Genomic DNA, 57,671 nt, shown 5'->3' with positions numbered 1-57,671 from the left:
CAGGATCACCGCGTACCAGGCGACGAGGACGAAGCTGTGGTAACTCGCGAGCCCGGCCAGGCGCGCCAGCGGAGACGACGGCGGAAGCTGCCGCAGGTTGCGCAGGGTGGTGTAGAGGAAGATCGCGATGGTGACGACCCAGACCACCATGCAGTACGGGCACAACGCGGAGATGACGTACAGGCTCTGGTAGACGAGCCAGTGCACGAAGATCACGCCGAAGGTGGCGCCGGCCTGCAGGCCGAGCCAGAACCAGCCCGGCAGACGTACTCCGGCGAGCAGGACGACGCCGATGGTGGTGACCACGGCGAAGCCGGCGATGCCGATCAGCGGGTTGGGAAAGCCGAAGGCGGCGGCCTGTGGGGTGGTCATCACCGAGCCGCAGGACAGGATCGGATTGATGCTGCACGACGGCACATAGTCGGGGTTGCCGAGCAGATTGATCTTCTCGACGGTGAGGGTGGCCGCAGCGAGCAGGCCGATGCCGCCACCGAGGGTCAGCACCCAGGCGGTGATCCGGGCGAGGAATCCCGTGTCCGGCGAGACATCCGGACGACTGTCGACCGCGGCGCTCATCCGGCGAGGGCGGCGTCGATGGCGGCGGCGAGGTCCTGCTGGCTGCGCGCCTGCGTCAGCTGGCGGCCGTTGAGGAAGAACGTCGGGGTGCCCCGCACACCGACGGACTCGCCGTCGGCGGAGTCCTGGGCCACCCGGGCCGCGGTGGCCGGGTCGTCGAGATCGCGCTGGAACCGGTCGAGGTCCAGGCCGAGCGTCCGGGCGTAGTCGAGGAACACCTCCGTCTGCGGCGTGCGCTGATGCCCCCAGGTGTCCTGGTTCTCGAAGAGCAGGGCGTACATCTCGGCGAACCGGTCCTGGTTCGCGGCGGCCTGGGCGGCGCGGGCGGCCAGCTCCGCGTTGGGGTGGCTAGGGATCGGAAAGTACCGCACGACGAAGGTGATCCGGTCCTGGTAGGTGGCGAGGATGTCCTTCACCGCCGGGTACGCGGCGGCGCAGGATTCGCACTCGAAGTCGAGAAATTCCACCAGGGTGACCCGGCCGTCGGCGGCGGTGCTGAGCCGGTGGCTGTCGGCGCGGACCAGCACGGCCGGGTCGACGACCTCGCCGGAGTCACCGACGGCGCGCGGTGCGCTGTTCCGGTGCACGGTCAGCACGCCGAGCGTGGCGAGGATCATCACCAGGATCGTCGCCATGGTCAGTCGGGTGTTCCTCGTCATGCGAGTGTCAACCTCCGGTGCGGGGACGACCAATGTTGTACCGGCTGGCTGTCAGGTGCCTGGGAATGCGCTGAGGAAAACGTGCGACCGGAATGTCACCAGTGGGCACCGTGACACACGCCTTCGGCGCCCTCGGGCTCCACCTGAAGTGTGGCGTGCTCGATCTCGAAGCGCTCGTGCAGCAGCTGCCGGGCGGCGGTCAGCACCCGGGCGAGGTCCGCTCCGGCGTCCAGGGCCAGGTGGGCCGAGGCGACCTCCATGCCCGAGGTCAGCGTCCAGACGTGCAGATCGTGCACCTCGGCCACCCCGTCGACGGCGTACAGCCCGGCGCGGACCGCGGCGACGTCCACGTGCGGCGGCGCGGCCTGCACGAGGACCCGCACGGCGGCGCGGCCCAGCCGGTAGGTACGGGGCAGGATGAACAGGCCCACCGCCACCGCCATGATCGGGTCGGCGTACCACCAGTCGGTCACCGCGATCACTCCGGCCGCGATGATCACCCCGACCGAGCTGAGCAGGTCACCGAGGACCTCCAGGTACGCGCCACGCACGTTGAGGCTCTCCTGCGCGCCCGAGCGCAGCAGCAGGAACGCCACCACGTTCGCGACCAGCCCGGCCACCGCCACCGCCAGCATCGGTCCGGCCATGACTTCGGTCGGCTCGTTGAGCCGGCGTACCGCCTCCACCAGCACGTAGAGGGCCACCCCGAACAGCAGCACCGCGTTGGCCAGCGCCGCGAGGACCTCCATCCGGTACAGGCCGAAGGTGCGTTGGCCGTCCCGGGAGGCCCGGCTCGCCGCGGTGATCGCGGCGAGCGCCATCCCGATGCCGAGCACGTCGCTGAACATGTGCCCGGCGTCCGAGAGCAGGGCCAGAGAGCCGGTCAGCCACGCACCGACGGCCTCGACCAGCATGAAGACGGCCAGCAGGGCGAAGGCCGCCCACAACCGTCCCCGGTGCTTCTCCCCCGCGCGCATCACCTGCTGCCCATGATCGTGACCAGCACCCACCCCGCACCCCTCCCGGTTCCACCGCCACGAGGAATATATGCTGACATTGCAATGAGTGCAATCATACAGGTGCGGCAGCAGGTCCATCGGCGGCGGCCACCTACGCAGCGCCGACGACGACGTGGGGCGGACTCGGTCTCGACTCAGTGGGCGCTGTCGAGGTTGAGCAGCACGACGCCGGCGATGACGATGCCGACGCCGAGGACCTTGGTGACGGTCAGCGGCTCACCGAGGAAGGCGGCCCCGATCGCGACGATGGCGGCCGTGCCGAGCCCGGACCACATGGCGTACGCGATGCCGACCTGGATGCCCTTGACCGCCTGGGCCAGCAGCGCGAAGGCCGTCAGGTAGGACACGACCAGCCCGAGCGTCGGCCAGAGCCGGGTGAAACCCTGTGTCGCCTTGAGCAGGCTGGTGCCGGTGACCTCGGCCGCGATGGCAAGCAGAAGGAAGACGTACGCCACTGGAGCCTCTCTCGGTTACGCCGGTTAACCCTCGTTCGGTCACGCCGGCAGGCGCCACGACCGTACCCGCATCGCCGTGCGGCGACCGGTCAGCGGGCGCGCCAGTTCGCCCGCAGAGCACCCAGGATCACCCTCGGACTGGCCAGCGAACGCGGATGCTCCTGCATGGAGACGACCTCGTTGAACCGGCGGGCGGTCGCCACGTCCGTGATGGTCGCCGTGACGATCTGCTGGCTGACCCAACTGGAGAGCCGGTAGCCGCGCGGGTAGGGCCCGTCGACGTGCGGCAGCGCGAGGTCGGCGGAGGTCGACATCGACCAGGCGACGTCCACCACGACCTTCTGCAGGGCGAAGAACTCCCGCGCGGGTATGCCCAGATCCGGGCCGGGTCGAAGATAGCTCGACAGGCAGGCCGCGTGCAGCGCCGCCGCGGTGATCCCCTGCCCGTACACCGGGTTGAACGAGGCGACCGCGTCACCGACGCTGACCAGACCGGCCGGGAGCCGGGTCAGCGCCTGGAAGTCCCGTCGCCGGCTGTCGGCGTGGCGGTAGGTCTGCACGTCACCGAGCATCTCGCTGTCGGCGACCTCAGCGAAGTCCGGGGGAAACTGCTCCCGCAGCCGGCGGACGAAGTCCTCGGCGGTGCGGCCGGGACGGTTGTCCCCGTACCCGGCCATCATGGCCATCCACCGGCCGTCCTCGATGGCGAAGAACGCGGCACCGGCCACGTCCGACGACACGCGCGGGCTGTTCAGGGCCAGCACCACCGCGTGCTCCGGGTGCGCCTCGCGGCGGCGGAACAGGGCGGTCGCGTAGTTCAGGTTCACCGTCATCCGCCGCATGGCCGGCCGTTCCCAACCGGCCTCCTCCAGCCACTCGGACAGCCGGCTCGACCGGCCCATCGCGTCCACCACCAGGTCGGCGTGCTCGACGCCGGCCGCGCCGCCGACGTCGTAGCGGACGCCGGTGGTGGCGGCGCCGTCGAAGACCAGCCCGGTGGCCCGGGCGGTGATCGTCTTGACGTTGGGCAACCGCAGCACCTGCTGACGGATAAGTGACTCCAGCAGGGGTCGGCTGCCCGCCAGGCTGTCCGCGTCGCCCGGCACGACCACCTTCAGCCGGCCGTCGAGGTAGTTCCGCCGGGCGGGGGGCGGGGCCTCGACCGCCCCCCGGGCCAGGGCCTCTTCCCGGAACCCGGGGAAGAGGCGTTCGAGCTGGAGGAAGCCGCCGGGCAGCAGCGCGTGCAGCTGAGTCCCCTGTGGGACGCCGGGACGGCCACCGGTGCCGTGCAGATCGTCGCGGTCGATCACCACGACGCTCTCCGCGTGGTCGGACAACACCCGCGCGGCCAGCATCCCGGCGACGCTGCCGCCGACAACCACCGCCTTGTCCATGACCGGAAAAGCCTGATCGGGGGGTCGCACCGCGTTCAGCGCGGCGAAGACCCGAGCCGGATGCAGGGACATCGTGCTCTCCAAAGGGTACGAGGGTGGCGCCTTTCCGCCTGGCCGCCGTGGCGACGCACAGCTGGACAGGCGGAGCCGGGCAGTCGGCATGACGCTCAACGATCGTTACACAGCAAGGGAACGAAGTTCGCCCGCTCGGCCGGTCGTCACGGCGGGGGCGAGTGGCCCCCGCCGCGACTCACGTCGTGGCGGCCTCGTCCCGGGCGGCCGCCGACCGGGTATCGACCCGGTTGACCAGATAGCCGAAGGCCGCCGCGGTGAAGAACATGACGATGCCGTAGACGGCACCGGGGATCGCCATCTGGGCGTTGTTGAGCAGGGCCGGGCTGAGCGCGATCGTGATCGCCAGGGTGCTGTTGTGGATGCCGATCTCGAACCCGGCCGCCTTCGCGGCGCTTCGTTCGACCCCGGCCAGCCGCGGCACGCCGTACCCGATGCCGAGGCTCAGCAGGTTGAACGCCAGCACGGCCAGGCCGACGGAGACGAAGTAGTCGGCGATGTTGTCGCGTTCGCCGAGCACCGCGCCGGCGATCACCGCGATGAGCACGACGACGGAGAGGACCCGGACCGGACGGTTCAGGCGCTCGGCGACGTGGGCTGCCCGGGCGCGGACCAGCATGCCGATGGCAACCGGGATGAGCACGATGGCGAAGACCTGCAGCACCTTGTCGAACTGCAGGCCGAGGCTGTTCGCGTCGCCCAGGAAGTGCGCCGCCGCCAGGTTGACCACGATCGGCAGGGTGAACACGGCCAGCACCGAGTTGATGGCGGTCAGGGTGATGTTCAGGGCCACGTGCCCGCCGAAGAGGTGGCTGTAGAGGTTGGCCGTGGTGCCGCCCGGCGACGCGGCCAGCAGCATCATCCCGACCGCCAACTCCGGCGGCAGGTCGAAGGCGAGCACCAGGCCGAAACAGAGCGCCGGCAGCAGCAGCACCTGGCACCCCAGCGCGATGACGGCGGCCTTCGGGTGTCGGGCCACCCGGCGGAAATCGTCGACGGTCAGGCCGAGACCCAGACCGAGCATGATGATGCCGAGGGCGATGGGCAGTCCGATCAAGGTCAGGGCAGAGTCCATGACACGACATCGTTACCATCCGGTAACGGACTCACAATCCTCCATGCGGCCGGGGTAGCTAATCCTGCGCTCACAACTGGACGACGTGCCCCCGGCGGGGCGGCGTACGGCCGGCGAGGACCTCACGCCAGGCGTGTTTCAGGGCGGCCGGTCCGGCACCGACCTGGACGTCGAGCCAACCGTCCGCCACCTCGGCGAACCGCCGCCAGGCGTCGGCGAACCGCTGGTCGAGGCCCGCACGACCCCAGTCCAGGCGACGCTTTCGCAGCTGCACCGGGGCGAAGAACACCTCCTCGGCGGCGTCGGCGTTCGGGATCTGACTGGTGAGTCCGACCGCGATGTCCCGTACCAGTCGGTCGCCCAGGTGCCGCCGCAGGGCGGCCCGGGTCGCGGGGGCCCCGGACAGGTCGAGGTACGCGGTCGGCACCTGGTCGAGGGCGCCGATCTCGTCGTACGCCAGCACGTCGTCGTAGCAACCGAGCGAGCGGGTGAACGCGAGGTTGGCGCTCGAGGTGAGCCCGACCAGGCGTGGACCCCGGCCGTGCAGTTCGAACGCCGCGGCGTACGCGGTCTTGCTGGACGCCGACGAGAACACCAGCGACGCCGCGCCGTGGAAGTCGTTGTCGACGACCTGGTCGGCCAGCATGAACGAGGTGAAGAACAGCGGCCGGAACAGGATCAGCAGATCCTCCTGGTCGGCCCGGTACGCCGGATCGCCGGTGGTCGACCGGTAGACGTTGTACGGCGAGGGCAGCCCGACCCGGTGCTCGCTCGCGTCCCGGAAGCCGGCGGCGTCGATCCGTTCCGGCCGCACCACCAGGTGCCCCGCCGACGGGAGGTAGCCGTAGACCCGCTGCCCCGCCTCGACCTGCGCGACCGTCGACGCGACGACCTCGGCGAAGCCCCACAGCGGCGGAAGCCCCCACTGCGCCTCCAGCCCGCGTACGCCGGGCGGGAAGAACTCCCAGTACCGCATCGCCTCACCGAGGACGGCATAGGTGACGTTGTTGGCGGTGAGGCCGACGCGGTCCACCCGCAGCAGCGCCTCGCCTTCGGACAACTCGGGGGTGTCGCCCGCCACGAGCGTGGTGCGGCTCAGCTCGTCACGGGCCACGGCGAAGCTCCAGGAAGCAGGCATGCTGTGACGCTAGGCGGAGTCGGGGCACCGAAACAAGATACACTGCAAGTGCAAAATCCCACTCCTCGCCGTCACCGCACAACCTTTCCTGACGGTCCGGGGTCTTCCTGTCATGAACGATGCCCAGGCGGGGCTGGAGGGCGCAGGTGACCGATGACGGCTTCCGCGAGTTCGTCGAGGTCCGGTACGCGGACCTGATCCGGACCGCGTACCTGCTCACCGGGTCCCGGCACGCGGCCGAGGATCTGGTGCAGATCGCGCTGATGCGGGCGATGGGCCGGTGGCGGCAAATGGACGAACCGATGGCGTACGTCCGCCGGATCATGGTGAACGAGCGGACCAGGCTGTGGCGACGGTTCGGTTCCCGGGAGCTCCTCGCCGGTGTCACCGGTTCCTGGCGGTCTCCGGCCGAGCCGGGCCGGGACCTGGCCGACGATGTCGTGGCCCGCGACGAGGTGCTCGCCGCGCTGCATCGCCTGCCGCCCCGGATGCGCGCGGTACTGGTGCTGCGTTACTGGGAGGACCTCTCCGAGGCCCAGGTCGCCGACGCACTCGGATGCTCGGTCGGCACGGTGAAGAGTCAGTCCTCGCGGGCACTCGCCCGGCTACGGGCGGCACTGCCGGCAGCACCGCTCCGCCCGATGACGCCGGAACGACAGGCACCGTCACGGGACGTCGGAGAACGATCGCTGGCCGAGGTGCCGGACGCGTCGAGAAGGAGAGACCCGAGCGATGGCCGATGAGATCAGGCAGGCGCTGGCCCGGCTCGCCGAACCGGTGGTGCCGCAACCCGACCCGTACCAGCGGTTGCTACGTCGCGTGCGGCGACGCCGGCGGCGACAGACTGCGGCAACGGGTGTGGCCGCCCTGGTGCTGGCCGCGGTGACCATACCGCCTGTGGGTGTGCTGGGCCTGCTGAGGACCGACGAGCCCACGCTGGCCACGGCGGCGTACCAGCCGGCGAGTCCGATCGACGATCCGATGGTGCGGCGGCTGCTCGACTCGCCCACCCGCGGCAACCTGGCCGGCGACACGGCGCTTATCGCCACCATCGAACGGGAGTACCGGGCCGCCCGCGCCGAACTCCTTGTCGATCCGTCGTTGGGCGACGTGCGGGTACTGTTCGCCCACGACGCCCCAGGTGCCCGCGTGGTGGTGGTGGCCTACCTGGACGACTCGCACGCACTGATTCGCCAGAGCACCGGCCCGGAGGGTGCTTCCGTGCCGGAGTTGCTCGGCCAGACCGGGACGCCGGACGAACCGCAGGAGTTGACTCCGTACCTCTTTTTCGGACGGTACTCCCGGGTTGACGGGGACCAGCCCGACGGTCTCGCGGTCGGTCTGGCACCGGCCGGTTGCCGCGTGGAGACCTCGAACGACGGTCGGCTCCAGCCGGACGGATCCGTCGTCAGATCCTGGCAGCTGGAGCCCAACGACGGTTTCGTGGTGCAGGCGGGTATGCCGGGCGGACGGTGGCAGTTCACCTGCGACGGGATCGTGCGGTACGCGGGTCCGGCCCGGATCGCCCTACGGACGAACCTGCCGATCGCCTCGGCTACACGGCCCGACCTCAGCGTTTCCGCCGTCCGCGAACTGCGCGACATGCTCTACGGCGACGGACTCACCGGCTCGACGCCCCAGGTGCTCTGGACCGGTCGGTTGCCCGCCAGGGTTGCCGACGCGCCGGCAGCCGTCCTGGTGAGGTCCTGCTCGGCCGATGGTGGCTGCGCCGCACTACTCAAGGCCGACGCCCGCGCGCTTGCCGGACCGGAGTCAGCGGTTCTGACCTTTGACCGCACCGGTATCGGTAGCGCCGACCTTGTCGCCGTGCCGTTGGCGGGCCAGACTGCCGGTGTGCTGGTGGCCGGGCCGGAGTCGGCGACGCGCGCCGAGCTGATCGACGCGCGGGGGTCTACGGTGACCGACGGACCGCTCACCGGCGGGATCGGGTTCTTCGAGGTCGACAGTCGCACGATCGCCGGGGTGCGGGTCCTCGACAGTGCGGACCAGCCGTTGCTCACCGCTGCCACGCCGCACCTCACCGCCGACAGCTACGAGTTCGCTGAACCGACGGTCTGGGCCTGGTGACAAGCCGCCCCCGGTACCCTTCAGGTTCGGGGGCGTCGACGGTGGGGCCGGATGCGGCTACGCCGCCATGCGACGGGTCAGCTCGGCCGCCCGGTACGCCGCGACCTGGCGGGCCTGACCGGCCACGAAACGCCGCAGGGGTGCCGGTGCGTGGGCGGTGACCCGTTCGTCGACCCGGGTGCCCTCCGGCATCGGGGTCAGCTCGACCACCGCGCGCAGGGTCACCCAACCCGGGCTGCGCACCTCGCTGACCAGCGGGCCGTGTGGTGGCGTCGAGACCATGCGTACCCGGATGCGGTTGTCCCACCGCAACGGCCCGACCAGCCGGAACCGTTCGACGGCGACGTAGTCGGTGACCCCGCGCCCCTCGGCGTCGTGGCCGGTCCGCACGTCGTCGACCGCCACGATCAAGGGCGACAATCCGATGTAGCTGCGCGGATCGGTCAGATGCTGGTACACCGCCTCAGGTGGGGCCGCGACGGTGCAGCTCGTTTCGAAGGTGATCGGCGGGTTCCGGTCCTCGGGCACGGCTCATCGTGGCACGCCGCCGGCAGGACCGCGTCCCGCCGACGGCGTGCCCACCACTCAGGACGGCGAGACCGCCCGCTCAAGGCCACGCTCGACGGCGGCGATGAGCTGTGGACGCAGCTCCTGCGGGCGGATGATGGCGTCCACCGAGCCGACCTCGACCGCGCGCTGGATGCTGTGCACGCCGTCGAACTCGGTGGCCACCTCGCCCAACTTCTCCGTCCGGACCGCGGCCCGCACCTCCATCAGCTGCGTGACCAGCGCCGCCCGCTGCCCGTCGGCGGCCGCCGCGACCCGCGCCTCCAGGTCGAGCACGCGCGGATCCTTGGCGGTACGCGCGTTGACGTCGCCGGCGAACACCACCGCCGCCGCGGGTGCCCCACCGATGACGGACGCGAACGAGCCCTCCACGGCGAGGACCGTCATGTTCGGGTTGAGCGCCTTGGAGAAGACCACGAACGCGCCGCCGTGATACCGCGAGATCACGCAGAAGACGATCGGTCCGGTGAAGTTCACGATCGCCCGGCCGATCTCGGCGCCGTACTCCAACTGCAACTGGCGCATCGACTCCGGTGAACCGTCGAAGCCGGACAGGTTCGCCAGCACCACCAGCGGCCGGTTTCCGCTGGCCGCGTTGATCGCCCGCGCCGCCTTCTTCGACGATCGGGGGAACAGCGTGCCCGCGGTGTAGGTGTCCGGACCGTCGGTGGGCGGGAAACCGCGTCGCGGCACCGACCGGGACTCGATGCCGAGCAGGCATACGGGGATGCCCCCGAGGTGTACGTCCTGCACGACGGCGGTCTCGGCGTCGGCCATGCCGGCCCAGCGTTCCAGGACGGCGTGGTCCTGGTCGGCCAGGGCGCGCATCAGCGTACGGATGTCGAAGGCCTTCTTCCGGTCGGGGTTGCGCTCCCGGGAGAAGATCTCGCCGACGGTGGTGAAGTCGCTGTCCGGCACCGCGTGCGGGTAGTCGGAGATGTCGCGGTCGACCGGGTCGGCGGTGACCGCCCGGCGCGGCCCGGTCTCCCCCGGCGCGATGTAGGTGTGCTCGTGGTGCGCCATCAGCACCTGGTGGGCGGCGCGCAGGTCCGGGGCCCAGTACTGGGCCTGACCGTTGGGGCCCATCACCCGGTCGTAGCCGCCGATGCCGAAGTTGTCCTCGGCCGACACCCCGCCGGAGAAGTCCAGCGACTGCTTGCCGGTCAGCACCATCGCCGACTCCGGGGTCATCACCAGGATGCCCTTGGTGTGCATGAGCATCGTGGCTTCGGCGTTCCAGTACGGCTGGGCACCCACGGTGATCCCGGCGACCACGATGTTGATCTCACCGCCGGCCTGGGTGAACTCGACGATCCGCTTGAGTGCGGCAGCCACCCAGTCCATATTCTCGGTGCCCGAACTCATCGAGATCCGCGCCCCGGCCGACAGGGCGAACCAGTCCAGGGGTACCCGCATCCGCTCGGCCAGGTCGAGCGCGGCGATCACCCGTGCGCACTCCGCCTCGGCCAGCGCGCCTAGCGCCTTCGTCGGGTCGCCGAGCAGCACCACCCGGGTGACCCCTTCGGGATAGCGCTCGGTCGGCGTGCTGACCACACCGGCGACGATGCCGGCCCGGTTACGCCCCCTCGGCCGCTGCACCGGGGTCAGCTCGCCGGCGTCGTCCAGGTCGTGCTCGGTGAAGCTGCCCCGCCGGCCGGCCAGCATCTCGGTCAGCTCGTACGGGTACGTCGTACCGCGCCGACGCGCGGCGAGCACCTTCTGCCGGTAGTCGTCCAACGGTTGGATCAGCTCGGCCGTCGGCTCGGTCACCGACACCCGCATACCCTCGTCGTAGGAGATCTGCACCGCGATGTCGGTCAGCTCGCCGGTGGTCACGTCTCGTTGACGACCGAGGAACAGCACCTCCTCCAGGCCCGCGCCGGCCGTGATCGGCAGCACGCGCTGGGCGACGGTGTTCAGGTCCTCGATGCTCAGGTCGTTGGGTGGCCAGACGAAGATGGTGATCCGGTTGGTGTCGAACCGCTTCTTCGCCGGCCGACGCGACTGGACCTTACGGATCGCGTCGAGGCAGGCGTCCAGCGCGCCCTCTACCGCGGGCAGCGCGAGGATCCGGCCATCGGTGTCGCGCAGCGGGGTGAGGTCGCGGACCTGGGCCATCGCCGCCAGCCGCTCGTCGGCCGGATTGCCCGGGGCGACACAGTGGAAGAGGTAGACCTCCTCGTCGGCCGACGGCAGCCGGGTCAGGTCGAAGTTGCGCAGTCGGGGCAGTTGCAGGCGCTGGGCGATCAGCGGATGCAGTCCCCGGATGACCCGGTCCTCGCCCAGCTCCGGCCGGAAGGTGAAGTGGTGGTGCATCTCGGCGCCGTTGCGTCCGGCCACCGAGATCGTCACCCGGGCCAGCACGTCCAGCAGGCCGGCCTGGTCGAGGATGTCCCGCAGGGTCGCGGCCATCGCGTTCACGTCGGGCTGGTCGGTCCAGGTCAGGTACACGTCGGCCACGGATTCCGCAGTGACCAGCCCGGCCACCTTCGCCAGGGTCGCGGGCAGTTCGGCGAAGTCGGTGGCCGCCGCGACCAGACGGAAGTGTTCGCCGTCGCGGTCGTACTCCGCGGTGAAGAACGACTGCCCCGCCACCTCGACCGCTCTGGCGTCGCTCGCGCCGCGGTTGCCGTAGTAACGCCGGCTGAGCACCTCCAGCATCGGGCCGTGGTCGGCGCCGGTCCGGCCGATGCGCTGGGCGAGCAACCGCACCAGTGGCTCCGGTGAGGCGACCATCTTCGCGATCCGGTCGGCGCGGTCGGCCACGTCGGGGTTGCGGTCGAGATAGCGGAGGTTGCTGCGGACCTCCGCGTACACCTCGGCGCGCTTGCGGCGCAGCATCGGCTGGGCGGCCCACCGGAACACGACGCTGCGGGCCAGGTCGCCGACCACCGGGAAACGGAGCTGGGTGGCGAAGATCAGGTGCTCCAGCGCCTGACCGACCGGCTCGCGCAGCCCCTCGCTGGGCGGCGGCTCGGTCAGCCAGCGCTGCAGGAACGTCACGATCACCTTGACGTCGGCCGAGGCCCGCTGCTGCGCGAGGAAGATCCGGAACACGGCGTCTTCCAGCTCCGCAGTGCGCTCGAAGTCGTCGACGCCGTAGTGGGCGAGTACCCGGGCCAACCGGTGGCGGAAGGTGTCCGGCAGCGCGGCCCGATCGACGTCGAGGCATTGCAGGTAGGTGTGGAAGTACTCGCGCGGGCTGTGTACCCGGGTGTCCGCCCGACCCTCCTCACCGGCCGGCCGGTTGCGGCTGAGCTCGGACAGGTCCGCGAAGACCTGCAGCAGCTCCACCTCCTGCTCGAGCGGGCGGTGGAGCAGTTCGGCCCGGGCGGCCAGGTAGGTGGACAGGGCCCGGCGCTCGTCGCGGGGATCCAGGTCGTAGCCGAGCAGCAGGCTGCGCAGGTCGGTGATGCCGCGCGCGACCCGGTCCCCGGCGGAGCGGCCGGTCGGCTCGGGCGGCAACTCCAGGTCGACGGCCGCCGACTCGGTGGCCTCGCCCGCGACGTCGTCGCCGATCGGTTCCAGGCGCAGCAGCGGCGCACCGGTCTCCACCTGGCTGCCGACGGAGACCAGGCACTCGCGCACCTTCGCCTTGAACGGCGCGCGCAGCACGGTCTCCATCTTCATGCTCTCCAGCACGAGCACCGGCGCACCCGGCTCGACCTCGTCGCCCGCCGCCACCGGGGTGGCGACGACCAGCGCGGGCGACATGGAACGCAGTACGCCGCCCTCGTCGCGGCTGACGCGGTGCGTCACGCCGTCCACCTCGACCAGGTGGATCGGCCCGTGGGTGTCGGTGACGAGCCGGAAACGGCGGCCGTTGACCAGGATCCGCCCGCTGTGCTCGTCGAACCGTTCCAGCTCGGCGTCGACGGCGGCGGCCTCGCCGATGCCGACGCGGAAGCGGTGCGGCCCGGTCTGCGCGACGCTCACCCGGTAGGTCGCGCCGCGCAGCTTGAGGTCGATCGGCCGGCCGCTGACGTGCTGGACCTGCGGACGGCCGCCGTGCGCGGTGGAGAGCAGGCGCTGCCGCTCGACGTGCGCCTCGTCCTCGTACGCCTCGATCGCGGCGGCGGCCAGCGCGATGCCGGAGTGTCTGGTGGAGACCAGGCGGCCCTGCGCCCGGACCCGGTCGATCCAGCCGGTGTCGGCGCTGGCGTCGATCACCTCGGGCTGGTCGAGCAGGTCGAGCAGGAAGCTCTTGTTGCTGGCGCCGCCCTGGATGATCACGGTGGTCTCGGCGACCGCGCGACGCAGCCGGCCGAGCGCCTCCTCGCGGCTGCGACCGTAAGCGATGATCTTGGCGATCATCGAGTCGAAGTCGGCCGGGATGACGTCGCCCTCGCTGACCCCGGTGTCCACCCGGACTCCCGGGCCGCTGGGCAGCACCAGGCGGACGATCCGGCCGGGCGAGGGCGCGAAGTCGCGGTCCGGGTCCTCGGCGTTGAGCCGCGCCTCGACGGCGTGCCCGGCCTCGGACGGGATCCGGTCACCGAGGCGGCCTCCGGCGGCCACCTGGAGCTGGGCCTTGACCAGGTCGAAGTCGGTGGTGGCCTCGGTGATCGGGTGCTCGACCTGCAGCCGGGTGTTGACCTCAAGAAAGGCGAACAGCCGCTCACCGGGGTGGTACAGGAACTCCACGGTGCCCGCGCCGCAGTACTCCACGGCCAGCGCCAGCCGCTCGGCCGCCGCCTTCAACTCGCGGGTCTGCTCCGGGGAGAGCACGGGCGAGGCGGACTCCTCGATGACCTTCTGGTTGCGCCGCTGCACCGAGCAGTCCCGTACTCCCAGCGCCCACGCGGTGCCCTGACCGTCGGCGATCACCTGCACCTCGACGTGCCGCGCACCGGTGACCAGGCGTTCCAGGAAGACCACCCCGCTGCCGAAGGCACGCTCGGCCTCCAGGCTGGTGCGGTCGTACGCCTCGGCGAGTTCGGTGTCGCTGCGGACGACCCGGATGCCCCGGCCGCCACCGCCCGCGGTCGCCTTGAGCATCAGCGGGTAACCGATCTCGGCCGCCGCCCGCTGGGCCTCGGCCAGGCTCCGCACCGCGCCACGGCTCCACGGCGCCACCGGGACGCCGACCTCCTCGGCGATCAGCTTCGCACCGATCTTGTCGCCGAGTTTGCGCATCGCCTCGGCGCTCGGGCCGATGAAGGTCACGCCGTTCTTCTCACAGAGTTCGGCGAAGGCCGGGTCCTCGGCCACGAACCCCCAGCCCACCCAGGCCGCGTCCGCGCCGGTCTCGAGGAGCGCCCGTTCGAGGACCCGGTGGTCCAGGTACGGCCGCGCGGACGCGGGACCGAGGCAGTAGCTGTGGTCCGCCTCCCGGACGAAGGTGGCACCGCGCTCCGCGTCGGTGTAGAGCGCGATGGTCTCGATCGGTGGGGCACTGGTCTCGGCGTTGAGTTCGCGAACAGCGTGGATCAGCCGCATGGCGGCCTCACCTCGGTTGACGATGGCGATGCGGCTGAACACCGAGCAGCCCCTCCAGAGGTTGGTTCCCAGGCACCGGACGCCCTCGGGCGGGGCCCCGCTCACACAACCTTCTTCCCTACCGGCCGGTAGGGAAGACGTGGGAACTGCCACCTTCGGACAACGAAAACTGTGGGAAACCTCCAAATCGCGGTGCGCCGACGCGTGGCCGTTGCTCAGGTCACTACCGGTGAGCCGTACGGCCATCCGCCCCGAGGGGTCCGTACCGGCTTGAGACCTTCTTGCAACCGGCCGCGGCCCGGTGATCCGCTGCAGCCCGGGTGACCAGGCCAAACGGGTCACCGCAGCCGTGCTCAAAACGCTGAGATGACGATCCCGCACCCGGTGTCGCGCTACATCTGCGAAGATCCCCAAGATCGCCCACGTTTCCCTCTCGCACCTGGTGTTATACGGTCGGAGGGTGAGAATCGAGCGCCACTGGTGGAACGGCGACCACACTGTACGTGGCCGTCGCGATGTGTACATCCGCACTGACGGTGAGTTGTGGGAAGTCGAGGCCAGGGCCGGCGGCGGAGCCGGCCGGTCGAAGATCCACCCGTGTCCCGGGCGGAAGTCGGCGGAGATCCTGGCCAGCGCGTGGATGGGCGGACAGAGCCGGTGGCGGGTCGTGGCGCCGTCCTGACCGGCACCGAGGGACGCGGCGCTCACCGGCCGTCGGCAGGCGGCGGGTTCAGGTAGACTTGCGGCGCGGCCCCCTGATGGCGGGCCGGGTTCGATGTCCCAGACCACGCGCCGCGGCCGAAACGGTCAGCGCCGGGCGGGGCGCTTCTTCGACGTTCGGAGCCTTCATGGCGGCACGCCGCCCGCAACAGACCACCCCAGCCAGTTCCCCGTCCTTCGCCGACCTCGGTGTGCCCGACGCGCTCACCCGCGTCCTGGCCTCCACCGGGGTGGACCGGCCGTTCCCGATCCAGGCCGCCACGCTGCCTGACGCGCTCGCCGGGCGAGACGTGCTCGGCCGGGGCCGCACCGGTTCCGGCAAGACCTACGCCTTCGTGCTGGCGGTGCTGACCCGCCTGGCCGCCAGCACCACCACCCGACGGGCCGGGCGCCCCCGGGCGCTGATCCTCGCGCCCACCCGGGAACTGGCCACCCAGATCGACAGCGTGATGGCCCCGCTGGCGAAGGCGCTGTCGCTGACCACGATGACCGTCTTCGGCGGTGTCGGCGCCCGCCCCCAGATCACCCGGCTGCGCGCCGGTGTCGACGTGCTGGTGGCCTGCCCCGGACGACTCGCCGACCACGTCGACGCCGGCCACGCCCACCTGGACGCCGTCGAGATCACCGTGCTCGACGAGGCCGACCACATGGCCGATCTCGGTTTCCTGCCGACCGTCCGGCGGCTGCTGGACCAGACCCCGCGCGGCGGGCAGCGCCTGCTCTTCTCCGCCACCCTCGACTCCGGCGTCGACGTCCTCGTGCGGCGGTTCCTCACCGACCCGGTCGTGCACAGCGTCGACTCGACGCTGTCGCCGGTCGCCAAGATGACGCACCACGTGCTGCACGTGCAGGCCGAGGACCGGTTCGCAGTGCTGGTCGACCTGACCGCCGCGCCGGGCCGGACCGTGGTGTTCACCCGCACCAAGCGGGGCGCGAAGACACTCACCCGCCGGCTGGTGGCGGCCGGGGTGACCGCCGTGGAACTGCACGGCAACCTGGCCCAGGCCGCCCGCGCCCGGAACCTCAAGGCGTTCTCCGAGGGCGAGGTGCGCACGCTCGTCGCCACCGACATCGCCGCCCGGGGCATCCACATCGACGACGTGGCTCTCGTCGTGCACGCCGACCCGCCGGTGGAGCACAAGGCCTACCTGCACCGCTCGGGCCGTACCGCCCGGGCCGGCGCTGCCGGGACCGTCGTCACGCTGATGACCGACACACAGGCCCCCGAGGTACGCGAACTGACCCGCAAGGCGGGCATCGCCGCGACCACCACCCGGCTGCGGCCGGGCGACGCTCTGCTGCACAAACTCGCCCCCGGGGAACGGGCGCTGGTTCCGCAGCCGCCGACGACGCCGCAGCCCAGCACGACCCGGCACGAGGTGTCCCCCTCGACCGGGAGCCGGGGGCGACGCGGCGGCAAGCCCTCGCCGACCGCCTCGACGCGATCCGTGCCGGCCCGATCCGCGGCATCCTTCTCCGCCCGTGCCCGCCCGGGCGCTCGCGGCAGCCGCTGAGCGTAGCTTCGGCCACCCTCCGACACCTCAACCCTGATCCCCCACCCCGGCCTCGGCCGACTCGGTGATCGCGGCGCTCGCCGCCATCGAGTCGGCGACGAGCGCCGGTCTCTTGCGGTGCGCCAATACCTAGAACTACTATGCCTCATAGTTCTAGGTATTCGTGGTGGGAGAATCTCATGAAGGTCACCAAGGATCTCGTGGCCGCCTCGGCCACACCGATGGTGTTGGGCATTCTGGCCGACGGGGAGAGCTACGGCTACGCCATCCTCAAGCGCATCAACGAGCTGTCCGCCGGTGAGCTGGACTGGACGGAGGGGCTGCTCTACCCGCTGTTGCACCGACTCGAGCGCCTCGGACACGTCGAGTCGAGTTGGCAGACGGTCCCCGGAGAGCGGCGCCGCAAGTACTACCGCATCACCACCAGCGGTCTGGCGGAGCTCGCCGAGCAGCGCCGCCAGTGGGACACGGTGGTGAACGCGCTCAGGGAGATCTGGGTCGGCCCCGGCGACGTCCGGCGGTCGGCGATCCCGCTGGCGGATCCGGCATGACCGCGGCGGACAGCCACGACGGGCTGGAGGCCCAGTTCGCCCAGTGGCGTCAGTACGTGCAGCGCCGCCCGGAGCTCCAGCGGTCCGACACCGAGGAGCTCGAGGACCATCTGCGGGGTTCCGTCGACGAACTCGTCGCCGCCGGCCTGCGCGCCGACGAGGCGTTCCTGGTGGCCGTCAAACGCCTCGGCGGTCTGGACGACCTGTCTCGCGAGTTCGCCCGGGAGCATTCGGACCGGCTGTGGAAGCAGTTGGTGCTGACCGGCGGGGCCGACGACCCTGCGACGGACAACCGATCGCGTCGGGACCTGCTCGCGATGATCACATGTGCCGCCGGCGCGGCAGTGTCGATCAAGGTGCCGGAGCTGTTCGGGATGACGCTGGAGCAGGACGCCGCGTTCTACGGGCCCAACTTCGCCCTGTTCGCACTCCCCTGGCTGGCGGCCTTTCTGGCCTGGCGTCGTCAGGCCAGACCGGCACTGATCGGAGTGCTGGTGGCGCTCTTCGCGCTCGGCGCCGTGGCGGCCAACGTCTACCCGCTCGCGGACGACTCCCAGTCGCTGGTGCTGACCAGCATCCATCTGCCCATCGCCCTGTGGTTCGTGGTCGGGCTGGCCTACGTGGCCGACGACCTGCGCTCGTCACGCAGACGCATGGACTTCATCCGCTTCACCGGCGAATGCTTCGTCTACTTCGTCCTCATCGCCCTCGGTGGCGGTGTGCTGATCGCGTTCACGATCGGGACCTTCGAGGCGATCGGGATCGAGTCGGAGGGCTTCGTCTCGCAGTGGCTCGTCCCGTGTGGCGTGGTGGCCGCGGTGGTGGTGGCCGGCTGGCTCGTCGAGGCCAAGCAGAGCGTGGTGGAGAACATCGCCCCGGTGCTCACGCGACTGTTCACCCCCCTGTTCACCGCCGCGCTGCTGGCCTTCCTCGTCGCCCTCACCTGGACAAGCACCGGCATCAACGTCGAGCGGGAAGCGCTGATCCTCTTCGACCTGCTGCTGGTCGTGGTGCTGGGACTGCTGCTCTACTCGATCTCGGCCCGCGACCCGCTGGTCCCGCCCGGCCTGTTCGACACGCTGCAACTGGCCCTGGTGGTCAGCGCCCTCGTCATCGATGTGCTGGTACTCCGGGAGATCACCGAGCGCATCACCGAGTACGGCACCACCCCGAACAAGGCAGCAGCGCTCGGCGAGAACGTCATCCTGCTGGCCAACCTCGCCTGGTCGGCGTGGCTGATGCTGGGCTTCGTCCGTCGGCGCGCCCCCTTCGCGGCGCTCGAACGCTGGCAGACCGGCTACCTACCGGTGTACGCCGGATGGGCCTGGATCGTGGTCCTGGTCTTCCCACCGTTGTTCAACTACCTCTGAGGTGACACGGCGGCCGGCCGGTCAGCGCAGGCTGACCGGCCGGCCGAACCGGACCGGGACGCCGGGAGAGTAGAGCACGCTGGCCGGCGCGCCCACCGGCGGCGGCAGCCCGGCGGCGGTGATCAGTTCATCGTCCAGATACCGCAGTTCGGCCCGGTGCAGCAGCCAACGGGGATGCCAGTTCGGCAGGTGCAGAGTGTGCCCGTACGCCCGGGTGTGCAGTCCCCACCGGGCCGTGACGAAGTGTTCCAGCGGCGTCGGCGCGACGATCGGCTCACCCACCCGGATCTCCATCCGACTCGTCGCGCCGTCGCGGCCCGGCCAGCGCCGCCGACAGCGGTAGGCGAGGCGGTCGCCGTCGCGCTGCAGCCGCATCGCCGACCACATGTAGGGCAGCCGCAGGGTCACCCGGGCGACCAGCACTGGTACCAGCCGGGACGCGTCGAGCGAGCGGAACACCACGGCGCGACGGCCGGTGCCGTCGACCGAGTACAACCGGACGTTGGTCTCCCAGAAGCTGCCGAAGTACGGCACCGCCGGCCCGGGGCCCAGGCCCAGCCCGACCATCCGGAAGCCGATCAGCCCGACGTAGGTCACCCCGTCGAGGGTGTCCGGGCGGGTCCCGGCGGGCAGCAGCGGCATGACCGTCTCCGGCGCCACCGGCCAGTGCAGAAAGGCCAGATCCTCCCAGCGCTGCCGGAGGATCGATCGCCTGAATGCCCGCGCGGGCGCGGCGTCGACCGGCTCGATGTCCACCCGCCGATCGTGCCCGACGCGCATCATCGAGTACACCTGTGTCGGTGAAGTGTCGGTGCCGCTGCGCTCGCTCAGATCACGGTGTGGGGTGACGGCAGCTCGTCCGGTTCCCGCCCGCCCGCTTCGCGGCGTACATCGCGCCGTCGGCGTGGGCGAGCGTCTCCCCGAGTGCGTACACGGAACCGCTGGCCACCCCGACACTGACCTGCACCCGCCACGCCGGCATGTCGGCGACGGCGGTCACCGTCCGCTGGGCGACCTGCTCGGCGGCCACGGAATCGGCGCCCGGAAGGATGGCGACGAACTCGTCGCCACCCAGCCGGGCCACGAAGTCGCCCTTTCGTACGTTGGTCGTGAGCACCTGCGCGACCGCCCGCAGCACGTCGTCTCCGGTGGCGTGCCCCAGGGAGTCGTTGATGTGCTTGAACTGGTCCAGGTCGACGATCAGCACCGCGACCGACTCGCCGTCACTGGAGGTGGCGGGAGCGGTCAGGTTCCGCAGGAAGTTGTCGAGACCTCGGCGATTCGCCACCCCGGTGAGCGGGTCGACCTGCGCCGCCTGCTCGGCCTGCTCGTGCTGCCACCGCAGGACGTCGTACGACTGCATGGTCACCGCGGCATGCAGCCAGCGGTGCCGCTGGCGCCACAACAGCTCCGCGAGGGCGTCACCGTAGGTGAGGCCCGGCAAGGCGTCGCTCGACCCGTTGTTCGCCAGCAGCACCGCGTGCGTGCGGTGCAACGCCGCCGAGACCAGCCAGTCGCTGTCGGGCGACAGGTGGGTGACCGCGTCCTCGATGACGCGCAGCGCCTCGTCCGGCCGCCCCGAACGACTGAGCGCGACGGCGTGGAACGGCCGGCACAGCAGCAACTCCTGCTGCCGCTGCTCCATGCCGTGGGCCTGTAGTCGCGTGACGTACCTGGGGATGTCGGCCGCGGCACCGGCCGGGTCCTGGCGGTCGGCACGGGCGCACGCCGCGTACAGCAACGCCGAGAGCCGCCACACCTCGGCCTTGGGCCCGGAGGCCTCCGCGACCGCCCGCACCGCGTACTCCTCGGCCGCCGTGGTGTGCTTCTCCGCCTCGGCCACCTGCCCGACCTGGTACAGCTCCAACGCCCACAGGAGGTTGAGCTCCGCCAGATTGCACAGCCACATCGCCCGGTTGCCGTTGTCCGGGTACGACGCCCGACAGGTCGCCTCGTACGCGGCCTGGAACTGGGGCGCGGCCAACTCGTAGAGGCGTAGCTGGGCATACCCGATCGCGATGCCGGTGTGTGCGTTCCCCGCGATCACCGGATCGGGCTCGTCCGGCAGCAGGGCGGTCTCCGCGCTGGTCAGATCTCGTAGCACCGCCTCGATGTCGTACTCGGCGATGTCCTGGTCGCCGAGGCGCAGCCGCCGGGTGGCCCGCAGCGACAGCGCGCAGGAGCGCCAGCCGACGCTGCCCTCGCGCTCGGCGGCGGCCAGCATCAGATCGGTGGCGTCGATCGCGGCGCGCAGGTCACCCAGCCGGGTCAGGGCCACCACGCGGGCGAAGTGCATCGCCGCCGGACCACCACGGATCTCTCCGGTGGGTTCGCGAAGCGCCGACTCGGCGGTCGCCAACACCTGGGCCGCACGACCGGACTGCGCCTCCTCGAGCAGGCGCAGGGCCCGGAGGGTCACATCGTCCATGTGGTCTCCTCCGCACCGCCCAGGGAAGAACAGACCGATGCTACGCCGAAGGATTCCAATTCGAGGAGTCGCGATCGTCAGCGCCGCTTTCGCCCCCACCGACGGTGGACCCGGCTCCCAGAGATGCACGACATCCCGGCAGCCGGGTCTCCTCGTGGACGTTAGACGGCTGCTCGAACCAACGGCCGCCAGGCACAGACGGCAACGACCGCCATCATCGCGGCGGCGATCCAGAACGGCGTCGTGATGGCCCAGGTACTCGCGAGCAGGCCACCGAGGAGGGAGCCGAGCGCGGCTCCGCCCAGGTCGAGCAGCGCGTACGTGCTGCCCACCCGGCCGAGCAGGTGGGACGGCACCAGCCGCTGGCGTAGCGATGCGACGGTGACACCCCACACCATGCCGTGGACACTGAAGACGATCAGGGCCGCCGCCGCGACCCAGGGCGTCGTCGTGACCGCCAGCACCAGATGCGTGGCGACCTCGATCACCAGGCCGGTCCGCAGCACCACGGGGTTGCCGACGGCTCGGGTGAGCCGGGCCGCGATCGCCGTACCGACCAGTCCGCCAGCCGCGAAGGCGGTCAGCAGGAAGCCGTAGCCGACGGCGGACAGACCGAGCCGCTGCTGGCAGTAGAGCACGAACACCGCGAACGCGGCGCAGAAGGCGACGTTGGCCAGGCCCATGCTCACGGCCAGGGTTCGTAGCAGGTGGTGCCGCCACAGCCACCGGACGCCCTCGGCGATGTCGCCGCGCAACGACGTGCGGGGCCGGGGTTCCGGGGCCGATGTCGGCCGGATTCCCGCCAGCAGTGCCGCAGCGACGGCGAAGGTGAGGGCGTTGAGACCGAACGGCGCGGCGGCCGAGATGACGAACAACCAGGCGCCCAGCGGTTTGGCCACGAACTGGTTGCCGATGGTGAAGCTCGCGTACAGCCGGGCGTTGGCGTTCGGCAGTCTGTCGGGCGCGACAACCGACGGCAGCATGGCGCCCATCGCGGTGTCCGCGAGTGTCTCCCCGGTACCGAGCAGGAAGACCACCGCGTAGATGACGGCCACCGTGACGGTCCCGGTGGCGATGGTGCCGGCCAGCCCGGCCAGGGCGACGGCACGGGCAAGGTTGACCGCCACCACCAGACGACGCCGGTCGAGCCGGTCGACGTAGGCGCCACTGAACAGGGCGAACAGCAGCCACGGCAACTGCTGGACGAAGGCGGCTCCGGCGACCAGGGCCGGGTCACGACTGATGGAGGCGACCAACAGCGGACCGGCCGCCATGGTGACACCGTCACCGACGTTGGACACGGCCGAAGCCGTCCACAGTTTGGCGAAGTCCGCGCCAAGACGCGCGGATACAAGGGCACGCAAAATAGCTCCTCGAGCCAGGAGGGAAACGGTCGTCGTAGGACCGCTCCGCGGCGAGGAGCACCGCACCGCCGGGACGAACCCGGCGGTTCACCAGGTCAGCGCGCGGTGAGCACTCGCGGCGAAGCGGCGACCGTGACCATGTCGAGGCGCATCTCAACTCCTGCCCGTAGACCAGCGTCGGGCGGAGCATAGACCTGGATGCCTCCGAATGGTGACTGCCTCACGCGCGGTCGAGCTGAGAGAGTGGCGCCGGACACGGCGCGGCGCTCGCGCTCGCCGGAGCCGACCAACTCGGCGCCGCCCTGCAGCGGCACAACGACGACATCCCGGCGGCACTGACCGAGTGGGAGTCGGCACTACGCCCGGAGGCCGTCAAACGGCAGGCGCTCGCGCGTCGAGGGATGCTCCAGTACGCGCCCCCCAGCCAACTGCACGTGTGGCTGAGCGACCTGAGCATCCGGGCGATCACGCTTCCGGGTATCCGTGGCCTGGTCCGTCGGGGCATCGAGCGCGCGAACCGGTGAGGGCGGCGCGCCGCCGGGACCATGACGCAACCACTTGACGAGCGAAGTGCACTTCGTGAATACTCTTACGCAGTTCGAGGGGGAGTACCCAGAGCGTCACGCGCCGCCGTCAGTACGGAACCTGGCCGATCCGGGATCCCGGTGGGGCAGCCACCGGTCGCGGTGGCCCGGGGAGACCTTCGACCAGCAATGCCAACCCCGCACCGGGTTCGGCTGGTCGAAAGGGTGCTGTTGTGGCTGTCTCCTGGTGGGTCTGGGCCGCGCTGCTGCTGGCGATCGCGGCGATGCTGGCCGTCGACCTGTTCCTGCACCGCGACAACCACGTCATCGGCTTCCGCGAGGCCGCGATCTGGTCCGGCATCTGGATCGCCGCCGGCCTGCTGTTCGGCGTGCTCCTCTGGGCCTGGCAGGGCGGCGACGTCGCCGCCACCTACTACGCCGGCTACCTGATCGAAAAGGCGCTGTCGGTCGACAACGTCTTCGTCTTCGCGCTCATCTTCAGCTACTTCGCCGTCCCCGCCGCCCTGCAGCACAAGGTGCTGTTCTGGGGCGTCATCGGCGCACTGGTGTTCCGGCTGGTATTCATCTTCGTCGGCGTCGGACTACTGGAGACCTTCTTCTGGACCGCGTACCTGTTCGGCGCGTTCCTGATCTACACCGGTTACCAGATGGCCTTCCGGCACGGCGCGCAGACCCCGCCCGACCGCAACCCCGTCGTCCGGCTGGTGCGCCGGGTCATCCCCACCGACGCCAACTATCACGGCGACCGGTTCTTCACCCGCGTCCGCGGCAAACGGGTCGCCACCCTGCTGTTCGTCGTCCTCGTCGCCGTCGAGGCGACCGACCTGATCTTCGCCATCGACTCCGTCGCCGCGGTCCTGGCCATCACCACCAGCACGTTCATCGTCTGGACCGCGAACGCGTTCGCCATCCTCGGCCTGCGCAGCCTCTACTTCTGCCTCGCCGGGCTGCTCCGCCGCTTCATACACCTGCACTACGGCCTGGCCGTCCTGCTCGCCTTCGCCGGCGTCAAGCTCATCCTCTCCGAAACCCCGGTCGGCAAGCTCCCCATCCCGGTGACCCTCGGCGTCATCGTCGGCACCATCACCGTGTCGATCGTCTGGAGCCTGCGCAGCAGCCGGGAGCCGTCGTCGTCAGTCGCGGGTCAGTCCGGGCGGTAGAGCGTCTTCGTCCGGCCCCACGGGCCGGGCGTTGACCAGCGGATTGCGGTGCAGTGCGGCGATCAGGGCGGTGGTGCCGCCGATATCGGTCCAGGTGTCGTCCCAGAGGGCGGAGACGAGCCAGGAGCGGTCTGCCGGGAAGAACAGATCGGGCAGTGCTCCTGCCTCGCCGCCCATGTGACCGGCACGCCAACTGAGGGCCTGGTCGGGCCCGGCTTCGACCAGCACGTAGGACCAGTCCCAGTAGAGGGACAGCCTCGGGGCGTCGGGGAAGACGATGTCGTGGGCGCCGGTGTCGAGATAGCCCAGCCACCAGGGCTGGTCAGCGGTGTGCTCGACGAGTTCGCCGACCATGGCGCGCTCGTGGGCCGCGAGGCTGACGGCGTCGGGCGGATGGCAGGTGGCGTAGGCGTCGAACACCGGCGGGATCGCCGTGGTGATCGAGAGCCCGAGCGTGGTCTGGCCGGCGAGCCAGGAGACGTCGCTGGCGGTGCCGATCCGCCAGCTCCGCCCGTCCCTGGTGACGTCCATGAGCCCATCCAATCCGACCCGTCAACCGGATGGCGACCGACGGCCGAACCGACCGACGGCTGCCCTCAGCTGCGGGCGGCGCCGAACCACCTGGGCAGGTGACCGATCAGATCCTGCTGGTCATCACCGACCCACGCCACGTGGCCGTCCGGCCGCAGCAGCACCGCGGGCACCTCCAGTTCCTCGCTGACGTCGACGACATGGTCGACCCGGTCCGCCCAGCCGGTGACCGAGAGCCGGCCGGTCTGGTCGAGCAGCAGGCCCCGGCCGCCCCGGGTCAGCTCGTAGAGACGCGCCCGCTTCAGCCGTATGTCCCGCAGCCGCCGGCCGAGCAGCTCGTGGCCCGCACCGAAGTCGTAGCGGACCCCGATCGCGGTGATCTTCTCGGTCAGGTACCGGTTCACGTCCTCGAAGTTCATCAGCTCCGATATCAGCCGGCGTACCGACTGGGGTCCTGGCTCCGGCGACAGCAGCTCCATCTGCGCGCGGGTGTTCTCCAGCACGTCGGCGGCGACCGGATGCCGTTCGGTGTGGTAGCTGTCCAGCAGCCCCTCCGGGGCCCAGCCGTTGACCTCGGCGGCCAGTTTCCAGCCGAGGTTGAACGCGTCCTGGATGCCGAGGTTGAGGCCCTGACCGCCGGTTGGCGGGTGGATGTGCGCCGCGTCGCCGGCCAGCAGCACCCGGCCGCTGCGATAGCGCTCGGCAAGCCGGGTGGCGTCGCCGAAGCGGGAGAGCCAGCGTGGTGAGTGCACGCCGAAGTCGGTGCCGGCGTACGCCCGCAGCTGCTGTTTGAACTCGTCCAGAGTAGGCGGGACCGTACGGTCCTCGGCCACCCCCTCGGCGGGTACGACGACCCGGTACATCCCATCCCCGACCGGCCCGGCGCCGAACCGGAGCTGGGTCGTGCGGACCTCGGCCACCACGGCGGCCAGCGTCTCCGGCGGCATGGTCACCTCCATCTCGCCCAGCAGCGTCTCGACCCGGGTGGGCTCGCCGGGGAAGCCGACGCCGAGCAGCCTGCGCACCGTGCTGCGGCCGCCGTCGCAGCCGACGAGGTAGCGCGAGCGCAGCGTCGTGCCGTCGGCCAACTCGACGGTCACGCCGCCGTCGTCCTGACCGAGCCCGACCAGCTCGCAGCCGCGTCGGATCTCGACGCCGACCTCGATGGCGTGCTCGTTCAGCAGTCGGTCGGTGACGGTCTGCGGGATGCCGAGGACGTACGGATGCGCGGTGTCCAGCCGCTCCGGTGAGCGCTTGGCGATGCCGGCGAAGAAGCCACCGACCGGATACTGCTGGCCCAGCGCGAGGAACCGCTCCAGCAGACCGCGCTGGTCCATCACCTCCACGCTGCGCGCGTGCAGGCCGAGCGCACGGACGTACCTGGCTGGCGCGGTCTCCTTCTCCAACACGAGCGGCTGCACGCCGTGCAGCCGCAACTCGCTGGCCAGCATCAGGCCCGTCGGCCCACCGCCGGCAATGATCACGTCAGTCATGAGAACCCCAATTCCTCAAGCTGCGGGTCAACCAGTTGCGCAGCGCAATTCGGTGACCATTCACAACCCGCGAGACGCACTGTCCGACAACCGCTCGCGTAGTTGGCTGACCGGCGATTTCCGCAGGTCCTGGCTTCGGCTGGAGATTCTGCGGCATGACCCCGGCCTTGCCGCAAGGCCCCCGATGCGCTATATGTTGGAAGTGGCCACAACGGTCTGATCAGGCCGTCGATGCGCACTCTCCTTCCGCACCTGTCGAGCGGCCCGTTCGCGCTGTCGCGCAAGTCGCTGCACCCGCCAGACGCTGCACCCGCCGGACGCTGGCCGCGATCCATCCGGGCCATCAGCTCGACAGGTTTCGTACCCCGGCACCAAACCACCGGTACCCCGGCCACCGGCCACGCCGCTGACGTGCCGTCATCGCCCCGGCGTCTACCGGTAATTTCCGGAAGTCCTGGCCACAGCGGAACCCCCGGCATAGCATGCACGCGCTTGGATCCCTCCGGGAACCGAGGTCAGGCACACCCCCACCACCATCCAATTCGCGTAAAGGGACCACCGATGCGCCTCTGGAACCTCTCCCATCGATCACGACTCCGGTCGCGGACCCTCGCGGCACTTTGTTCGACCGCGCTCATCGCGGCCATCGCCGCAGCGCCCGCCCCGGCCGCCGCCGCGGAGGTCGTCCTCTCCAACGACTTCGAGTCCGGTTCATACGCCCCGTGGGGACCACGCGGTGACGTGACCCTGGCCATCACCGACGAGGGCCACGAGAGCGACAACAGCCTGTCGGTCACCGGCCGCACGGCGAACTGGCAGGGCCCGGCGACGAGCGCGACCGCGCTGTTCGAAACCGGTACGCCGTACTCGGTCACCGCCTGGGTGAAGCTGCCGGCCGGCACCGAGGGCACCGCCGGCGTGCACTTCACCGTCGAGGCGACCCCGGCCGACGGTGGCGACAACACCTACACCTGGATCGGCGGCAACGTCCCCACCACCGCGGACGGCTGGGTGCAGATCGGCGGCGACTACACGCTGCCCGCGGGGCTCAGCGCCGCCACCCTCTACGTCGAGGCGGAGGGGAGCACTCCGTTCCTGCTCGACGACGTCCTGATCACCGCGCCGGACGGCGGCGGGGGCGGACCGGAGCCCGGCACGGTCGTGATCGACACGGACTTCGAGGACGGCCTGGACGGCTGGGGCCCACGCGACGGCGGCCCGGGTGCCCCGAGCGTCGCGCTCACCGACGTCGCGCACGGCGGTGTTTCCGCGGCGCTGGTCACCGACCGGGTCAACCAGGGCGCCGGCCTGGGCCGTGACGTGACCGGCCTGTTCGAGGCGGGTGTGAGCTACGAGTTCAGTGCCTGGCTGCGGTTCGCCGAGGGCCAGCCGAGCGACCAGATCTGGCTCAGCCTGGCCAGCACCACCGGCGACAGCCAGTCGTTCAGCACTCTCGCCCAGTTCGAGACGGTCACCAACACCGGATGGACGGAGGTGACCGCCCGGTTCACCATGCCGGCCGCCGACAGCGCGTTCCTCTACTTCGAGACCCGCTGGCAGGGTGCGGACGTACCCGGCAACACCAGCGACTTCCTCGCCGACGACATCGTCGTACGGGTGCCCGAGCCTCCGGTCATCGAGGACCTCACCGGCATCCACGAGACCACCGACTTCCCCGTCGGCGTGGCGATCGACAGCCGGGAGACGGTCGGTGGGGCGGCCGAGCTGCTCACCCGGCACTTCAACCAGATCACCCCGGAAAACCACATGAAGCCCGAGGCCTGGTACGACGACGAGGGCAACTTCCGCCCGCACGAGCAGGCACTCGCCATGATGGACTTCGCCCGGGACAACGACCTGCGCGTCTACGGCCACGTGCTGGTCTGGCACAGCCAGACCCCGGCCTGGTTCTTCCAGGACTCGTCCGGCGAGCCGCTGACCACGTCCGCGGCAGACCAGCAGCTGCTGCGCGACCGGCTGCGTACCCACATCTTCGACGTCGCCGAATCGCTGAGCGAGCGGTACGGGCCGTTCGGCTCCGCCACCAACCCGCTGTACGCGTTCGACGCGGTCAACGAGGTGGTCAGCGACAGCGGCGAGTACGCCGACGGCCTGCGCCGCAGCGAGTGGTACCGGATTCTCGGCGAGACCTTCATCGACCTGACCTTCGAGTACGCGGACGAGGCGTTCAACGACGTCCACGCGGTCGAGGGCAGCGACCCGGTCACCCTGTTCATCAACGACTACAACACCGAGCAGAGTGGCAAGCAGGCCCGCTACCGGGCGCTCGTCGATCGGCTGCTCGCGCGCGGCGTGCCGGTGCACGGCGTGGGCCACCAGTTCCACGTCTCGTTGGCGATGCCGGTCAGCAGCCTGGAGACCGCGCTGGAGACGTTCGCGGAGCTGCCGGTGACCCAGGCCGTCACCGAACTCGACGTCACCACGGGTACCCCGGTGAGCCAGGCGAACCTGATCGAGCAGGGCTACTACTACCGGGACGCCTTCCGGATCTTCCGGGCGTACAGCGACGATCTGCTGGCCGTCACGGTCTGGGGCCTCACCGACGGTCGCTCGTGGCGGTCCGGCAACGGTGCGCCGCTGCTCTTCGACGACAACCTGCGGGCCAAGCCCGCCTACTACGGGGCGGTCGACGGTGAGCTGCCGGCACGGCTGCGTACCGCCAATGTCTTCGCCGGTGACGTGCCCCTCACCGACGACGCTCCGACGGACCTGACCTGGCGCAAGCTCCCGCTGCACCCGGTGGAGGAGACGGCACGGTTCCAGCTGCGCTGGGCGCCGGACCACTTGACCGCGTACGTCACGGTCACCGACGCCACGGTCTCCGACGACGACCGGGTCAGCTTCGTGGTGGGCGACGAGACGTACCAGGTCTCCCGCGACGGCACCGGTGACGTGCCGGCCGTGGCGGCCCAGCGGGACGGCGGCTACCACCTGGTCGCCCACCTGCCGCTGACCGGTGCCGCCCAGGGCGACACGCTCACCCTCGACGTGCGGGTCAGCGACAACGGCGTGACCTCCGGCTGGAACACCCCGGGGGCCCTCGGCACCCTCACCCTGGTGGAGGAGCTGTCGTACCTGGAGGTACGCCAGGTCGCCACCGGGCCGGTCATCGACGGCACGGTGGACGGCGTCTGGGCCCAGGCGGGCGCGGTGACCACGGACAAGGAGGTCTCCGGCACCGACGGTGCGACCGCGAAGGTCCGCACGCTCTGGCGCGACCAGACGCTCTACGTGCTGGCCGAGGTCACCGACCCGGTGGTGGACGTCTCCGGTTCCGACCCGTGGACCCAGGACTCGGTCGAGATCTACGTCGACGCCGGTAACGCCAAGAACGGTTCCTACCGCTACGACGACACCCAGATCCGGATCAGCGCCGACAACGTCGTCTCGTTCGGTACGGGCGACGAGGCGTTCCAGGCGGGCCGGTTGGCGAGCGCCGTCGTCCGTACCGATACGGGGTACACCGTCGAGGCGGCGATCAGCCTGCTCGAATACGGTGGCCTCGACACGTTCCACGGCCTGGACTTCCAGGTCAACGACGCGTCGGACGGCGCTCGTACGGCGATCCGCAACTGGGCTGAGCCGAACGGTGTGGGCTACCAGACCACCGCCCGGTGGGGGGTCGGCCGGCTGGTGGCCGGCTCCAATGTGGAGGTCGTCCTGACCAGGATCGCCCGGTGGAACTCCGACAGCGGCGGCGGCTACTGCGCCACCATCACCGCCACCAACAACAGCGACAAGGCAGTCAAGTGGTCCGCCGTCGTCGACCTCGAAGGCGACATCTACAACGCCTGGAACTTCGAACGGAAGCGGCTGTCCGACGGCAGCTACCGGATCAGTGGCGTGGACTGGAACCGGACCCTGGCGGCGGGCGCCAGCACCTTCAGCATCGGGTACTGCGCCAACCTGTGAGGCCCGGCGCCTGACGCCGAGCCGGCGAAGTCCGGCGCGGCCGAGCCGGTGAGGTAGGTCGGTGGCGGCCACCGCCCATTACGGGCGGTGGCCGCCACCGTGCGTTGCCACCTCGGCCAGGGTTGTCACTTCTCGACCACTTAACATCGACACTCTTGCATGCATCGATCGCCTCGGGTAAGAAGACTTAACACTCGTTAAGGTTCCGGTTCCTCGGGAGGAGCGACGATGAAACATGCCCTGCGACGCCTGCGAACGGTGGCTGTCACGCTCAGCGCCTGCACGCTCGGGCTGAGCCTGCTGTCGGCACCCGCCGAGGCGTACTCGGTTCAGCCTCTCGCTCCACAATCCGACCGGGCACCCGAGTCGGATCAGTTCACGGCCGAGGGCGTGACGACAGTCGGTGAACTGCGCACCGTCGACGGCTCGCTGTCGTACGCGCGCAGCGGCCGGACCCAGGTCATCCAGCACCCCGGCGCCACGTACGTCAAGGTGCACTTCAGCTCCCTTCGACTGGCCCCCGGCGAGTACGTCACCGTGTCGAGCCCGGACGGTCGGGAGAGCTACCGGTACGACCGCCACCTGAACCGGGCGACCGGCTCGGACTACACCACCGACGGACAGCCGGGCTTCTGGGCGATGTCGGTGGAGGGTGACACCGCCGTGGTGACGCTGCACAGCAGCCGTGCCTCCCGGGGCAGCGCCGCGACCATCGACCGGTTCTGGCGCGGCTACGACCGCACGGAGATCGCGCAGTACAACTTCTCCACGCAGTCCGTCTGTAGCACCGATGCCCGCCGCGACGTGGTCTGCTACCAGAGCAGCCACCCCACCGAGTACGCCCGTGGCAACGCGGTGGCCCGGCTGTTGATCAGTGGCGGCGGCATGTGCACCACCTGGCGGATCGGCAACACCAACCGCATGCTGACCAACAAGCACTGCTTCTCGACGCAGGCCGCGGTCAGCGGCAGCGAGATGCAGTTCAACTACCAGTGCGCCACTTGCGGCGGCGCGAACCCCGGCGCCGGCACCAAGGTGAGTGGTGCCACGCTCTACCGGGTGAGCAGTGGCGGCTCCAGCCAGTTGGACTACGCCCTGTTCTCGGTGAACAACTTCGCCGCCATCCAGGGGTTCGGCACGCTCTACCTGGCGACGACCGCCACCACCACCGGCACTCAGATGTACATCCCGGGGCACGGCGACGGCAGCCCGAAGCGTTTGTCGATCTTCGAAGACGCCCAGAACGGCGCGCGATGCACCGTCCGGAACGCGAACTACAACACCTGGAACATCAGCTACAGCTGCGACACCTCCGGCGGCAACTCGGGCTCGCCGGTGCTGAACAGCAGCCACCGGGTGATCGCCCTGCACCACCTCGGGGGCTGCCCGTCCAACCAGGGCGCGAAGGCACACCTCATCTACAACGAGATCGCCAGCCTGATCGACAACGGCTGATGCCCACCGGCCGGGTGGGGGCGTGCGTCGCGTCCCCACCCGGCCGACGGACAACCCGAACAGGGAGCGCAACACGATCGCACCAGCGACCGGAACCGACCGGCCTGCGGTCCCGGTAGCCCCGGCCGCGGCGGGTGATTCCAGGTCGGCGGCGATGGCGCCGTGGTGGGGCGGCGATGACAGCCGCCGGCAGACTCGCGCCGACCCGGTGGCGGCACCCAGAGGACGCCCGCGCCGGGTGACCCCTGGGAGGCGCGGTTGTGAGAGTTTCCAGATTCAGAGCGGTGGCGGCGTGCACGCTCGCCCTGCTGACGGTCGGCGCGGCAGCCGGGCCGGCCAGCGCCGCACCGAACCCTGGTGGCGGTCCCGGAAACGGTGTCGCACCGACGACCGGAGCGGATGCCGGCGCCGGATCGGCACCACGGACGCAGCCGGACACCGTCGACCCGGACCGCCGGGACACGCTGCTGGCGAAGGGCTGGCGTTCGTCGCAGGACGTCGCCTGGACCACCTTCGGTGACGCCGAGGGATTCCACGTGCTCGCCGCTGACGCCCGCACCGGTTACACCTGGCGCACCGTGACCAGCCTGGCCGAGCCGGGCTTCGACGCCGACCAGTGGATCGGCAACGCCTGCCTGACCGGATCAGGTCGCCGGCTGGTGGTGGTCTACGCGCCGCGTACGTTCACCAACGACGCGGACCTGTTCGACCGGGGCGGGTTCACGGCGGTGGTCGACCTCCGCAGCGGCGCGGTGCGCAAGCTGCCGGTGCAGAGTTCGCTGGCGTACTTCAACCCGGGCTGTGGCGCCGGTGAGACCGCCGTGGTGACGCAGTTCGGCGGCAAGCTGGTGGACGACCCGTCGGCGACCCGGGTGGAGAGTCGGCTACGCACCGTGGACGCTGCCGCCGGCACCGTCTCGGCGCCGGTGAAGCTGGCCACCGAGGTCACCTCCGCGGTGCCGGTCGGCGACGCGGTCGTCGCCGCGGCGAACGGCGCGCTGGTCGACGTCGCGCCGGACGGCACGACGCGGCGGATCGCGCCCGCCTCCGGGGTGCCGTTCCGGCTGGTCCCGGATGGCTCCGACGGCCTGGTCTTCCTCGATCTGGCCGAGCAGCGGGTACGCGTCAAGCGGACCACGCCGCGCGCCGGTGCCACCGTGCGCACCCTGGCCGAGGGGGCGGAGGGCGAGCTGAGCGTCGCCCGGGGCGCCGCCGGCCGGGTCTTCCTCACCGGCCGGCCCGACCGGGTCGGCGCGCTGCCGGCAGGGATCCGCGCGGTCGACGCCCCGCAGCACAGCGAGATCTCCTCACTTGGGCAGCTCGCCCTGACCCGGGTCACCAGCCCGGGTAGCGGCGACCCACGCGCGGCGACCCGGGAGCCCGGGGTGCCGGAGCAGGTCCAGATCAGCGCCACGGCGCTCGGCACCGGCGGCGACGTCGCGTTCGAGGTGCGGCCGGAGGCGACCGGGACCGCCGCCGCCAGCGGCCGGGCCGCGCATCCGAAGCTCGGCACCCCGGCTGGGGAGGGCCCGACCGCCGGTGCCCGAGCCGCCGCCACCGGTTCGCCGACCGACCCGGTGGAGGCCGAGCGGTACTGCTCGGTCCCCCGCAACGACCCTCGGAACCAGGCGCTGCAACCGAAGCCTCGGCAGGTCGAATGGGCGGTGAACCAGGCGATCACCAACTCGCTGCACGTGACCCGGGAGGCGAACTGGAAGAACCTGGGAATGCCCGCGTACACCCCGCAGGGCCTGTTCCCGCGCCGGGATCTGCTCGGTGGTGGTCGGGTGCCGGCCCAGATCATGCTCGGCATCATCGCCCAGGAGTCGAACATGTGGCAGGCGTCGCGGTACGCGCTGCCGGGTGTGACCGGCAACCCGCTGATCGGGAATTTCTACGGCCGCGACGTCTACAACGACACCCCGGACGACGACTGGGACATCCGCTGGGAGGAGGCCGACTGCGGCTACGGCGTGGCGCAGGTGACCGACCGGATGCGGCTGGCCGGGCGGGAGAAGCCGGGCGAGACGGCGCTGCCGTACCAGACCCAGCGGGCGGTGGCGCTGGACTTCGCCGTCAACGTCGCGGCCGGGCTGCAGATCCTGCAGGACAAGTGGAACCAGACCCGGTCGGCGGGGTTGGTCGTCAACAACGGCTACCCGGCGTACATGGAGAACTGGTTCTTCGCCATCTGGGCGTACAACTCGGGCTTCTACCCCGACAAGGGCGACGGGTCGCCGTGGGGTGTGGGCTGGCTGAACAACCCGATCAACCCACGGTACGACCCGGTGCGCAAGCCGTTCCTGGAGGAGACCTACGCCGACGCGCGGACGCCGCAGAAGTGGCCGTACCCGGAGAAGATCATGGGTTGGGCCGGGCACCCGGTGGAGATCAGCGAGTCACCGACGACCCTGGTCGCCGGATACCGGGCCGCGTGGTGGTCCAGTGTGGCCTCGCGGGCCGCGGTGAAGCCGCCGAGGGAGCAGTTCTGCGACGCCACGAACCACTGCGACCCCACGGGCCGCTATGTGCCGAACGACCCGGATGTGATCGGCGAGCCGGCCGGGCCGTGCGCGCACCGCAACGCGGCCGGCTACTACGACCTGCGCTGCTGGTACAACCAGCCGGTGGCCTGGAAGGGCGGGCCGGGGTTGGCCTGTGACTGCGGCAACGAGGTGTTGCGCTTCGATCCGGGGTACGCCTACCAGGAGGACGGCACGAGCTTCCCGCCCCGGTGTGACCTGTCCGGGCTGCCCTCCGGCGCCCGGGTCATCGACAACCTGCCGGACGGGGTGCCGGCGGTCCGCTCCGGCTGCGGCCGACCCTGGTCGAACGCGGGCAGTTTCGGACTCCGGTTCGGCAGCAACTACTTCGGTGAATACCCGTCCAAGGTGGACTTTCATCAGCTCGGTGGCGGGTTCGGTGGGCACTTCTACATGGGTTACACCCGCAAGGAGGGCAACCTGAACGACCAGATGAAGATCACCGGCACCTGGACGATCAACCCCACCAACGCGTGGACCCGGGTCCTGGTGCACATCCCAGACCACGCCGCGTACACCCGGCAGGCCGACTACAAGATCTACCTGCCCGGTCAGAGCACCTCGACCCGGCACCGCTCGGTGCCCACCCGATGGCAGCAGCACAAGTGGCTCGACCTGGGGGTCTTCGACTTCCGGGGCAGCGGCACCCCGAAGGTGGAGCTCTCCACGGTCTCCCAGGACGGCGACGGAGTCCACAAGATCGTCTGGGATGCGATCGCGGTGCAGCCGCTGTCGGCCAAGCCCCGGCACTTCGTGGTCGGCATGGGCGACTCGTTCTCCTCCGGCGAGGGAGCCGGGGAGTACACCCGCGTCTCCGACCAGTACGGCGACGACCGCCCCTTCAAGAACTCCTGCCGGCGCAACGCCCACGGCTGGGCACGGCAGGTCGTGCTGACCGGGGCACCGGACGGTCGGTCGCTGGGCAGCCTCTCCGACAGCCTGCACACCAACGTGGACTTCCACCACATCGCCTGCGCCGGGGCGCAGACCCACCACGTGATGGCCACCAGGACGGCGGCGGGGCAGCCCGCACCGGCCAACGCCATGGGTAACGTCCCTCGGGACACCTCCAACGGGGAGCTGACCCAGATCGACCAGGGCTTCCTGGACGAGAACACCACGCTGGTCATGCTCACCATCGGCGGCAACGACGCCGGCTGGACCGACGTGTTCGGTGAGTGCGCGCTGAAGAACTGCATGGAACCGGGCTTCACTCTGCCCGGCGACAGCCAACCGATGACGGTGGCGGTTCCGGCCCGTTTCCGCGACAAGATCAAGCTCGACGTGCGCCGGGTGGTCACCGAGATCCGGCAACGAGCACCGAACGCGTGGATCGTGCTCGCCGGCTACCCGCAGATCTTCAAGTCGGGCACCACGTACGACATCAACCCGCTGCCCGGGGTGTCGATCGGGATCACCGCCGAGGAGGTCGACTGGCTCAACGACATGGCCCGGGTGGCCACCACCGAACTGCTCTACACGGACATCGCCAACAAGATCAACGGCATCGACGTACGGGCCGACTTCGCCGGGCACGAGCTCGGCACCGCCGACACCACCGAGAACTGGCTCAACGGCTACATACTGGGCGATGCGTTCCGCTTCGCTGACGACGACGGGGAACCGAACGACTCGTACTTCGGTGCCGGTTCCTTCCACCCGAACGCCAACGGCTTCCGAGCGTACGGCGGGGCGGTCTCCGACCGGCTCTCCGCGCTCGGCTACCGCTGGAGCTGACCGGCGCCCCTGGCGCTCACTGCGCCACCCCGGCGTCCCCGCTCACGGGCGGGGACGCCGGTCCGTCCGGAAGGAGAATGTCGTGTCCGAGCCGTCGTCGGGACCATCCGATTCGCGGCCCGCGTCGGCGGCGGCGCAGGGCCCGGGGTTCGTCGACTCAAGACTGCCTGCATCCTCGGTCTGGCGGGTCACGATTGCCGCACTGCTCGGTGCGGTGATCGGCACCGTGATCGGCGCGACGTGGCAGGCGTTGAGCGAGCCAGACCGACCGGCCGAGGACTCTCTGGGTCTGCTCCACCTCGCCCTGGTGCTCGGTCTGCCGGTGCTGGTCGTGGTGAGCTGGGGTGTACTGGCGCTGACCGGCCCCGCATGGGTGGCGCCCACAGTGACCATCGCGGGGCTGGCTGCCGGAAGCTACGCCGTGGGCGTGTACCAGAAGACCACGGGGACATCGGGGGCACCGCCGGTCGCGCTCCCTGCGCTGGCCTGGTGCGCCAGTTACGCCGCCGTCGCGCTCGCCTGCTCACCCCGGGTGTCCCGGCTGCTCCGGGGCGCCATGCTCGCCCTGCTGATCGCCCCGGCTGTGCTGTTTCTCGTCCGCTGAGACCCGGGCTCAACGGTCGGTTGCCGCCAGCGACGGAGATGACCGGCTCGCCTCGGCGCGCCGGCCACCTCCACCCTCATCGGTCAGAACAGCCAGGTCGGCAGCTCCGGCTCACCGCGCAGCGGGACCATCGGCTGCGCAGCGGGGCCGGCATCCTGGTTCGGTGCCCGACCACGAGCACCGTCTGAGGTCGTGCCGGGCGGCGGTGCCGCGGCGCACCGGGTACCCTCCGCCGGCACGACGAGGTCGATCAGGTACGCCTCGATCGCCTCGTCCGCGCAGGCCACCCGGCCGTACACGATGTGCCCCCAGCCCTCGTAGGTCAGCAGTTCGGCACGGTCACCGAACTGGTCGGCGGCACCGAGCGCCCAGTTGTAGCCGGTCGCCGCGTCGTGCAGCGAGTTGGCGAACAGGAGCTTCGCCTCGTTGGTCGGCGTGATCCGCCGCTGCGGGTTGTTCGCCGGGGTCGGCCAGCCCAGGCAGATCGCGCCGACCGCCGCCCGTGGCGGGTTCGGTAGGTCCGGCGCGGCGAGTTGGGCCGCGGCGGCGATGGAGCGCCACTGCGTGAAGTTGGGTGCCGTCAGGTTCCAGTCCTGACAGAGGACCGCCTGGTACGCGAAGGCCACGACCGTCGGTTCCGCCTCGGCCGACTCCCGCGCCGTCGCCGGCACCGACGTCCCCCATGGCCGTCCCGAGTCGACCCGCTCCAACTCGGCGGCGATCTCAAGCCAGTACGGCTGGTGGTTCACGTTGTTCAGCACGAAGTTGACCAGGTCCTGCTGGGTGATCTTGTAGCTGTGGTCGTCCGGGTCCGGCAGCTCACCCCGGGCCGCGCGGTCGAGCAGCCGTTGCCAGAACTGGCGGATGTTGCGGCCGTACAGGGCGCACTGCTGCAGCCGGGCACAGCCGGCCACGAACTCGTCGAACGAGTCCTGCCCGGTGGCCGCCTGGGTGACAGCGAAGCCGCGGGCGTCCTGACTGTGATCCATGGTGCTGTCGGCGACGATGGCGCGTACCCGGTGCGGATACAGTTCCGCATACTGCTGGGCCATCAGCGTGCCGTACGACATACCGAAGAAATTAAGCTCGGCGTCACCGACCGCCGCCCGAATGGCGTCGATGTCCCGGATCACTTGCAGCGTGTCCACGTGGTCGAATACCGGCCCACTGTTGGCGCGACAGTCATCGGCCAGTGCCCGGCTCGCGGTGGCCATCGCAGCGAAGGAGCCGGGCGTCGTGATCGGCTCGCTCGGCAAATCGAGGATCCTGTCCAACGTGCACATGATCGGCGAGCTGCGAGCCACCCCACGTGGGTCGAATCCGACGATGTCAAAATGACGACGCAATTCGTCGCCATAACTGGCCCACAGCGCCGAGTCGACGCCGGAGCCACCCGGCCCGCCCGGATTCACGATCAGCGACCCACGGCGTACCGCCGGATCGGTGGCCGGCCGCTTGGCCAGCGCCAACTCGATGGTCGGGCCATCCGGATCGGCCCAGTCGACCGGTACCTCCAGGGTGCCGCACAGGGCACTGGAATCCTGCTCGCAGGGCGCCCACTGCACGTCCGGAGTCGGGGACGCGGACGCGGACGACGGGGCGAGCGGCACCAGCACCACCCCCACAGTGACCCCGGCGATCAATCGCTGGATCAATTTTCTGCGCATGCTCCCTCTCCCAGATCTTCCCGGCCCCCTGCCGGGCGTTGCCGAAGTTAGCGAATCCGTCGGGGCCCGGGGTTACCGAGAAGTGTCGTCGGCAATACCGTTCGGATCGACCTGATCAAGAACGGGCCGAAAGGGATGTCGACTTTTCCGCGCTCACCTACGTGAATTGTCAGGTCACTGCCGTCCGAGGGGTTGCCGTGACGGGCATTTCGGCACCCGGAAAGAGGCCCGCCCGACGTCTGTCAACATGGCGGAAGTCACAACAAGAATCGAGGTTCATATTCACCTCGTCGGCGCTCTCCTGCAACGTTCGCTAAAACTGCGTGACGAACTGGAAACGCCACAGCGCGTCGAGTCCCCGGGGAGCGCGCCCAGCACCGTCCGGTGATCCGCCGCCTGACGTGGAACCGCGCCGGGCGCCGCGACGTCCGACCCACCATGCGGGCACCAGGGTTTCGAGCGTTGGCCGTCGCAACGCTGCTGGCCGGCTGTGCGGCCCAGCCGACCCCGGCCGCTGGGCCAACCTCCTCGCCGTCCATACCTCCGACAGCAGCGGGCACGCGGGACTGCGGCACACTCACCCTCCGCCAGGGCCAGGAGCTGCCACCCGACGCGCTGCAATGCGTCATCGAGGCCACCGAGACCCGGCAGCCGGCCCAACTGGTCGTCACGCTTCCGACGATCGAGGGCGACCCCATCACCACCAGCTATTCCGTCACCGCCGACGGACAAGTGGAGGTGACCACCGACGCCCGGGCTGACCGGCTCGGCTCCGGAAACGTGGAGCGCCAGACCTGCACCGGGCCGACCATCCAGGACGGCCTCAGGCTGAGCTTCGCCACCTGCTCCAGCCCCGAGGTCGGCTGAGGCGTATCCGGGGAGGCGTCGAATGGCATGAGGATCGCCCATTTCTGTGACAGCCACCCGGATCGCCCCGACGGCGTGGCGACCGCCGTCGCGGCCACCGTGTCGCTGCTGCGGGGTGCCGGCCACGAGGTGCAGCTCTACCAGCCAGCGCCGTTGTTGGGCGGCCGGGGCGAGCCCTACCGAGTGCGCTCGGTGCCGGTGCCACTGCGCGAGATCCGCTTCGGCGTGCCGCGCTTCGCCGCTCGGCGGCCGCTGCCGGACATCGTGCACATCCACACGACCGGGCCGATCGGGATCGGCGGGCTGCGGTACGCCCGAGGGCACCGGATCCCCGTCGTCATGACCTGGCACATCGACCTACTCGCCTACTCCGCCTTCTTCCCCGAGATTCAGATCGGCGCCGCACTCGCCGCCCTGCATCTCCGGCTCGGGTGGACGGCCCGCGACTACCTGCGCCTGATCCGGCCCGGCACTGGACGCCAGGATCAGCTGCTTCGCCTCGGCGATGCGTTCATGGATCGCGTCTCGCTCATCCTCGCGCCGTCGGACAAGACCGCGGCGAGTCTCGCCGGGTTCGCCCGAACGCCACCTGTTCGGACAGTGCCGACGTCGCTGACACTCGCCGACGACCCGTTGGACCGGACGGAGATCCGTCGGACACTGGGCATCCCCCCGGCCGTACCGGTGGTGCTCGCGGTCGGCCGGGCCACCCCGGAAAAGAATCCGTCCCTGCTGCTCGCCTCGTTCGCCCAACTGCTGCGGCAGATCCCCGACGCCCAGTTGGTGATGCTCGGCGTCAGGCAGCGGCGCCGCGCCCTGCTGCGCCTGGCCCGCGAGGTCGGGGTCGTTCATGCGCTGCGGATCGTGCCGCCGGTCCCGCACGCGCGGATGGGCGGGTACTACCGGATGTCCGACGTGCTCGCCTTCGCGTCGACCACCGACACCCAGGGCCTGGTGCTTCTGGAAGCAGAACAGGTCGGCCTCCCGCTCGTGCTCGCCGATCCGGCGCTGGCCACCCGTCCGGGTGCCAACCCGAACGAAGCCCAGGTCGGCCGGCTCAGCACACCGCCGCGAGCGGCACCGTTCGCCGCCGCACTCTGTCGAGTGCTTTGCGACCCGGAGCTGCACCAGCGGCTGGCCGAGGCGGGCCGAGACGCGGCCGCCGCCTATCCGGCGAGCCGCTACCTCGACCAACTGCTGGCGGCCTACTCCTCGGTCCACCCATCGCGCCGGATCGGTCCAAGGCGGTACGAGCAGCGCCGAGGCAGGCCGACCGATCAGCCTCCAGGTAGTCCCTGACGCCGACGGGGGCGTCAGCGGAGTGGACGGGGAAGAGGCACTTCCCCGCTTATCGCCTTCCTGGCCAATTCGGTGCGTTGTGGGTGGAGAGCGTCGTCGTGTAGAGGGTGGCTAGGCACGTTGATGCATTGTTGGCCCGGCAGGGCGCTGCAAACGGGACATTGGAGGAACAGCCCGCTGGATGGCACAAGTTCGACACCCTGTGCCAGGGCCGATCTACCGATCGTGACAATCGCCTTGTACAGGTCGTAGTCCTGGTGCCGGGCAGCGGCAGCAGCCACCTCCCGCATGCCCTCCCAGAACTTTTCGGCTGCCCTTGGTTCATTGATGTCTACCCGCACGATCGCGCATCCCCACCGTCGAGCCGGGCAAACCCCCCGTCCAGCGTTTCCAGAGCTGTCGGTTACGGGTTGGGGAGTCTCGCCGGTTCCGCGTCCGCCGGGTACCAGCGGAGTTCGACGGTGTTGCCGTCCGGGTCCTGAACGTAGAGGGAGAGGCCCTCGCCTCGGGCGCCGTAGCGGCTCACCGGTCCTTCGAGGACGGTGAACACGCCGGCGGTGATGACGTCGTGCCAGTCCAGCGGGTCGACCACCAGGCAGATGTGGTCGACGTTCGACTCGCCTCGGTGGTGCTGGACCAGATCGATGATGGTGTCCGGGGTGATCCGGACGGAGGGGAATGGGACCCGCCCGGCCCGCCACTCGTCGACGCGCATGGTTTCGAGGCCGAGCATCGTCGAGTAGAAGGCGAGTGATCGCTCGACATCCTCGACGTTGAGGACCAGGTGGTCGAGAGCCCTGACCTGCACGATGCTCACTCTGCCTCCAGGGCGCGCGCCTGGCGCAGCCAGTCGGCGAAGAGCGGTTCGTCGATGTCCGCGGTGGTGGAGAGCCGCACCGAGGCCATCTGCCGGGCGCCCGGGATCAGACGATCCGACCGATCGGTGACTTCCTGGCCGCGCCACAACCCAAAGGTGAGGTACGAGGTGTAGGCCTTGAGCAGGCAGATCGGCTGCCGTCCCGGGGCCTCGCCGAGTCCCCACACCGGGTTGCCGTGCCACATCACCCCGGCGGCGTCCGCCAGCGTCCCGTCGATGACCGGGCGTACCACCTCGGCCGTCTCTCTCAGTGCGGCGTTGAGTCCGGCCAGGTAGTCGTCGACGCTTGTCGTCTTCATGATCGTTCCTCTCGATCCCTTTGGGGAACGTTCGCTCAGTGGTGCCTCCAACGATTCGCGAAAGGGCGACGCCGACCAAGCCATGATCGGACTACGATCGTTGAGCCGGATTCAACGAAAGAGCGGCGGGATGCTGGAGCGACACGAGATCGAGACCTTCCTGACGCTCGCCGACGAGCTGCACTTCGGTCGTACCGCCGAACGCCTGCGGGTGACCACCGGCCGGATCAGCCACGTCATCAGGAAGCTGGAGCGGCGGGTCGGGGCTCCGCTGTTCGAGCGCACCAGTCGAGTCGTCCGCATCACGCCCATCGGCCGGCAGTTGGCCGACGACCTGGCCCCGGTGGTCGAGCAGATGGACACGGCCCTGCGCCGTGCGATCGAGGCCGGCCGTGGCGTGACCGGCCAACTCCGGGTGGCGTTCCTCGGTGAGTACCTCGCGCCGGTGCTGCTCAAGGCGGTCAAGCTGTTCACCGCCCGGCACCCCGACTGCGACGTGGACGTACGCGAGGTGCAGCTGTCCAGCTCACGGGCCAGCCTGCTGGACGGCTCGATCGACATCCTCGTCGCCTCGTACCCGTTCGACGGCATGGCTCGTGGGCCCGCGCTCATGGTGGAGCGGCGCGTGCTGGCGGTGGCCGTCACACACCCGTTGGCCGACGCGGAGTCGGTCTCGCTGGAGGTGCTCGCCGACCACCCGGTCGTCCAGTATCCGGCGATAACGTCAGCGGCGTTCAAGCGGGACCGCACGCCCGAGCACACGCCGTCCGGCCGCATGATCCCCAAGGGCCCGCACGGCAACACCTTCTCCGAGATGCTGTCCCTCGTCGCGATGGGCCGGGGCGTGCTGCCGGTGGGCGAGCAGACCGAGCACTACCACCCCCGCCCCGACATCGCCTACGTACCGATCCACGACGCCCCACCCATCGAGCGCGGACCGATCTGGCTGGAGGCAAACACGACCACGCGGGTACAAGAGTTCGTCCAGGCCGCGACGGACGCCAACACTCCGCACCCGCGGGCCCGGACCGGTTGGCGACCGACGGTCGAGCAGACGCGGCGAGCCGACGGCGTGGTCTGAGGTTCGCTACGGCCCAGAAATCAGCATCTACTTCGCGATTGTGTTTCCGATGAAGGTGAAAGCGCCGCGCCGAAGCGGGCGGCAACCGTGGCCACGGCGGCGCGTAGTTCGGCACCCTCCTCCACAACGAAATCGAACGGGACGGTGGCAAGCCACTCCTGCGCGTACATCGCCGGGTTTCGGGTGCTGCCGACCAGCACGCACCGGTCGCCGTCCGGCTCGAGGCGGCCCATCGGCGGGCGGATCCACGGCGCCACTTTCTCCCGCGGCGCGTCGAACACCACCCGGGTGGGGTATTTCCAGCCAGTGCCGAGATTCTCCTCGAGCGCGGCGACCGGATCCAGGTCGCCGGGCGGTGTGAAGCCGTGCGGGGTGTGCCGCGTGGCTCGGATCCGGTCGACCCGGTAGGTGCGGATCGCGTCCGCGCGGTGCGAATGGCACAGCAGGTACCAGCGTCCGTGCCGCACCACGACCGCCCACGGGTCGACCTCGGCGTCCCACTGCTCGCCGCTCTCACTCCGGTAGGTGACCAGGATGCGGCGACGGTCGGCGACGGCGGTGACCAGCGCGCTGATGATGGTGGGGTCGGGGCGGGTCGACTGCCGGTCCGGGGCGGCCGAGGCGTAGGCCCACAGCGCCGCCGCCTGCCGTCCGATGCTCTCGGGGAGGGCCCGGATGACCTTGCCGAGCGCCGAGCCGACCAGGTCGTCGGCGTCGATCGCGGCCGGTTGCCCGTCGAGCACAGCCATGACCAGGCCGAGTGCCTGCTCCTCGGTGAAGACGACCGGCGGCAGCCGGGTGCCCCGGCCCAGCCGGTAGCCCCCGTACGGGCCGCGAGTCGACTCGACCGGGATGCCGGCCTCGCGGAGGATGCCGACGTAGCGCCGCGCGGCCCGCTCCGTCACGCCCAGCGACGAGGCGAGCTGGTCTGCGGTCGTGCCGGGACGGGCCTGCAGGATCTCGAGCGCGCGCAGCGCCCGGGCGGTCGGGCTCGGACCAGTCGACACAAGGAGCAGGGTACCGGAAGCAGATCGTCCGGAATTGGTTCTAGGTTGATCGCATGACCGGAGAACAGATCGTGCTCGTGGGTGGCCTGTGGCTGGACGGTTCGGCGTGGAGCGGCGTCGCCACCGAGCTGACGAAACGGGGCCGGCACGCGGTGCCGGTGACCCTGCCGGGCCAGGGCGACGGGCACACCTCGGCGACGCTCGCCGACCAGGTGGCCGCGGTGCTCGCCGCCGTGGACGCGGAGCCCGGCGGGTCCGTGGTGGTGGGGCACTCCGCCGCCTGCACCCTGGCCTGGCTGGCGGCCGACGCACGGCCCGGACGGGTGGCCAAGGTGGTGCTGATCGGCGGGTTCCCGTCGGGCAACGGGCAGCCGTATGCGGACTTCTTCCCGATCGTCGACGGCGTCATGCCGTTCCCGGGCTGGGAGCCGTTCGACGGAGCGGACGCGGCGGACCTGGACGAGCCGGCGCGGCAAGCGTTCGCAGCGGCGGCGATCCCGGTCCCCGCCGGCGTGGCCAGGGGCGTCGTACAACTGACGGACGAGCGGCGGTTCGACGTACCCGTCGTGATGGTGTGCCCCGAGTTCACGCCGGCCCAGGCGCGCGAGTGGATCGCCGCTGGAGACCTGCCCGAACTGACCCGGGCAAAGCACGTCACCCTGGTCGACATCGACTCCGGCCACTGGCCGATGCTCACGCGCCCAGCGGAGCTGGCGATGATCCTGGCGACGGTCTAGCAACGTCCCCAACGATGAGGCCGGCACAATCCGCTTGCAGCCGCATGTGGTCGATGATCGGATGCCGTCCATAATGACGGCCTGCCGCGAGTCGTCCACCCTCTATCAAGCTGCCGACGGCAGGGAACTGCCCCTGCTGCTCTTCGAGCCGGGCGATGGGACGCGGCCCCGCACCGGCATCGTCGTGTTCCATGGCGGCGCGTTGCGCGAGGGATCGGCCGACGGGCTCGCCCCGCACTGCCAGAAACTGGCGTCGCGCGGAATCCTCGCGGTGTCAGCCGGGTACCGGCTGCTCGGTCAGGGCGCTGCCAGCATCGACGACTGCATCGCCGATGTTCGGCGCGCGGTCGAACAGTTCGGCCGGCTGGCCGCGCTGCGCGGCCTGGAAGCCCCACATCTGGCCTCGGGTGGCAGTTCGGCCGGAGCCCATCTCGCCCTCGCTGCCGCGATGATCGCCCCGAGCGAGCCCGCCCCGGCACCGGAGCCCGGCGTCGCAGCCGTCGTGGCACTCAATCCAGCAGGGACGGATCTGCGCTTGTTCGACCCAGCAGTGCGACGCCACCTCGAACACCAGGTCGGCATCGCCGCCGGCAGACTGACCGACTACTCGCTGATCCGGTACGTGCGGTCAGGAAATCCGCCGATGCTGATTCACCACGGCACCCGCGACGAGATCGAGCCGATCGAAGGTGTGCGGCGGTTCCGAGACGCGATGGTGCGCGCTGGCAACGAGTGCACGCTACGCGAGTACGAGAACGCCGCGCACGGATTCCACTACCCCGGCAACGGCGCGCACTTCGACGACGTTGTCGACATCACCGCGCGGTTCCTCCTCGATCGGATCGCAGCGAATTAGACCGGCAGACATCCACTCCCACGGACCTGGTACCGCTTGCACCACCGTCTCGCGTTCCCGCCGTCGCGGTGGACGCAGTCCGTTCCCGGGTGCAAAGCGGTAGGCCGGCTTCCATGCTCTGGCTGCCGGCCTACCGACGACGGACCTCATCGACAGGTCAGCCGGTGATCACCGGCCAGGCGTAGGCGAGCAGGGCGAAAGCGGCACCCAGGAGCGCGAGCGAGACGCCCCGGGTACGCAGTGGCAGGGCGGCGAGCACGAGCAGGATGACGGCGACGATGTAGAGAAATGCCTGGACCGACATGGAGCTCTCCTTGATCAGGGGATGGATGGCGGCTCACGCTGTCCGCCGGGTGCCCCCGTACCCATTCGCGCAGGCTCTCTACCACCTGCCGGTCAAACTCGTCGATGGCGGCGGCACGACCGGGCGAGGTGACGGGTCGCGAGTTCCTCGGTCACGATCCCTCCGGTGGGTTGGCCGGCTGCTGTCCCGGCCAGAACGGCCACTCCTCGAACGACCGACAACGTCCGTCATCGGCGAACCGCATGATCCACAGGTCGCGGTACTCCTGGTCGACCGGATCGCCGTAGCGGACCTCCTGGCGCGAGACCGCGGTGTCGCCGTCGACCGCGACGATCTCCGTGGTCATCTGGAACACCTCGTCCGGACCCTTGCGCTGTTCTTCCCACATCCGGGCGATGGCCGGCAGGCCGACGACGGGCGTCCAGTACGGCCCCTGGCTGTAGCTCGCATCCTCGGTGAAGAGCGTGACCAGCGCGTCCGTGCCCGGCGTCCGCCACACCTGCTCGTAGGCGGCGATCCAATCGTCGACCTGCTTCCTGTTCATGGACAACACCTTGCCACTCAGAGGGCGGCAGGCGACGGGAACCGGCCAGCCGCGGAAGATTCAACGCCAGCGCGCTCCGGTCAAGGCTTGACCGGCCGGTACCGCACACTCAGCTCGGCCGTGGGGTCGCCGGCACCGACCCGGTGGAGGTAGTGCGGCCGGCCACCGGGGAGGTCCAGCAGCCGGATGCCGTCGCCGAGCAGCACGGGCGCGATGTGCAGGTTGATCTCGTCGAGCAGTCCGCGTTCGAGAAGCTGGCCGCCGATCGTCGGCGACAGCACCTCGACGTTCCGGCCGCCGGCCGCGGCCAGCGCGATCCGCACCGCCTCGGCCACGTCACAGTCGAGGAACGTGACGCCGTCGGCGGGCTCGGCGTCCTCGGGGTGGTGGGTGAGCACAAAGATGGGTCCGGTCCAGTCGCCGCCGTAGACCATGCTCGGATCCGGGAACTGGTCCCAGCCGCGCCGGCCGCCCAGGATTGCGCCGGTGGTCCTGACGTACTCGTCGATCAGGCCCGGCTGGGGCGAGATGCCGGTCATCATCCAGTCCATCTCGTGGTTCGGCCCGGCCACGAACCCGTCCAGGGACATGGTGAAGTGCCAGAGCACCTTGCCGTTCGCGGTCTGCGGTTCGATGTCGTTCACTGCTGTCTCCTCTGCCGGCTGATTACCTCGTGCGGTATTGAGACGGCATCCACCGCGGAACCTCATCGGTCCAGGGTGGGTGGGAGGTTGAACGACGGGAACAGGGCCGGCTCGTGGAACGCGACGATCTCGGCTATCCGGCCGTCGCGGACCCGCAGCACGCCGATACCGAACGGCTCGTACGCGTGCCCGCCCGGCGGACACCGGTACGTCGCCGCGGCCAACTCGCCGTTGGCGCTCGCCGGCACCATGCGCAGCGTTCCGATGTAGTCGGGTGAGCCGGCGTCCCAGCTCGCCGACAGCGCTGCCAGCACGCCGTCGCGGTCGGCGAACCACTCCGGGTACGGCGGCATCGTCGCCCGCACGTCCCGCGCCAGCAACTCCGCGACCTCGGTCAGGTCGCCGCGCTCCACCGCGGACATGTAGCGGCGCAGAATCCTGCGGTCGGAGTCGGTGGGCGGGGCTGACGGGGCCCAGTCCGACCGGCCGGGCGGCAGGTGGGCGCGTAGGGTAGCTCTGGCCCGCTGCAGGGCGCTGTTGACCGAGGCGACACTGCCGTCCAGGGCCTCGGCCGTCTGGCGGACCGGCCAGCCCAGCACGTCACACAGGATCGTCGCGGCGCGCTGCCTCGGCGGCAGGTGCTGGATGGCGGCCAGGAACGCCAGCTCCAGGGTCTCCTTGGCGACCACCGCGGCCTCCGGGTCGTCGGCGCTCGACGCCACCGGCTCCCACAGGTGGCCGGGGAACGGCTGCAACCACGGGCCGTCCGGCGAATCGGCCTGGTCGGGCAGCGTCCGGCGGCTCCGGCCGTCCAGGAAGTCCAGGCAGGCGTTGGTGGCGATCCGGTACAACCAGGCGCGCAGTGAGGAACGGCCCTCGAAGCCGTCCCGGCCGCGCCACGCCCGCAGGAACACCTCCTGGACCAGGTCCTCCGCCTCGTCGAACGACCCGAGCATCCGGTAGCAGTGCACCCGCAGCTCGCCCCGGTGCCGCTCGGCACGTTCGGCGAAGTCGTTCACCGGGTGGCCCTCCGCTCGGCCCACCACTCGCCGAACGCCTCCTCCGAACCGAACCTCATTCGCCCGACGGTATCCGGGCCGGCACCGCGACGCGTGTCAAGGGGACCCCAGGCCGGCCCGGCCGGGCGAGTTCGCCGCCCCGGGACCGCAGGAACGGGCGTTCCAGCAGGAGGTATCCCAGTGCGGTGCCGGTGAGGGCGATTCCGAGGCCGACGGCGGCGACCGCCGGGGCCGGCAGCCCCCACCAGCCGCTGCTGAGCAGCGTGATCGGCATCCGGCGTCTTGTCGGCGGCAGACCAGGGTGTCGGCGGTGGTCGGTGACGACATGGCCCACAGTCGGGTCGGCACAGGTACGGCTGGGATGATCGTGGCCATGTGGTGGGAGTCGCGGTGACGGCCACGTCGGATCGTGGAGTGGCACGGGCGCACGGTTCGTTGGCGGTCTATCCCGGTACGTTCGATCCGTTCACCCCGGGGCACCGCGACCTGGTGGCCCGTGCTCGGGTGATGTTCGACCGGATCATCGTGTTGCTGGCGGTGAACGCCGACAAGCAACCAACCGCCGAGGCCACGGCCAGGGCCGCACGCGTACGCGACACCATGCCGGCAGCCTGGGCCAACGTCGAGGTGGACACCTGGACCGGCCTGACCACCGCCTACTGTCTGCGTCGCGGTGCCACGGTCATCGTCCGCGGCCTGCGCACGGCCGCCGACCTTCGCTACGAGTACCAGCTCGCGGCGATGAACGAACAACTCGGCATTCAGACGGTCTGGTTGCCGTCCCGTCCGCAACTGGCCGCCACGTCGTCCACGGTCGCCCGCGCATACCGCTCGGCACAGTCGGCCCGCCCGTCGCACAACGCGCAGGAGTGACGCCCGTCAGGGATCGTCGCGCTACCCTCCCGGGCATGACGCGTCACCTTGTCGTGCCCGGTCGAGGAGTTCCCTTCCCAGACCACTGGTCGCGCGGCTGGGTCAGGGACTATCCGGAGTACCAGTGGGCGCCCGAACCGCCCGGGCCACCGTACGTCGCCGCCGAACGGGTCGCCGCGCTGCACGCTGCCATCAGCGCCGACAGTGAGCCCGCGATCCTCGTGGCGCACAGTGCGGGATGCCTGACCGTCGCCGTCTGGGCCAGCCAACACGTCGGTCCCGTCCGGGCCGCACTGCTGGTCACGCCGCCGTACCTGGATCCGGACTGGACCCCCGACCCGCACGAGACCGTCGATGTCTTCATCGACCACGTGCCACGCGAGCCACTGCCCTTCCCCTCGATCCTGGTCGCCAGCCACAACGACCCACATGCCACGTTCGAGCAATTCGAAGCGTACGCGCGAGACTGGGGCTCGGAGCTGTTCGACGCGGGCGCGGTTGGGCACCTGGACTCCAAGACCGGGTTCGGCGCGTGGCCCGACGGCGAGCGCCTGGTCCGATCGTTGAGCCAGCCCGTTTCACACCAGGCCGGGCAGCCGGCAGCTGAGTCGGCGGTCCGAAGGAAGCGCTGACACGCGAACCTCGCATCGCACCCGCCCCTACGGGAGCAGGACGATCTTTCCGACGTGACGCCTGCGGGCGAGTTCCTCCTGTACCCGAGCGGCCCGGTGCAGTGTGCATCGCAGACCCGACGACGCCTGCTGCGCGGTCCACGACGTCGTGCGCTCCCGCCTCGCGCACAGAGTCGATCTTTCCTGCGCGCGCTGATGGCGAGCACCCTCGCGCCGCGCGCCCGGGCGATCTGCACCAGCGCCGACTCCAAACCGCCGGAGGCCCCCGAGACCAGGACGACGTCCGATGGGGAGTTCCCGGTGTGGTTGCCACGGAGGCCCCCGTCGGCGATGTCGGCGTCACCGGTGACGCCGACATCGCCGGCACTCGTTACGGGGTCACCACTGCGCCGCCGAAGGTCACGACGAGACGACCGTCGGACGCGAAGGACCAGCCCAGGGTGCCGGAGTACTGGGCGCACCGGGAACCGTTGGTGCCGGACCAGAACTGGTTCGAGCTGTCGGAGTTGCCGATGATCCGGTCGTTCGAGCCGCCGTTGCACGAGGTGTTGTTCCGGAACACCGAGGAGCCGCCGTCGAAGTTGAAGTTGCGCTCGGCGTTGCCGAAGTTGGCGTTGTTCGACACCGTCATCGTGCCGGGGTTGCGGTTGTAGGTGAACCCGTGCTTGCCGTTGTCGTAGGCGATGTTGCCCCGGATCGTGTGGTTCACCGCGATGTCCTCGCCGCCGAGCTTGAAGCCGTTGCGGTCGCCGTTGCCAGCCTGCCCACCGTTGCTCAGGGTGCCGTTGCGGTAGGCGAGGGAGGACTCGATGGTCACCGCGCCGATCGCCCCGGTGTCGCTCTTGGTGTAGAGGTCGTAGCCGTCGTCGATGTTGTTGTGGGCCACGGTGTAGCGGAAGACGTTGCCGGGGCCGACGGTTAGCTTCGGGGCGAACCCGTCGGCGTCCTCACCGTCGGAGTCGACGTTGTCGTGCGACACCGTGCTCACCACGAGGTTGTTGGAGGGCCACTGGTCGCGGGGCGCGTCGGCGATCAGCCGGGAGAGCTGGAGCCCCGAGTCCCGGTTGTGACGGGTCACCGTACGCTCGATGATGTTGTTGTTGCCGGCGAGCAGGATGCCGTTGTCCCCGGCCCGCTCGACGATGATGCCGCGGATGTGCCAGTACGATCCGCCCAGCGCGAGGCCCCGGTTCGCCGGATCCTCACTCTGCGCCGAGAAGTTCAGGATCGGGGTCTCACCCGCGTACGCGAAGATGTTCTTGCGGGCGCTCGACGTGCCGTTGTTGCCCTGACCGATGGTGATGGTCTGCGAGTAGCGGTAGGTGCCGCCGCGCAGGTAGATCGTCCCGCCCGCGGTGATCCGGCTGATCGCGGAGGTGAGCGTGGTCGGGTTCGCCAACGTTCCGGCGGCGCTGTCAGTACCGGCCGGCGCCACGTACAAGGTGCCGCTCGACGGCGGCGGGGTCGTCGGCGGGGGTGTGCTCGGCGGCGGGGTGGTCGGCCCGGTCGTCGGCGGCGGGGTGGTCGGCGGTGTCGTCGCGCCGGAGGCGTACGTCTCGAACTCGGCGATCCTCGGCGTGCCGGTCGCGCCGGTGATCTCGAAGTTGATTTTGCGCAGCGAGGTGGCGGCGAAGGTGATGACCCCGGCCCCGGTACCACTGGCCAAGGTGGCGCCGGTGTCGTTGTTGACGAGCCGCCAGGAGCCGATGACCCCGACGGCACCGGCCGCCTCACGGATGTTGACCGAGGCGACCGTGGTGGCGGAGCCCCACTTGACCGAGATGCGGCCGGTCGAGCCGCTCGGCGACCAGTGGGTACCCAGGTCGCCGTCGATCACATTGCCGTAGCTGGTGCCGCTGGCCTTGCTGGAGCCGTCGGCACCGGCCCCGAGACTGAGGTTGGTCGCGTTGGCGACGACCGACGCGGCGGCGGAAACGTCGACCGCGCCCGACGCCTGGGTCATCGGCAGCATCGCAGCCACCACGGCTGCGGCGGCCAAGGCGGTGCCGCCGGCCAGGAGCCTGTGTCGCACTGTAGTTCTCACTGTTGGTCTCCTTGGGGGTGAGCGCGGCGCGAGGCTCTGCCTGCACGGCCCGACACCGCATGGGGCCACGTGTCAACGTTCTCGACCTGAAAATAGAGTGAAACGTCGATGTAACATCAGGCTAGGAAAGCGCTTGCTTGCGACGCAAGAGCAGGGACGTGCAGGTTTGTTGCAGAACGATGCGGAGGAACTCGACCAGTGACCTCCTCGTGTGGACTGTCGGCAAGCCGGTCGGATCCGGTGTCGTACGAGGTCATCCAGCCCGGTGACGCTCGTCCCGGCCGTATTCGACCGGCACGGTTGCTGTACTTCGCTGCTGTACTTCCGGCGGTTGCCTGGTCCAGCCGACGAAGCGCCGGTGTAGTGCGCCGGCTGGTGCCCACGGCATGTCCTCGGCGGCCCGGACGAGGTAAGCGCCGAGGTACAGGGCCAGCGACACCGGCGCGTCGGCGTACTCCGCGCGTAGCTCCCGCCTGCGCGTGGGGCAGGGCCAGGGCAGGTCGCAGCCGCCGCAGCTCCAGATCGGCAGCACCGGACCGTGAGTGGTCACCGCACACCGCCCAGAAACCGGGCCACGCTCGCGCGGGCCTGCCGGCTGGTCGCCCAATCCACCTGCCAGCACGGGTACGGCGACAGCCGCGACCACCACACCCGGCGGCCAGCGCACATGCCATCGAGCCCTCGAACGTGCACCGCAAGGATCGTCCGCTCCGGCCCGCCGGTCACTGCTCGCCCTCCTGGGGCCAGTGCCCACGATTGATCGGGATACGGTGCCGAGCACGGCACGGCAGGTCGGCTCCGCACCGGCAGACCCGCCGCCACAGTTGCCACGACCACACGGGCCGATGCCGCCTGGCAAACGTCAACGCGGTGGCCGACAGGTACTCGTCATACGAGACGCGCCTCTCCCGCGACATCGACGTATCCTTGCCCGCTGCCGGATGCTGTTGTACGCCTCGCGCCTGGTCCAAGAGCCGCCGCCGGGCGGCATCCTGCTCCATCGTCTGGATGCGCTGGCCGAACCCCGACGCCGCCGGCGGCGACGGGAAGTACCGGCTGACTATTCGCCGCAGGAGTCCAATAGCCACCGCCATCTGTCCGGCCCTCCCTCCTGAGGACACGGAGGGCCATCTGCTGATGTGCCTCGATCCGCGCCCGAGTGCAGAGGCCAAGCCTCACGCCGAGCGAGTTGTCGATCCAGAAGGTGACTGTCCGCTAACCAGGTGTGCTGTCCGCTGCTGGTCGACGTCCCGGGGCGTATTCGATGCACAGTTCACGCAATGTCGCGGCCTCAGGTGCCCCCGACTGCTCCACCTTCGCCAGCAACTCCGCAGCCCGCCACCAGTTCGACGGCACCACCCGCCCGGACGCCACCGCCTGCACTCCCAGGGCTACCGCCTCATCCGGCTGGCCGGCAGCGACCAAGGCAAGACCAAGGTCGAGACGAGCCGACGCAGACCGGCGGGGCCTCGCTCCCCCATCACCGTGCGGATCCAACTCGGCCAACACCGCCCGCGCTACCTGCTCGGCACCGGGGTCACCCGCCCACGCCAACGTCGTGGCCGTGTACGCGGCGGCCTTAGCCGGGTCGTAGCGATAGTGGTGCTCGGCCCGCTCGGGAACAGGCAGATTCGCCGTCAGCCGCTCAACCCGGTCCAACGCGCGTCGGGTCGCACCGACGTCCCCGATCCGCGCCCAGGCACGGGCCTCCTGAGCTGTCGCCTGGATGCGGGCAGAGCTGCCCTTCGGGGCAACCCGCTGAGCTTGATCGGAAAGATCGAGTGCCGTCCGGTAGTCACCTTGAGTCAACACGTCCCAGGCCCGGGTTTCGAGACACCATGCCTGGATCTCGCCATGCTCCGCATGCTCGGCAAGATCACGAGCAGCTCGCAAGTGAGCAGCCGCAGCAGTCCGCTGCCGCAGGTCGATGTGGACGGTCGCCCGCAGCACCGCCAGCCAGCCTCCAGCAACCAACAACCGCCGTCGTTGAGCAAGCGTGACCCGTCCATCCAGCAACCGGCCCACATAGGCGAGGTGCCGCCGCACCAACGGTAGAAGGTCCGCCGGAGCCATCGTCGGATAGGAACTGGCAAGGTCGTCAACGCCCTGCTCGATCCGGTCGAGCGCGTCTCTGCTCACGTCACTGGCGGCGACTCTCGCAAGCAGCTCGCCGGCCTCGGCCGCATGGTCGACCGGCGCATCGACCAGGCCAGCAAGCACGCCTCCCGCATCGAGAATCTGGTCCAGGTGGCGCGCCGTGTCCGCTGTCGGGGCCTTCAGCCCTGTTTCCAACTCGTGCAAATGACTCTTACTCCGGTGAGCGAGCTGCCCCAGGGACCGAAGCGACAGACCACGCCGCTCCCGAAACTCACGCAGAGCTACGCCGAAGCGCGGATCGACGGATGAGGCCATAGCGCCGCTCCAAGCTCACCGGGCCAGGCGAACTCACCCGGCCGCCACCCCATCGACCGTACCCTCAACGTCGCATGCCGTTGACCCCTCGCTTGTAAGTTCTGAGCACTTCGTCTGGCGGTGTCCGTCCGCATCCGCGACCTCAGGCCATTATGCGCGGACGGCAGTCGGCGGCTGTCCTCATGCCGCCTCGTTGCTGTCACCGTTGCTGTCGACAGCCCGCCCTGCGAGGTGGTGGGTGCGCCAGCGATCCCTCGGACCAGCCCTGACCGCACCAGCCGACGGCCATGCTTTACAGGCCGTCGGCTTGCCAGTCACTATCACCCCGCACCTACTGACCCAGGTCCCCGCCGACCATGACCCTTCACCAACGCCTTCGGTTCTGTCATGGACTGACGGCTTCTGGAGGTAGAGCATGCTCTTCAAAGCCGTCGTTGCGGTGCTGATGATAATTGCAGGGCTGGCTGCAATAATCTGGGTGGCCAACTGGCCCTTCAGCACCCTCTGGGAGAAGGACCTCACTGCCGAGCAACGTCGCATTAACGCCGCACACAATCGGCGTCATCATCGCGGTGTGGCGCGCATCTTGTTGCCCGGTCTTGCCGTCATCTTCGGATTTGCATCGGTAAGCATTTTGTCAGGCCCGAAAAGTGATTCATTCGCGGCGGTAGTCATGGGCGTCTGTTCGGCTGTGTGCGCCGGCATTTTCGGTGCCCTGATCAAGAAGGGCGGCAGGCGACGGTCTTCGCCACGGCGATGAACTCTTTGGCTCAGAGCAGCACCTCACGCTTGTCTATCCTGGAGCGACCAGCTTGCCATCCCGATGCTCCTATGGATATCAATCCGGCGACTCCTTGACCCCCAGGCAACCAACACAACCGCCTGACCTGCTCCCCCGCGACAGCTGAGCTGCGAGATCTGTCCTCCGACGTCCGTGGTTGTCCGCCGACGTCGGTCCCGGTCGTCACTCAGTTAGTCACCCGGTCACCGGGACCTCGTAGTCCCCGCATAAGCCGGTGACCTCATCACCCTGAGGGTCGTAAATAACCAGGCCGTACCGCTCCGCCAGGTCTAGGACGACGTCTACCGCCTCGCTGCCTCGCGGTGAGTAGCTGATGTTCATGCTCACGTGGTCGATGCCGACACCGACAGGTGCTGACATCCAGGGCGACTCCGGGTCGTACGGCGGATGATCTGGGAAGCGCGCACCCAGTTCCTCGTAGAAGGAGACGATCCGCTGGTCAAGCTCACCGTCTCGGTGTTCCATGCCGGTGCAGTGATCGGCCATCTGCCGCACATCGTCTGCCGTCGCGGAGGCTCGACCGACAGGACCACAAGGTCAAACTCACCGCTACATGCTCCCTGACCAGAAGCGGCTCCGTCGACCTCTACCCCACCGTCAGTTTGGAAAGTGCCTTGAACTTGTCCTCGGCACCGCTCCAACAGTGCGCGACCTGGTCCCTTCGTGACGCCATGCGGCGGGCGACGGTTCGGTGTGTGCCGTTGTCGACCCCTCTTGACCAACCGAACGGGCACGCGTCGGGCACGCGGCCCGCTTCCGTCGTTGCAACTCCACCGCGTTCGGACTTGGCCGGCCTGGCCGATGCCGGCGCTCGCGCCGCCAGCAGGCCAGGGCTGGGCTCGGCCCTCGCCCGACTGCTTCGTCCTGAAGGAACTTCAAGGGCAGCAGCACCAGCGCCGATACGGGCTGCGAGCTGTAGGGACCGTCCACGGACGTCCGTACTTGTGTCCGGCCGGGTGCTTGCCGGTCGTCACCCGGTTAGTCACTCAGCAGCCTGGTTGATGGCGACTCGTGATGTCGGCATTGCACGGAGCAGTGCACGGCGAACAGGCGGCCCGCCGTAAGCGGCTAGCGGAAGCCTGGGCTGAAAGCGTCTCGCCACAGCATGATTACGAGATCGTCCCGTTGAAGTTTCCACTCGAAATACGCCAAATAGCGCACTGGCGACACACAGATGAAGCCCAGAAGTATGACCGATGGCCAGATCGGCCATAGGCGGTCAAAGTCGATAAAGGCCAGCGGCAAGCTCACCGTCGCTAATCTCAAGTACCACACGGCAAGGCGATAGGGCAGCGTCGTTCGGGCGTGCCGGGTCGTCCAACCGTGGTCGCTCGTCTCCGGTTCAGACACGGCAGCAGGGTAGCGCGAGGCTCCATCCTCGATGGCCCCGACGCGACGTTGCACGCTCAGCTTGGGATCGGGTTAAGCCGCGGCTCCCGGTCCTGGTGTCAGCTGGTCGTCGATGCTCGGGCAGCCCGATTCAGCGCTGCGATGGACCTCCGTTGGCCGGTGTTGACGGCTGCATCGGGCACGGATCGGGCACGGATCGGGCACGGAGTCAGGTACAGGCTGAGGCTTGACCCCTGCCGCGCAAAGGCGGCTCAGTGCACACTGCGCTTGCCGATCGGTGTCGGCGGTTGGCCTTGGCGCGTAAGGAATCTTGCTGCCCTATGTCAGCGGTTGTCGATAGTTATCGCGTCTGGCTGACTTTGGGCTGACGAAGATCCCCGCGCCTGGCGTATAGGATAGATGCGTGATCTGGATTGACGGCCACCAGTACGGCACCGCCGCCGAAATTGCCGACCTTCTTGGTGCCGACATCTCCGCCGCTCGGGTGCGCGACTGGGCGCGACGAGCCGCCGATCCAGACGACCCGCTCTACGGCCTCCTTACTCGCTACCACGTACCTGGTCGAGGTCGGGGCACCACCTGGTACCGGTGCGACGAGGCTGCCTCTGTGGAGCGTACGACTCGTCTCACCAAGGGCGGGCCGGCTCGCGTTGTTTGCAAGTGGAAGTACACGAGCGAGCCAGGTTGACAGGCGTGGAGCGACGAGTCATAGTCATCACACATCCAAACTTCAGGTGGAGTGTGCCCGCAGCCCGGAACGCGACAGCGTCCGGGCTGTAGTCGAATCGGGGCGAGGTAGAACCGCCCACGGCCACGGCATGACTACCTGAAAAAGTGCTCGCTGGTTAAGCCGTACCGCCGCTGCGGGCCGGCTGGCTCCGCCGCGCGCTGACCTTCCCGCCGTTGTTGCTGAGACGATCAGCGGCGGCCAACTGTCGGCTAAGACGTGAAGCTCCAGCAGCGCTAATCCCATTTCAGAACCCCGAGTGGACCTCGGGGTTTTTTCATGCCCTGAAACGATCTTGATGGAGGATCTGTGCCTACTCCTGGACGTTCGTGGCGCACGAATGCATCGCCGTCGCAGCGGCTCGCGCGGATCACTCCCGGTGCGGGCCTGCTCGGAGGAGGCATCGCCGCCTGGCTGGGCTCGGAGACTGGGAATCCCCTCCTGGGTCTAGTCGTGGCGGCTCTCCTGGCGCTGCCTGCGCTTCTCATCTCCACCCTCGTAGCGGTCGTCATACTCCGCCGTCACGAATCCGTCGACGACCGCATCAAGCTGATCAAAGCCCTAGCGGAGTTCCTCAAGTCGCGCTGACGGCCCGGGCGCTGGCATAAGCAGAGTGTGAAAGAGGTCTGAATGCAGTCACGGCGTAACGAAGCCAACTACCGCGCTCACCCCGGCTGCCGCCATCCCGTCTGCCGTCGACCCGCCCTCAGGGGGAGCGGGCTGCCGCCCGGCCCGCCACGTCAAGAGGACCTTGACGGCTCGTACGGACGCTGGCGGGCCGGGCGGTGGTCTGCTCGGCTTGCCCGGGTCGATGGCAGGCGGGATGGCCTACCGCAACCACCCGCGGACCGCAACGCGCCGATGGGGTTGGTGCCATCTCGGAGCCCGAGCGCCCCCGACGGAGGCGCAGTAACCGCAACCCCGCGACCGCTGCCAGCTCGCCGATGCGGCCGGCGTGCACTCTCCTACGCCGCGCGGGCTCGTGGCCGCGCGGCCCGGCCGGCTGCCGGCCCACCTCTCACCGGTCAGTGGTCTGTCGTTCTGCGGCGGCCCCTTGGGCTTCCCGCTTCCGCGCCAGCCGCCGGGCGTGTTGCGGGGCCGGAGTCGGAGCGCCAGCGGAGCGACGGACGCGCGCCCAGGCGGCGGCGCGTGCGGCCCGTTGCGGGCCGCCTTGATAGACGTACAGAAAGTCAACCCAGA

General features: G+C 69.9%; 48 protein-coding genes and 1 pseudogene (1 of these 49 only partly in view). 20 read left to right on the top strand and 29 right to left on the bottom strand.

Features of this window, described 5'->3' with window-relative positions; translation table 11 throughout:
• The 7 genes from BMY89_RS02905 to BMY89_RS02875 all read right to left on the bottom strand — a co-directional run.
• Positions 1 to 576 carry the 5' portion of a vitamin K epoxide reductase family protein gene (locus tag BMY89_RS02905; protein WP_092374332.1) on the bottom strand. 48 nt of this gene lie to the left of the window's left edge, so 576 of the gene's 624 nt are visible here — the first part of the coding sequence; the start codon lies at positions 574 to 576; the stop codon falls past the left edge of the window.
• Positions 573 to 1,235, bottom strand: a complete 663-nt coding sequence (locus BMY89_RS02900) for a DsbA family protein (protein ID WP_092374328.1) — start codon at positions 1,233 to 1,235, stop codon at positions 573 to 575. The genes BMY89_RS02905 and BMY89_RS02900 overlap by 4 nt, the downstream gene beginning before the upstream one ends.
• A 95-nt stretch (positions 1,236 to 1,330) precedes the next feature.
• Positions 1,331 to 2,245: a cation diffusion facilitator family transporter gene (locus tag BMY89_RS02895; RefSeq protein WP_092374325.1), complete on the bottom strand. Its 915-nt coding sequence runs from the start codon at positions 2,243 to 2,245 to the stop codon at positions 1,331 to 1,333.
• Positions 2,246 to 2,388: 143 nt separating this feature from the next.
• Positions 2,389 to 2,709, bottom strand: a complete 321-nt coding sequence (locus BMY89_RS02890; RefSeq protein WP_092374322.1) for a DMT family transporter — start codon at positions 2,707 to 2,709, stop codon at positions 2,389 to 2,391.
• An 89-nt stretch (positions 2,710 to 2,798) separates the two neighbouring features.
• Positions 2,799 to 4,175 (bottom strand): FAD-dependent oxidoreductase, encoded by a 1,377-nt coding sequence (locus BMY89_RS02885; RefSeq protein WP_175510268.1) that lies wholly within the window; start codon positions 4,173 to 4,175, stop codon positions 2,799 to 2,801.
• Positions 4,176 to 4,353: 178 nt separating this feature from the next.
• Complete coding sequence (locus BMY89_RS02880; protein ID WP_092374319.1) at positions 4,354 to 5,250, bottom strand: bile acid:sodium symporter family protein; 897 nt, start codon at positions 5,248 to 5,250, stop codon at positions 4,354 to 4,356.
• 70 nt (positions 5,251 to 5,320) lie between these two features.
• Positions 5,321 to 6,388 carry a DUF2855 family protein gene (locus BMY89_RS02875; protein ID WP_092374316.1) on the bottom strand — a complete coding sequence of 356 codons (1,068 nt, stop codon included), beginning with the start codon at positions 6,386 to 6,388 and terminating at the stop codon, positions 5,321 to 5,323.
• Positions 6,389 to 6,534: 146 nt separating this feature from the next.
• Between BMY89_RS02875 and BMY89_RS02870 the strand changes: the two genes are divergently transcribed.
• Positions 6,535 to 7,131: a SigE family RNA polymerase sigma factor gene (locus BMY89_RS02870; protein WP_307818742.1), complete on the top strand. Its 597-nt coding sequence runs from the start codon at positions 6,535 to 6,537 to the stop codon at positions 7,129 to 7,131.
• Positions 7,121 to 8,476 carry a hypothetical protein gene (locus tag BMY89_RS02865; RefSeq protein WP_092374310.1) on the top strand — a complete coding sequence of 452 codons (1,356 nt, stop codon included), beginning with the start codon at positions 7,121 to 7,123 and terminating at the stop codon, positions 8,474 to 8,476. Before BMY89_RS02870 ends, BMY89_RS02865 begins: the two co-directional genes overlap by 11 nt.
• 57 nt (positions 8,477 to 8,533) lie before the next feature.
• Here BMY89_RS02865 and BMY89_RS02860 read toward each other — a convergent pair whose 3' ends face one another.
• Together BMY89_RS02860 and BMY89_RS02855 are read right to left on the bottom strand one after the other, a co-directional pair.
• On the bottom strand, positions 8,534 to 9,004 hold the full coding sequence (locus tag BMY89_RS02860; protein ID WP_092374307.1) for an SRPBCC family protein: 471 nt from the start codon (positions 9,002 to 9,004) through the stop codon (positions 8,534 to 8,536).
• A gap of 57 nt (positions 9,005 to 9,061) precedes the next feature.
• Positions 9,062 to 14,524 (bottom strand): ATP-binding protein, encoded by a 5,463-nt coding sequence (locus tag BMY89_RS02855; protein ID WP_092374304.1) that lies wholly within the window; start codon positions 14,522 to 14,524, stop codon positions 9,062 to 9,064.
• A gap of 806 nt (positions 14,525 to 15,330) precedes the next feature.
• Here BMY89_RS02855 and BMY89_RS02845 point away from each other — a divergent pair.
• From BMY89_RS02845 to BMY89_RS02835, 3 genes are all read left to right on the top strand, one after another.
• Positions 15,331 to 16,716: a DEAD/DEAH box helicase gene (locus tag BMY89_RS02845; protein WP_092374298.1), complete on the top strand. Its 1,386-nt coding sequence runs from the start codon at positions 15,331 to 15,333 to the stop codon at positions 16,714 to 16,716.
• 179 nt (positions 16,717 to 16,895) lie between these two features.
• The gene (locus BMY89_RS02840; protein ID WP_092374295.1) at positions 16,896 to 17,267 is read left to right on the top strand and encodes a PadR family transcriptional regulator; all 372 of its coding nucleotides are present in this window, start codon (positions 16,896 to 16,898) and stop codon (positions 17,265 to 17,267) included.
• Positions 17,264 to 18,637 (top strand): permease prefix domain 1-containing protein, encoded by a 1,374-nt coding sequence (locus BMY89_RS02835; protein ID WP_092374292.1) that lies wholly within the window; start codon positions 17,264 to 17,266, stop codon positions 18,635 to 18,637. Before BMY89_RS02840 ends, BMY89_RS02835 begins: the two co-directional genes overlap by 4 nt.
• Positions 18,638 to 18,658: 21 nt before the next feature.
• Here the strand turns inward: BMY89_RS02835 and BMY89_RS02830 are convergent, their stop codons facing one another.
• From BMY89_RS02830 to BMY89_RS02820, 3 genes are all read right to left on the bottom strand, one after another.
• The gene (locus tag BMY89_RS02830; protein ID WP_092375460.1) at positions 18,659 to 19,393 is read right to left on the bottom strand and encodes a YqjF family protein; all 735 of its coding nucleotides are present in this window, start codon (positions 19,391 to 19,393) and stop codon (positions 18,659 to 18,661) included.
• Between the two features lie 76 nt (positions 19,394 to 19,469).
• A complete protein-coding gene (locus tag BMY89_RS02825) occupies positions 19,470 to 21,065 on the bottom strand; it encodes a GGDEF domain-containing protein (protein ID WP_092374289.1) in 1,596 nt (531 codons plus the stop codon).
• Positions 21,066 to 21,226: 161 nt separating this feature from the next.
• Positions 21,227 to 22,429: an MFS transporter gene (locus tag BMY89_RS02820; protein ID WP_092374286.1), complete on the bottom strand. Its 1,203-nt coding sequence runs from the start codon at positions 22,427 to 22,429 to the stop codon at positions 21,227 to 21,229.
• A gap of 401 nt (positions 22,430 to 22,830) precedes the next feature.
• On the opposite strand from BMY89_RS02820, the gene BMY89_RS31260 reads away from it, so the two are divergent.
• Complete coding sequence (locus BMY89_RS31260; RefSeq protein ID WP_269766838.1) at positions 22,831 to 22,953, top strand: hypothetical protein; 123 nt, start codon at positions 22,831 to 22,833, stop codon at positions 22,951 to 22,953.
• Positions 22,954 to 23,186: 233 nt separating this feature from the next.
• A complete protein-coding gene (locus tag BMY89_RS02810; protein WP_092374283.1) occupies positions 23,187 to 24,134 on the top strand; it encodes a TerC family protein in 948 nt (315 codons plus the stop codon).
• Here BMY89_RS02810 and BMY89_RS30235 read toward each other — a convergent pair.
• Both BMY89_RS30235 and rox read right to left on the bottom strand, forming a co-directional pair.
• Positions 24,108 to 24,665, bottom strand: a complete 558-nt coding sequence (locus BMY89_RS30235; protein ID WP_175510267.1) for a hypothetical protein — start codon at positions 24,663 to 24,665, stop codon at positions 24,108 to 24,110. The genes BMY89_RS02810 and BMY89_RS30235 overlap by 27 nt on opposite strands.
• 65 nt (positions 24,666 to 24,730) lie before the next feature.
• Positions 24,731 to 26,158, bottom strand: coding sequence for a rifampin monooxygenase (gene rox / locus BMY89_RS02800; protein ID WP_092374280.1), 1,428 nt, complete (start codon positions 26,156 to 26,158; stop codon positions 24,731 to 24,733).
• Between the two features lie 561 nt (positions 26,159 to 26,719).
• Here rox and BMY89_RS02795 point away from each other — a divergent pair.
• The 4 genes from BMY89_RS02795 to BMY89_RS02780 all read left to right on the top strand — a co-directional run bounded on the left by BMY89_RS02795 (position 26,720) and on the right by BMY89_RS02780 (position 36,430).
• Complete coding sequence (locus BMY89_RS02795; RefSeq protein WP_170147594.1) at positions 26,720 to 30,091, top strand: endo-1,4-beta-xylanase; 3,372 nt, start codon at positions 26,720 to 26,722, stop codon at positions 30,089 to 30,091.
• 228 nt (positions 30,092 to 30,319) lie between these two features.
• Positions 30,320 to 31,546: a trypsin-like serine peptidase gene (locus BMY89_RS02790; RefSeq protein WP_092374274.1), complete on the top strand. Its 1,227-nt coding sequence runs from the start codon at positions 30,320 to 30,322 to the stop codon at positions 31,544 to 31,546.
• Between the two features lie 284 nt (positions 31,547 to 31,830).
• Entirely contained in the window at positions 31,831 to 35,826 is a 3,996-nt protein-coding gene (locus BMY89_RS02785; protein WP_092374271.1) for an SGNH/GDSL hydrolase family protein, read from the top strand.
• 82 nt (positions 35,827 to 35,908) lie between these two features.
• Positions 35,909 to 36,430 carry a hypothetical protein gene (locus BMY89_RS02780; RefSeq protein ID WP_139217888.1) on the top strand — a complete coding sequence of 174 codons (522 nt, stop codon included), beginning with the start codon at positions 35,909 to 35,911 and terminating at the stop codon, positions 36,428 to 36,430.
• 83 nt (positions 36,431 to 36,513) lie between these two features.
• Here the strand turns inward: BMY89_RS02780 and BMY89_RS02775 are convergent, their stop codons facing one another.
• Positions 36,514 to 38,097, bottom strand: a complete 1,584-nt coding sequence (locus tag BMY89_RS02775; protein ID WP_092374265.1) for an alpha/beta hydrolase — start codon at positions 38,095 to 38,097, stop codon at positions 36,514 to 36,516.
• A gap of 462 nt (positions 38,098 to 38,559) precedes the next feature.
• Between BMY89_RS02775 and BMY89_RS02770 the strand changes: the two genes are divergently transcribed.
• A complete protein-coding gene (locus BMY89_RS02770) occupies positions 38,560 to 38,964 on the top strand; it encodes a hypothetical protein (protein WP_092374262.1) in 405 nt (134 codons plus the stop codon).
• Between the two features lie 27 nt (positions 38,965 to 38,991).
• Positions 38,992 to 40,263, top strand: a complete 1,272-nt coding sequence (locus tag BMY89_RS02765; protein ID WP_092374259.1) for a glycosyltransferase — start codon at positions 38,992 to 38,994, stop codon at positions 40,261 to 40,263.
• Positions 40,264 to 40,666: 403 nt separating this feature from the next.
• On the opposite strand, the gene BMY89_RS02760 is transcribed toward BMY89_RS02765, so the two are convergent.
• Both BMY89_RS02760 and BMY89_RS02755 read right to left on the bottom strand, forming a co-directional pair.
• Positions 40,667 to 41,080 (bottom strand): VOC family protein, encoded by a 414-nt coding sequence (locus tag BMY89_RS02760; RefSeq protein WP_092374256.1) that lies wholly within the window; start codon positions 41,078 to 41,080, stop codon positions 40,667 to 40,669.
• Positions 41,077 to 41,439 carry a DUF1801 domain-containing protein gene (locus BMY89_RS02755; protein ID WP_092374253.1) on the bottom strand — a complete coding sequence of 121 codons (363 nt, stop codon included), beginning with the start codon at positions 41,437 to 41,439 and terminating at the stop codon, positions 41,077 to 41,079. The genes BMY89_RS02760 and BMY89_RS02755 overlap by 4 nt, the downstream gene beginning before the upstream one ends.
• Positions 41,440 to 41,569: 130 nt before the next feature.
• Here BMY89_RS02755 and BMY89_RS02750 point away from each other — a divergent pair, with 130 nt between their 5' ends.
• Entirely contained in the window at positions 41,570 to 42,520 is a 951-nt protein-coding gene (locus tag BMY89_RS02750) for a LysR family transcriptional regulator (protein ID WP_232521019.1), read from the top strand.
• A gap of 20 nt (positions 42,521 to 42,540) precedes the next feature.
• On the opposite strand, the gene BMY89_RS02745 is transcribed toward BMY89_RS02750, so the two are convergent.
• The gene (locus tag BMY89_RS02745; RefSeq protein ID WP_092374250.1) at positions 42,541 to 43,527 is read right to left on the bottom strand and encodes a helix-turn-helix transcriptional regulator; all 987 of its coding nucleotides are present in this window, start codon (positions 43,525 to 43,527) and stop codon (positions 42,541 to 42,543) included.
• 53 nt (positions 43,528 to 43,580) lie between these two features.
• Here BMY89_RS02745 and BMY89_RS02740 point away from each other — a divergent pair, with 53 nt between their 5' ends.
• Together BMY89_RS02740 and BMY89_RS02735 are read left to right on the top strand one after the other, a co-directional pair.
• Complete coding sequence (locus BMY89_RS02740; RefSeq protein WP_092374247.1) at positions 43,581 to 44,264, top strand: alpha/beta fold hydrolase; 684 nt, start codon at positions 43,581 to 43,583, stop codon at positions 44,262 to 44,264.
• Positions 44,265 to 44,298: 34 nt separating this feature from the next.
• Positions 44,299 to 45,120, top strand: coding sequence for an alpha/beta hydrolase (locus BMY89_RS02735; protein WP_146610362.1), 822 nt, complete (start codon positions 44,299 to 44,301; stop codon positions 45,118 to 45,120).
• Between the two features lie 157 nt (positions 45,121 to 45,277).
• Here BMY89_RS02735 and BMY89_RS30230 read toward each other — a convergent pair whose 3' ends face one another.
• The 5 genes from BMY89_RS30230 to BMY89_RS02715 all read right to left on the bottom strand — a co-directional run bounded on the left by BMY89_RS30230 (position 45,278) and on the right by BMY89_RS02715 (position 47,905).
• The gene (locus tag BMY89_RS30230) at positions 45,278 to 45,424 is read right to left on the bottom strand and encodes a hypothetical protein (RefSeq protein ID WP_170147593.1); all 147 of its coding nucleotides are present in this window, start codon (positions 45,422 to 45,424) and stop codon (positions 45,278 to 45,280) included.
• A gap of 151 nt (positions 45,425 to 45,575) precedes the next feature.
• The gene (locus BMY89_RS02730) at positions 45,576 to 45,968 is read right to left on the bottom strand and encodes a YybH family protein (protein ID WP_092374241.1); all 393 of its coding nucleotides are present in this window, start codon (positions 45,966 to 45,968) and stop codon (positions 45,576 to 45,578) included.
• Positions 45,969 to 46,048: 80 nt separating this feature from the next.
• Positions 46,049 to 46,612 carry a dihydrofolate reductase family protein gene (locus BMY89_RS02725; RefSeq protein ID WP_092374238.1) on the bottom strand — a complete coding sequence of 188 codons (564 nt, stop codon included), beginning with the start codon at positions 46,610 to 46,612 and terminating at the stop codon, positions 46,049 to 46,051.
• A gap of 62 nt (positions 46,613 to 46,674) precedes the next feature.
• A complete protein-coding gene (locus tag BMY89_RS02720) occupies positions 46,675 to 47,631 on the bottom strand; it encodes an RNA polymerase subunit sigma-70 (protein WP_092375455.1) in 957 nt (318 codons plus the stop codon).
• Between the two features lie 55 nt (positions 47,632 to 47,686).
• Complete coding sequence (locus tag BMY89_RS02715; RefSeq protein WP_092374235.1) at positions 47,687 to 47,905, bottom strand: hypothetical protein; 219 nt, start codon at positions 47,903 to 47,905, stop codon at positions 47,687 to 47,689.
• A 140-nt stretch (positions 47,906 to 48,045) separates the two neighbouring features.
• Between BMY89_RS02715 and coaD the strand changes: the two genes are divergently transcribed.
• Entirely contained in the window at positions 48,046 to 48,504 is a 459-nt protein-coding gene (coaD, locus tag BMY89_RS02710) for a pantetheine-phosphate adenylyltransferase (protein ID WP_232521018.1), read from the top strand.
• A gap of 35 nt (positions 48,505 to 48,539) precedes the next feature.
• Complete coding sequence (locus BMY89_RS02705; protein WP_092374232.1) at positions 48,540 to 49,136, top strand: RBBP9/YdeN family alpha/beta hydrolase; 597 nt, start codon at positions 48,540 to 48,542, stop codon at positions 49,134 to 49,136.
• A gap of 370 nt (positions 49,137 to 49,506) precedes the next feature.
• On the opposite strand, the gene BMY89_RS02700 is transcribed toward BMY89_RS02705, so the two are convergent.
• The 4 genes and pseudogenes from BMY89_RS02700 to BMY89_RS02680 form a co-directional block, all read right to left on the bottom strand.
• Positions 49,507 to 51,108, bottom strand: coding sequence for a right-handed parallel beta-helix repeat-containing protein (locus tag BMY89_RS02700; RefSeq protein WP_092375449.1), 1,602 nt, complete (start codon positions 51,106 to 51,108; stop codon positions 49,507 to 49,509).
• Between the two features lie 325 nt (positions 51,109 to 51,433).
• Entirely contained in the window at positions 51,434 to 51,730 is a 297-nt protein-coding gene (locus tag BMY89_RS02695; protein WP_092374229.1) for a hypothetical protein, read from the bottom strand.
• Positions 51,727 to 52,068: pseudogene (locus tag BMY89_RS31440) on the bottom strand (hypothetical protein); the annotation flags it as partial. The pseudogene BMY89_RS31440 and the gene BMY89_RS02695, both read right to left, overlap by 4 nt.
• Before the next feature lie 327 nt (positions 52,069 to 52,395).
• A complete protein-coding gene (locus tag BMY89_RS02680; protein WP_092374223.1) occupies positions 52,396 to 53,592 on the bottom strand; it encodes a helix-turn-helix domain-containing protein in 1,197 nt (398 codons plus the stop codon).
• 415 nt (positions 53,593 to 54,007) lie between these two features.
• On the opposite strand from BMY89_RS02680, the gene BMY89_RS30225 reads away from it, so the two are divergent.
• Entirely contained in the window at positions 54,008 to 54,352 is a 345-nt protein-coding gene (locus tag BMY89_RS30225; RefSeq protein ID WP_170147592.1) for a hypothetical protein, read from the top strand.
• A 216-nt stretch (positions 54,353 to 54,568) separates the two neighbouring features.
• Here the strand turns inward: BMY89_RS30225 and BMY89_RS02675 are convergent, their stop codons facing one another.
• Complete coding sequence (locus BMY89_RS02675; RefSeq protein ID WP_111313793.1) at positions 54,569 to 54,880, bottom strand: hypothetical protein; 312 nt, start codon at positions 54,878 to 54,880, stop codon at positions 54,569 to 54,571.
• 582 nt (positions 54,881 to 55,462) lie between these two features.
• Positions 55,463 to 55,744, bottom strand: coding sequence for a hypothetical protein (locus BMY89_RS02670; RefSeq protein ID WP_139217886.1), 282 nt, complete (start codon positions 55,742 to 55,744; stop codon positions 55,463 to 55,465).
• A gap of 403 nt (positions 55,745 to 56,147) precedes the next feature.
• Here BMY89_RS02670 and BMY89_RS30780 point away from each other — a divergent pair, with 403 nt between their 5' ends.
• A complete protein-coding gene (locus BMY89_RS30780; RefSeq protein ID WP_092374217.1) occupies positions 56,148 to 56,432 on the top strand; it encodes a hypothetical protein in 285 nt (94 codons plus the stop codon).
• The last annotated feature ends 1,239 nt before the right edge of the window (positions 56,433 to 57,671 follow it).

It is taken from the genome of Micromonospora phaseoli (assembly GCF_900109115.1).
Lineage (GTDB): Bacteria > Actinomycetota > Actinomycetes > Mycobacteriales > Micromonosporaceae > Micromonospora > Micromonospora phaseoli.
The sequence above is the reverse complement of the archived record's forward strand: the minus strand, read 5'-3'. Positions and strand labels throughout refer to the sequence as shown.

What these genes read in the sequence shown, in the direction of transcription:
- BMY89_RS02900 (WP_092374328.1), bottom strand. Translation starts at nt 1,235, where the DNA reads ATGACGAGGAACACCCGACTGACCATGGCGACGATCCTGGTGATGATC.
- BMY89_RS02885 (WP_175510268.1), bottom strand. Translation starts at nt 4,175, where the DNA reads ATGTCCCTGCATCCGGCTCGGGTCTTCGCCGCGCTGAACGCGGTGCGA.
- BMY89_RS02880 (WP_092374319.1), bottom strand. Translation starts at nt 5,250, where the DNA reads ATGGACTCTGCCCTGACCTTGATCGGACTGCCCATCGCCCTCGGCATC.
- BMY89_RS02875 (WP_092374316.1), bottom strand. Translation starts at nt 6,388, where the DNA reads ATGCCTGCTTCCTGGAGCTTCGCCGTGGCCCGTGACGAGCTGAGCCGC.
- BMY89_RS02865 (WP_092374310.1), top strand. Translation starts at nt 7,121, where the DNA reads ATGGCCGATGAGATCAGGCAGGCGCTGGCCCGGCTCGCCGAACCGGTG.
- BMY89_RS02845 (WP_092374298.1), top strand. Translation starts at nt 15,331, where the DNA reads ATGGCGGCACGCCGCCCGCAACAGACCACCCCAGCCAGTTCCCCGTCC.
- BMY89_RS02840 (WP_092374295.1), top strand. Translation starts at nt 16,896, where the DNA reads ATGAAGGTCACCAAGGATCTCGTGGCCGCCTCGGCCACACCGATGGTG.
- BMY89_RS02835 (WP_092374292.1), top strand. Translation starts at nt 17,264, where the DNA reads ATGACCGCGGCGGACAGCCACGACGGGCTGGAGGCCCAGTTCGCCCAG.
- BMY89_RS02825 (WP_092374289.1), bottom strand. Translation starts at nt 21,065, where the DNA reads ATGGACGATGTGACCCTCCGGGCCCTGCGCCTGCTCGAGGAGGCGCAG.
- BMY89_RS31260 (WP_269766838.1), top strand. Translation starts at nt 22,831, where the DNA reads ATGCTCCAGTACGCGCCCCCCAGCCAACTGCACGTGTGGCTGAGCGAC.
- BMY89_RS30235 (WP_175510267.1), bottom strand. Translation starts at nt 24,665, where the DNA reads ATGGACGTCACCAGGGACGGGCGGAGCTGGCGGATCGGCACCGCCAGC.
- rox (WP_092374280.1), bottom strand. Translation starts at nt 26,158, where the DNA reads ATGACTGACGTGATCATTGCCGGCGGTGGGCCGACGGGCCTGATGCTG.
- BMY89_RS02795 (WP_170147594.1), top strand. Translation starts at nt 26,720, where the DNA reads ATGCGCCTCTGGAACCTCTCCCATCGATCACGACTCCGGTCGCGGACC.
- BMY89_RS02790 (WP_092374274.1), top strand. Translation starts at nt 30,320, where the DNA reads ATGAAACATGCCCTGCGACGCCTGCGAACGGTGGCTGTCACGCTCAGC.
- BMY89_RS02775 (WP_092374265.1), bottom strand. Translation starts at nt 38,097, where the DNA reads ATGCGCAGAAAATTGATCCAGCGATTGATCGCCGGGGTCACTGTGGGG.
- BMY89_RS02765 (WP_092374259.1), top strand. Translation starts at nt 38,992, where the DNA reads ATGAGGATCGCCCATTTCTGTGACAGCCACCCGGATCGCCCCGACGGC.
- BMY89_RS02755 (WP_092374253.1), bottom strand. Translation starts at nt 41,439, where the DNA reads ATGAAGACGACAAGCGTCGACGACTACCTGGCCGGACTCAACGCCGCA.
- BMY89_RS02750 (WP_232521019.1), top strand. Translation starts at nt 41,570, where the DNA reads ATGCTGGAGCGACACGAGATCGAGACCTTCCTGACGCTCGCCGACGAG.
- BMY89_RS02740 (WP_092374247.1), top strand. Translation starts at nt 43,581, where the DNA reads ATGACCGGAGAACAGATCGTGCTCGTGGGTGGCCTGTGGCTGGACGGT.
- BMY89_RS30230 (WP_170147593.1), bottom strand. Translation starts at nt 45,424, where the DNA reads ATGTCGGTCCAGGCATTTCTCTACATCGTCGCCGTCATCCTGCTCGTG.
- BMY89_RS02730 (WP_092374241.1), bottom strand. Translation starts at nt 45,968, where the DNA reads ATGAACAGGAAGCAGGTCGACGATTGGATCGCCGCCTACGAGCAGGTG.
- BMY89_RS02715 (WP_092374235.1), bottom strand. Translation starts at nt 47,905, where the DNA reads ATGCCGATCACGCTGCTCAGCAGCGGCTGGTGGGGGCTGCCGGCCCCG.
- BMY89_RS02705 (WP_092374232.1), top strand. Translation starts at nt 48,540, where the DNA reads ATGACGCGTCACCTTGTCGTGCCCGGTCGAGGAGTTCCCTTCCCAGAC.
- BMY89_RS02700 (WP_092375449.1), bottom strand. Translation starts at nt 51,108, where the DNA reads ATGCTGCCGATGACCCAGGCGTCGGGCGCGGTCGACGTTTCCGCCGCC.
- BMY89_RS02680 (WP_092374223.1), bottom strand. Translation starts at nt 53,592, where the DNA reads ATGGCCTCATCCGTCGATCCGCGCTTCGGCGTAGCTCTGCGTGAGTTT.
- BMY89_RS30225 (WP_170147592.1), top strand. Translation starts at nt 54,008, where the DNA reads ATGCTCTTCAAAGCCGTCGTTGCGGTGCTGATGATAATTGCAGGGCTG.
- BMY89_RS02675 (WP_111313793.1), bottom strand. Translation starts at nt 54,880, where the DNA reads ATGGCCGATCACTGCACCGGCATGGAACACCGAGACGGTGAGCTTGAC.